General features: G+C 59.4%; 46 protein-coding genes, 2 tRNA genes and 2 pseudogenes (2 of these 50 only partly in view). 29 read left to right on the top strand and 21 right to left on the bottom strand.

Annotated features, from left to right (window positions below):
• Positions 1-1,059, bottom strand: partial view of a tetratricopeptide repeat protein gene (locus HUU46_04780; GenBank protein NUM52938.1) — the 5' portion only. The gene continues 51 nt to the left of window position 1, outside the view; only the first 1,059 of its 1,110 coding nucleotides appear in the window; it begins with the start codon at positions 1,057-1,059; its stop codon lies beyond the left edge, outside the window.
• Between the two features lie 180 nt (positions 1,060-1,239).
• Here HUU46_04780 and HUU46_04775 point away from each other — a divergent pair, with 180 nt between their 5' ends.
• From HUU46_04775 to HUU46_04730, 10 genes are all read left to right on the top strand, one after another.
• Positions 1,240-2,520 carry a Gfo/Idh/MocA family oxidoreductase gene (locus HUU46_04775; protein ID NUM52937.1) on the top strand — a complete coding sequence of 427 codons (1,281 nt, stop codon included), beginning with the start codon at positions 1,240-1,242 and terminating at the stop codon, positions 2,518-2,520.
• Positions 2,521-2,591: 71 nt separating this feature from the next.
• The gene (locus tag HUU46_04770) at positions 2,592-3,041 is read left to right on the top strand and encodes a hypothetical protein (GenBank protein NUM52936.1); all 450 of its coding nucleotides are present in this window, start codon (positions 2,592-2,594) and stop codon (positions 3,039-3,041) included.
• Positions 3,042-3,110: 69 nt separating this feature from the next.
• Positions 3,111-4,196 carry a Gfo/Idh/MocA family oxidoreductase gene (locus HUU46_04765; GenBank protein NUM52935.1) on the top strand — a complete coding sequence of 362 codons (1,086 nt, stop codon included), beginning with the start codon at positions 3,111-3,113 and terminating at the stop codon, positions 4,194-4,196.
• 152 nt (positions 4,197-4,348) lie between these two features.
• Positions 4,349-4,425, top strand: a tRNA-Arg gene (locus HUU46_04760).
• Between the two features lie 174 nt (positions 4,426-4,599).
• Positions 4,600-4,684, top strand: a tRNA-Leu gene (locus tag HUU46_04755).
• 22 nt (positions 4,685-4,706) lie between these two features.
• Positions 4,707-6,242 (top strand): trigger factor, encoded by a 1,536-nt coding sequence (tig, locus tag HUU46_04750; protein NUM52934.1) that lies wholly within the window; start codon positions 4,707-4,709, stop codon positions 6,240-6,242.
• Positions 6,235-6,828 (top strand): ATP-dependent Clp endopeptidase proteolytic subunit ClpP, encoded by a 594-nt coding sequence (gene clpP / locus HUU46_04745; GenBank protein ID NUM52933.1) that lies wholly within the window; start codon positions 6,235-6,237, stop codon positions 6,826-6,828. The genes tig and clpP overlap by 8 nt, the downstream gene beginning before the upstream one ends.
• Before the next feature lie 216 nt (positions 6,829-7,044).
• The gene (gene clpX / locus HUU46_04740) at positions 7,045-8,325 is read left to right on the top strand and encodes an ATP-dependent Clp protease ATP-binding subunit ClpX (GenBank protein ID NUM52932.1); all 1,281 of its coding nucleotides are present in this window, start codon (positions 7,045-7,047) and stop codon (positions 8,323-8,325) included.
• A 235-nt stretch (positions 8,326-8,560) separates the two neighbouring features.
• Positions 8,561-10,933, top strand: a complete 2,373-nt coding sequence (gene lon, locus HUU46_04735; GenBank protein NUM52931.1) for an endopeptidase La — start codon at positions 8,561-8,563, stop codon at positions 10,931-10,933.
• Positions 10,930-11,517, top strand: coding sequence for a YihA family ribosome biogenesis GTP-binding protein (locus HUU46_04730; GenBank protein NUM52930.1), 588 nt, complete (start codon positions 10,930-10,932; stop codon positions 11,515-11,517). Before lon ends, HUU46_04730 begins: the two co-directional genes overlap by 4 nt.
• Here the strand turns inward: HUU46_04730 and HUU46_04725 are convergent.
• The 3 genes from HUU46_04725 to HUU46_04715 all read right to left on the bottom strand — a co-directional run bounded on the left by HUU46_04725 (position 11,512) and on the right by HUU46_04715 (position 14,055).
• Complete coding sequence (locus HUU46_04725; GenBank protein NUM52929.1) at positions 11,512-12,327, bottom strand: prolyl oligopeptidase family serine peptidase; 816 nt, start codon at positions 12,325-12,327, stop codon at positions 11,512-11,514. The two genes, HUU46_04730 and HUU46_04725, sit on opposite strands and share 6 nt — an antisense overlap.
• 334 nt (positions 12,328-12,661) lie before the next feature.
• On the bottom strand, positions 12,662-13,363 hold the full coding sequence (locus HUU46_04720; GenBank protein ID NUM52928.1) for a hypothetical protein: 702 nt from the start codon (positions 13,361-13,363) through the stop codon (positions 12,662-12,664).
• 251 nt (positions 13,364-13,614) lie between these two features.
• Positions 13,615-14,055, bottom strand: coding sequence for a PEP-CTERM sorting domain-containing protein (locus HUU46_04715; protein NUM52927.1), 441 nt, complete (start codon positions 14,053-14,055; stop codon positions 13,615-13,617).
• Between the two features lie 351 nt (positions 14,056-14,406).
• Between HUU46_04715 and HUU46_04710 the strand changes: the two genes are divergently transcribed.
• A complete protein-coding gene (locus HUU46_04710) occupies positions 14,407-15,393 on the top strand; it encodes an aldo/keto reductase (GenBank protein ID NUM52926.1) in 987 nt (328 codons plus the stop codon).
• Positions 15,394-15,469: 76 nt separating this feature from the next.
• Here the strand turns inward: HUU46_04710 and HUU46_04705 are convergent, their stop codons facing one another.
• The 3 genes and pseudogenes from HUU46_04705 to HUU46_04695 all read right to left on the bottom strand — a co-directional run bounded on the left by HUU46_04705 (position 15,470) and on the right by HUU46_04695 (position 19,525).
• Entirely contained in the window at positions 15,470-17,650 is a 2,181-nt protein-coding gene (locus tag HUU46_04705; GenBank protein NUM52925.1) for a dynamin family protein, read from the bottom strand.
• Between the two features lie 309 nt (positions 17,651-17,959).
• A pseudogene (locus HUU46_04700) lies at positions 17,960-18,148 on the bottom strand (TIGR03016 family PEP-CTERM system-associated outer membrane protein).
• 792 nt (positions 18,149-18,940) lie between these two features.
• Positions 18,941-19,525: a GNAT family N-acetyltransferase gene (locus HUU46_04695; GenBank protein NUM52924.1), complete on the bottom strand. Its 585-nt coding sequence runs from the start codon at positions 19,523-19,525 to the stop codon at positions 18,941-18,943.
• Between the two features lie 880 nt (positions 19,526-20,405).
• On the opposite strand from HUU46_04695, the gene HUU46_04690 reads away from it, so the two are divergent.
• The 4 genes from HUU46_04690 to HUU46_04675 all read left to right on the top strand — a co-directional run bounded on the left by HUU46_04690 (position 20,406) and on the right by HUU46_04675 (position 25,089).
• Complete coding sequence (locus HUU46_04690) at positions 20,406-22,331, top strand: 1-deoxy-D-xylulose-5-phosphate synthase (GenBank protein ID NUM52923.1); 1,926 nt, start codon at positions 20,406-20,408, stop codon at positions 22,329-22,331.
• The gene (locus tag HUU46_04685) at positions 22,328-23,308 is read left to right on the top strand and encodes an SDR family oxidoreductase (protein NUM52922.1); all 981 of its coding nucleotides are present in this window, start codon (positions 22,328-22,330) and stop codon (positions 23,306-23,308) included. The genes HUU46_04690 and HUU46_04685 overlap by 4 nt, the downstream gene beginning before the upstream one ends.
• 28 nt (positions 23,309-23,336) lie before the next feature.
• The gene (locus tag HUU46_04680) at positions 23,337-24,098 is read left to right on the top strand and encodes a DUF1295 domain-containing protein (GenBank protein NUM52921.1); all 762 of its coding nucleotides are present in this window, start codon (positions 23,337-23,339) and stop codon (positions 24,096-24,098) included.
• 73 nt (positions 24,099-24,171) lie between these two features.
• Positions 24,172-25,089: a hypothetical protein gene (locus tag HUU46_04675; protein NUM52920.1), complete on the top strand. Its 918-nt coding sequence runs from the start codon at positions 24,172-24,174 to the stop codon at positions 25,087-25,089.
• Here the strand turns inward: HUU46_04675 and HUU46_04670 are convergent.
• From HUU46_04670 to HUU46_04655, 4 genes are all read right to left on the bottom strand, one after another.
• The gene (locus tag HUU46_04670) at positions 25,086-26,558 is read right to left on the bottom strand and encodes an amidophosphoribosyltransferase (GenBank protein NUM52919.1); all 1,473 of its coding nucleotides are present in this window, start codon (positions 26,556-26,558) and stop codon (positions 25,086-25,088) included. The genes HUU46_04675 and HUU46_04670 overlap by 4 nt on opposite strands.
• Complete coding sequence (locus tag HUU46_04665; protein ID NUM52918.1) at positions 26,558-27,448, bottom strand: phosphoribosylaminoimidazolesuccinocarboxamide synthase; 891 nt, start codon at positions 27,446-27,448, stop codon at positions 26,558-26,560. The genes HUU46_04670 and HUU46_04665 overlap by 1 nt, the downstream gene beginning before the upstream one ends.
• A 59-nt stretch (positions 27,449-27,507) precedes the next feature.
• Entirely contained in the window at positions 27,508-28,791 is a 1,284-nt protein-coding gene (locus tag HUU46_04660; protein NUM52917.1) for a 6-phospho-beta-glucosidase, read from the bottom strand.
• 135 nt (positions 28,792-28,926) lie between these two features.
• Positions 28,927-31,335 (bottom strand): methyltransferase domain-containing protein, encoded by a 2,409-nt coding sequence (locus tag HUU46_04655; GenBank protein ID NUM52916.1) that lies wholly within the window; start codon positions 31,333-31,335, stop codon positions 28,927-28,929.
• A gap of 309 nt (positions 31,336-31,644) precedes the next feature.
• On the opposite strand from HUU46_04655, the gene HUU46_04650 reads away from it, so the two are divergent.
• Positions 31,645-32,391: a tetratricopeptide repeat protein gene (locus HUU46_04650; GenBank protein ID NUM52915.1), complete on the top strand. Its 747-nt coding sequence runs from the start codon at positions 31,645-31,647 to the stop codon at positions 32,389-32,391.
• Between the two features lie 222 nt (positions 32,392-32,613).
• On the top strand, positions 32,614-33,546 hold the full coding sequence (locus HUU46_04645) for a diguanylate cyclase (protein NUM52914.1): 933 nt from the start codon (positions 32,614-32,616) through the stop codon (positions 33,544-33,546).
• Positions 33,547-33,876: 330 nt separating this feature from the next.
• Here the strand turns inward: HUU46_04645 and HUU46_04640 are convergent, their stop codons facing one another.
• From HUU46_04640 to HUU46_04620, 5 genes are all read right to left on the bottom strand, one after another.
• Positions 33,877-35,430: a sialate O-acetylesterase gene (locus tag HUU46_04640; GenBank protein NUM52913.1), complete on the bottom strand. Its 1,554-nt coding sequence runs from the start codon at positions 35,428-35,430 to the stop codon at positions 33,877-33,879.
• Between the two features lie 110 nt (positions 35,431-35,540).
• Positions 35,541-36,713 (bottom strand): CoA transferase, encoded by a 1,173-nt coding sequence (locus tag HUU46_04635; protein NUM52912.1) that lies wholly within the window; start codon positions 36,711-36,713, stop codon positions 35,541-35,543.
• Positions 36,714-36,822: 109 nt separating this feature from the next.
• Positions 36,823-38,721: an acyl-CoA dehydrogenase family protein gene (locus tag HUU46_04630; GenBank protein ID NUM52911.1), complete on the bottom strand. Its 1,899-nt coding sequence runs from the start codon at positions 38,719-38,721 to the stop codon at positions 36,823-36,825.
• A gap of 201 nt (positions 38,722-38,922) precedes the next feature.
• Positions 38,923-40,293, bottom strand: coding sequence for a TrpB-like pyridoxal phosphate-dependent enzyme (locus HUU46_04625; protein ID NUM52910.1), 1,371 nt, complete (start codon positions 40,291-40,293; stop codon positions 38,923-38,925).
• Between the two features lie 73 nt (positions 40,294-40,366).
• Positions 40,367-41,953 (bottom strand): alginate export family protein, encoded by a 1,587-nt coding sequence (locus HUU46_04620; GenBank protein ID NUM52909.1) that lies wholly within the window; start codon positions 41,951-41,953, stop codon positions 40,367-40,369.
• A gap of 141 nt (positions 41,954-42,094) precedes the next feature.
• Between HUU46_04620 and HUU46_04615 the strand changes: the two genes are divergently transcribed.
• Together HUU46_04615 and HUU46_04610 are read left to right on the top strand one after the other, a co-directional pair.
• Positions 42,095-42,922: an alpha/beta hydrolase gene (locus HUU46_04615; GenBank protein NUM52908.1), complete on the top strand. Its 828-nt coding sequence runs from the start codon at positions 42,095-42,097 to the stop codon at positions 42,920-42,922.
• Between the two features lie 40 nt (positions 42,923-42,962).
• Complete coding sequence (locus tag HUU46_04610) at positions 42,963-43,730, top strand: hypothetical protein (GenBank protein NUM52907.1); 768 nt, start codon at positions 42,963-42,965, stop codon at positions 43,728-43,730.
• Between the two features lie 1,012 nt (positions 43,731-44,742).
• On the opposite strand, the pseudogene HUU46_04605 reads toward HUU46_04610, so the two are convergent.
• Positions 44,743-44,901 (bottom strand): annotated as a pseudogene (locus tag HUU46_04605) (twin-arginine translocation signal domain-containing protein).
• Between the two features lie 50 nt (positions 44,902-44,951).
• Between HUU46_04605 and HUU46_04600 the strand changes: the two are divergent.
• From HUU46_04600 to HUU46_04590, 3 genes are all read left to right on the top strand, one after another.
• The gene (locus HUU46_04600; protein NUM52906.1) at positions 44,952-46,058 is read left to right on the top strand and encodes a type IV pilus twitching motility protein PilT; all 1,107 of its coding nucleotides are present in this window, start codon (positions 44,952-44,954) and stop codon (positions 46,056-46,058) included.
• A gap of 48 nt (positions 46,059-46,106) precedes the next feature.
• A complete protein-coding gene (gene tmpT, locus HUU46_04595) occupies positions 46,107-46,757 on the top strand; it encodes a thiopurine S-methyltransferase (GenBank protein NUM52905.1) in 651 nt (216 codons plus the stop codon).
• A gap of 146 nt (positions 46,758-46,903) precedes the next feature.
• On the top strand, positions 46,904-48,649 hold the full coding sequence (locus HUU46_04590) for an arylsulfatase (protein NUM52904.1): 1,746 nt from the start codon (positions 46,904-46,906) through the stop codon (positions 48,647-48,649).
• 20 nt (positions 48,650-48,669) lie between these two features.
• On the opposite strand, the gene HUU46_04585 is transcribed toward HUU46_04590, so the two are convergent.
• The 4 genes from HUU46_04585 to HUU46_04570 form a co-directional block, all read right to left on the bottom strand.
• Positions 48,670-49,392, bottom strand: a complete 723-nt coding sequence (locus tag HUU46_04585) for a phosphodiester glycosidase family protein (GenBank protein ID NUM52903.1) — start codon at positions 49,390-49,392, stop codon at positions 48,670-48,672.
• Positions 49,393-49,443: 51 nt separating this feature from the next.
• Positions 49,444-50,817: an alpha-glucosidase/alpha-galactosidase gene (locus tag HUU46_04580; GenBank protein NUM52902.1), complete on the bottom strand. Its 1,374-nt coding sequence runs from the start codon at positions 50,815-50,817 to the stop codon at positions 49,444-49,446.
• 11 nt (positions 50,818-50,828) lie between these two features.
• Entirely contained in the window at positions 50,829-51,446 is a 618-nt protein-coding gene (locus tag HUU46_04575; GenBank protein ID NUM52901.1) for a class I SAM-dependent methyltransferase, read from the bottom strand.
• A 309-nt stretch (positions 51,447-51,755) separates the two neighbouring features.
• A complete protein-coding gene (locus tag HUU46_04570; GenBank protein NUM52900.1) occupies positions 51,756-52,967 on the bottom strand; it encodes a DegT/DnrJ/EryC1/StrS family aminotransferase in 1,212 nt (403 codons plus the stop codon).
• 237 nt (positions 52,968-53,204) lie between these two features.
• Between HUU46_04570 and HUU46_04565 the strand changes: the two genes are divergently transcribed.
• The 7 genes from HUU46_04565 to HUU46_04535 all read left to right on the top strand — a co-directional run.
• Positions 53,205-54,140 carry a branched-chain amino acid transaminase gene (locus tag HUU46_04565; GenBank protein NUM52899.1) on the top strand — a complete coding sequence of 312 codons (936 nt, stop codon included), beginning with the start codon at positions 53,205-53,207 and terminating at the stop codon, positions 54,138-54,140.
• A gap of 36 nt (positions 54,141-54,176) precedes the next feature.
• On the top strand, positions 54,177-54,818 hold the full coding sequence (locus HUU46_04560) for a methyltransferase domain-containing protein (GenBank protein ID NUM52898.1): 642 nt from the start codon (positions 54,177-54,179) through the stop codon (positions 54,816-54,818).
• A gap of 12 nt (positions 54,819-54,830) precedes the next feature.
• Complete coding sequence (locus HUU46_04555) at positions 54,831-55,448, top strand: BMC domain-containing protein (GenBank protein ID NUM52897.1); 618 nt, start codon at positions 54,831-54,833, stop codon at positions 55,446-55,448.
• Positions 55,449-55,525: 77 nt separating this feature from the next.
• Positions 55,526-55,831, top strand: coding sequence for a BMC domain-containing protein (locus HUU46_04550; GenBank protein NUM52896.1), 306 nt, complete (start codon positions 55,526-55,528; stop codon positions 55,829-55,831).
• A 75-nt stretch (positions 55,832-55,906) separates the two neighbouring features.
• The gene (locus HUU46_04545; GenBank protein NUM52895.1) at positions 55,907-56,197 is read left to right on the top strand and encodes a EutN/CcmL family microcompartment protein; all 291 of its coding nucleotides are present in this window, start codon (positions 55,907-55,909) and stop codon (positions 56,195-56,197) included.
• Complete coding sequence (locus tag HUU46_04540) at positions 56,194-56,976, top strand: CPBP family intramembrane metalloprotease (GenBank protein NUM52894.1); 783 nt, start codon at positions 56,194-56,196, stop codon at positions 56,974-56,976. Before HUU46_04545 ends, HUU46_04540 begins: the two co-directional genes overlap by 4 nt.
• A 10-nt stretch (positions 56,977-56,986) precedes the next feature.
• Positions 56,987-57,671: the 5' portion of an aldehyde dehydrogenase EutE gene (locus tag HUU46_04535; GenBank protein NUM52893.1), read on the top strand. Its footprint extends 632 nt past the window's final position; 685 of the gene's 1,317 nt are visible here — the first part of the coding sequence; the start codon lies at positions 56,987-56,989; its stop codon lies off the right edge, out of view.

Genomic DNA, 57,671 nt, shown 5'->3' with positions numbered 1-57,671 from the left:
CAGCGACAGCGCTTTTTCGTATGCCGGTTGTGCCGTTGCGCCGTCCTTCTTCTCCGCTGCGTACCAGTAGGCAAGGTTGAACCACGCGGGGCCGTAGTCTGGATTCGACTCGGTCAGCGATTTGGCCACGCCAATGGCGTCATCGACCTGGCCGTAGTGCGCCATGTTGACGGCGTGCGCGTTGCGCGCGTCGATGAGGTTTGGATCCAGTCGCAGCGCCTGCTCGAAATGCGTCGCCGCTTCCTTGTGTTTTTTCTCGTTCATCAACAAAACGCCGAGCGTGTAGTGCCCCAGCGCGTCATCGCCGAGTCCGAGGTCTACAAACATCGCCGACGCGGCGGCATTCGCGGCCAACTCGAACCGCTCCTTCAGCACTGCCCCGCCGTCCGCGGTCCAGCGCGCCATCTTTTCGTCATCGACCGTGAACTCGGGGTTGGTAATGTTCACGCCCATGCGGCTGGTGGGGTCGCCGAGTTTCGCATTCGCGAGCACCGGTTCGGTCGTCGCGACGATTGTGTTGTCCCATAGCGAGTGGCCGTCCGGCAGCGTGACCAATTTCCCATCGAGCTTCGTCGCCAGCGTGCCGTCCGATCCGTAGACGCCGAACCGCACCACGCAATCCAATAGCGCGTCCTGGCCGTTCTTTGCAAGGCCGGCATACCGCGCTTTGATGACGTCGTCCGTCGATTTCGCGCCCGCGGTCGATCCCATTGGCGCGACTTCCGCCAACTCCGCGCCCAATACGGACTCAAGCTTCGCCTTGATGATATTCTTGAATTCCCCGGCCGCGTCGTAGCCCTCGAGCGCATCGTGGATCGGTTTGCGGAACTTCGCATTCACGATGGCGTCCGCGCTCGCGCCCAATACAATACCGGACGAGCCCAACACACGCAGCGTCTTCCCCGCGGGCGAAACCGCAACTTGCATCTCCGGCGGCGTCGCCTTCACCGACCAGGCAGGCGCTTTGGCGGTGCCGATCGACGTTGGGCCTTCGTTTGTCGTGGCGCATCCAGCGAGAAGCACAGCGAGGCCAACTGAAGCGAGAAGCATGCGGCGCATAGTCGTACCCTTCCGAGTTTAGAAGCAGCTTGGGGTCGCGATAGTACCAAACTGCGCCGGCCGATTGACAACGCGATAGTTTGAGCGCCCGTGTGCTTGCGGGTACGATGGTCGCTCACCACCGATAGTGCCCGTATCAGGTTGCGGGCGCATGATTCGAGCCAAGGGAGTCCGCTGCACATGTTCGAGAAGATGGACCGCCGTGAATTCATCGACCGCGCTGCAATCGGGACCGCGGGCGCTGCCTTCGCCGCGCACGCGGCGAGCGCGCAAGGCAAGCCGTCAAATCGTGTCGTGGTGGGCGTGATGGGCCTGTCGCGTGGGCTTTCGCTTGCATGCGGGTTCGCCGAACAGCCCGATGTCGAAGTGCGGTATGTATGCGATACCGACACGCGGCGCGCGGAGCAGGGGTGCGCGGCCGTCGAAAAGAAAGGCGCGCCGAAACCGCAGATTATCGCCGATTTCCGAAAGATGCTCGACGACAAGGAACTCGATGCGCTGGTGTGCGCGGCGCCCAACCATTGGCATGCGTCCGCAACCATTCTCGCCTGCAATGCGGGCAAGCACGTGTACGTCGAAAAACCGTGCAGCCATAATCCGTGGGAAGCGCAGGCAATGGCCGAATCCGCGCGCAAGCACGATCGCGTGGTGCAAGTCGGCACGCAGCGCCGCAGCAGCGCGAATGTTCGCGAAGCAATCGGACTGCTACACTCCGGCGAACTGGGCCGCGTCTACTCGTCCCGATCGCACCTCTGGGGAGGCCGTGGCACGATCGGCACCGGAAAGCCCGCGGACGTTCCCGCGTATCTCGACTACGAACTGTGGCAGGGCCCCGCCCCGCGCCGGCCGTACAAGGACAATCTCATTCCTTACAACTGGCATTGGCATTGGCACTGGGGAAACGGCGAACTCGGCAACAACGGTGTCCACACGCTCGACCTGTGCCGCTGGGGACTCCAAGTCGATTTTCCCGTTCGCGTCACATCGAGCGGCGGACGGTACTGCTTCGACGATGACCAGGAGACACCGGATACCCACGTCGTAGCTTTCGAATACGCGGACGAAAAACTCATCACGTGGCAGGGTCATAGCTGCAATCAACATGTGGACGATTTTGTCTCGTTCTACGGCGAGAAGGGCATGCTCAAGATCGGGGACTTGGGCGACTACACGCTCTACGACGCGAACGACAAACTCGTACGCGAGGTGAAAGGCACGCTCGGGGAACCGGAACACATCGCCAATTTCCTCGCCGCCGTGCGTGCAGACGATCCGTCCCTGTTGAATTGCGCCATCGAGCATGCCTATCCAAGCACAACCATGTGCCATCTCGGCAACATCGCGCACCGCACGGGCCGCGCGCTCACCTGCGACCCAAAGAATGGCGCGATTCTCAACGACGACGACGCGATGAGATATTGGAAGCGCGAGTACGAGCCGGGGTGGGAACCGATCGTGTAATACAGGATCACCGCCGAGTACAATAGTGTGCGCGCGGTAGCTGACCGCTAATCGATGAGGACGCAGTCGAGATGATCAGCAAGGCGATTCGGCGTGTTGGCCCTATGCGGCCGGAGCTCCGCTACACTATCCATCTACTTTCCTTTGCTTTTCAGGATGTATTGCTTACATTCCTTGTTGTTGAACCGTGGGTTTCATCCGCGCACGTTGGCTGGAACCTTGGGCAAGTTAACGAATTCGCAATTGCCGCAATTTCAGGGACTATTATTACCACACTCTCGCTTTTGATCGTCTGGTTTTGCCAAGACGCCGAGACGTACGAATCGTCAAACCCCACGGAATTATTCCTGTATTCGCGAATGGCATGCGCGCTGCCGGTCGTAATTTTTGGTGTATTAAGCCTATCCACAACATTGCCGCAAGCCGCTGTCGTCTTGCTCTCAGTTACCCTGTTCGCGCTAACGGTTCTGACCATTGCAGACACGGCAGCGCTCGTCATTCGAAGCTTTTTCGCAACCTGATATCCCGCCTTGGACATGCGTGACGATATACCCGAGTTCGACCGGCGCCACTTTCTCGGTCGTGTGCTAATGAGCGCCTTCGGCGCTGCCTCAATCGCGTTTGCTGCGCCGCCAACTCCCGGCGAGCGGATCACGGTCGCCCTCATCACCCACTCCGGCGGCGCCCACGTCGAGATTTATCTGCAGTCCCTGGCAAAGGCTGAGGAAGTCGGTATCGTGCTTTTGTCAGATCCCGACGGCACATACGAAGTAAAAGCGCGTGCGACGCTGGGTGAAAAGCTCGCCAAGGTCTATGCCAGTTACCACGACCTTCTCGCAAACGAGCGCCCGCGCCTGGCGCTGATCAGTATGGAAGCCAAACTCGCACCCGCCGCCATTGACGCTGCCCTCGACGCGGGGGGCCACGTGATGGCGGAGAAACCGGCCTGCACCAACGCGGAGGACTTTGCAAAGCTCGCGGCGAAGGCGAACGCTAAAGGACTCCACCTGATGCTCGCCCTTTGCAACCGCGTGAATCCTGAGGTCGTCGAAGCGAAGCGCCTCGTCTCCTCCGGCGAGATTGGGAAGGTCTACGGAATCGAGATGCATATTGTGCAGGATCAGACCCGGCTGACGAGCGAGGCGTACCACAAGTCGTGGATGGCCGATAAGGCGCGAGCCGGCGGCGGGCACCTCACCTGGCTCGGCCTGCACTGGCTTGACCTCGGTATGTTCATTACCGGCGCGAAAGTCGAGCAGGTCGCCGGTTTCACCGGAAACGTCGGTGGCCAGCCCATCAATATCGAAGACTCCGTCGCGATGTCCATGCGCTTCGACAACGGCACGTTCGGTACGCTTACGTCGGGCTACTACCTCGACAAGGGCAATCAGATGCACCTCAAAGTCTGGGGATCGGACGGCTGGCTGCAAATCGACAACGACAAGGACCACACGGTCGAGTGGTACTCCGCGAAATCCGGCGCCGGTCCGCAGGAAAGGAGTTTCAACAATCCCGCGGACTTCGATCCCTACGCCGTCTTCGTCCGCTCCGCCGTTCGCGCGAGCATGGGCCTCGAATCGCCGCCCATCACCACGGACGAATCGCTCCGGGTGCTACAAGCCGTCTATGCGCTCTACCGCGCCGCCGAGTCCGGCCAGGCGCAACGAATCGAGTAGTTCGCTAACTGTCTCGCTTTTGGCGTCTTTTCGGGCGATCTGGTATTGTTAAGTGATCGTTCGCGGACGACTGCCCGAACACGGCTTCCCCGCGGCGAGCAAAGTCTAGCGCAGCGTCCAATTGCCATCATCTCGTTTTTCGGCGTCCGTTCGCGCCCGTAGCTCAGGTGGATAGAGCAACGGCCTTCTAAGCCGTAGGCCACTGGTTCGAGTCCAGTCGGGCGCGCCAACTTTTTTCCACTGTTTTTATGGGCGTATCTTGCGTCCCCGCTTTGACTTCCCCGCTTTTCGCGTGATACAGTTCCAGTCTCTTGGGGCTGCGAAGTCTGCCATATTCGCAGGCCGCAGTGTTGTGTTTGCTGAAAAGTTACGGAATGCTAAATAAACTGGGTGACGGCGTTCCGGGCGAGTGGCGGAATTGGCAGACGCGCTGGACTTAGGATCCAGTATCGCAAGATGTGCGGGTTCAAGTCCCGCCTCGCCCACCAACCGTGAAGCGATTTGGAATCCATGCCGAGAAAAAAGAAATCCGAAGAGACCGGGACAGAAGAAGCCGGCGTTGCCACCGCGACGGCGGAACACGATCACGACCATGACCACGATCATGACCATGACCATGATCACGACCACGGGCATCATCACCACCACGGCCATGATCACGACCACGATCACGGCGAGGAAGAGTTCGAGTTTGCCGAGGACCCCACGTTTGACGTGGACTACAAAGGCGAGTGTGCCTATGAGGTAAAGGTCCTCGTGCCCGCCGCGAACCGCTCGAAGCAGGCGGACTCGATGTACAACGAAATCCGCGAGAGCGCCGAGGTGCCCGGTTTCCGCCGGGGCCGCGCGCCGCGTCCGCTCATCGAGCGCAAGTTCGCCAAACATGTCAAGGCCGAGGTGGACGGCAAGCTCATCAGCGCCGCCTTCCAGAAGCTCGTCAAGGACAAGAAACTCACCCCAATCAAGATGCCGGATGTCGACGGACTCGAAGCGTTGCGCGAGCAACCACAGTCCGAACCGCTGGCGTTCACGCTGAAGTTCGAGGTTTCCCCCAAGGTCGAGTTGGGCAAGTACCGGGGGGTCAAAGTCGAGCGCCCCGTCGTCACCGTCGACGCAAAGGACGTGAAGGAAGCGTTGGACGAGTTGCGCGGCCGCTATTCGACCTTCGAGACCGCGGACGCAAAAACCAAGGCCAAGGACGGCGACCAGGTCATCATTGATTTCAAGGGCGCCGTCGATGGCGAGGCGTTCTCCGGCGGCAGCGCGGAGAACTATCCCTACATTCTCGGCACGAAGCGGTTTTTCCCTGAATTCGAGAAGGCGCTTAAGGGCGCGAAGACCGGCGACGAATTGACCTGCACAGTCAAGCTTCCGGAGGAAAGCCCGAACGCGGACCTGCGCGGCAAGAAAGCGGAATTCACCATCAACGTGAAGGAGGTGAAGCGCCGCAGCCTTCCCGACTTGAACGATGATTTCGCCAAGCAGGTCGGAGCGGAAAACGTTGACGCGCTCAAGGAACGCATCAAGAACCAGCTCACATCCAATTCCGCCGAGCACAGCGATCGTGTTGCCAGGGCCCGCGCGCTGGACGCGGTGATCGCGGTCAGCAAGTACGAATTGCCCAAATCGCTGGTGGAAGACGTGGCCCGTGGTCTAATGGAAGACCGTGCGCGCGAACTCGTCCGCCAGCGCGTGCCCGTTGACCAAATCGAGCATCGCCGCGAAGAACTCATGGCGGAATCCAAGAAGCAGGCGGAACTCGAGATCAAACGCATGGTCACCCTGAACGAAATCGGGGACGCCGAAGGCGTCACCGTGACGGACGAGGATTTCGAGACCATGGCCGAAGATATCGCCATGCGCACCGGGATGCGCGCGGACATGGTTTCGCAGTACATGTCCGAGGAATCGCAGAGGCGCGGCACCTACGAGGGACGCATCTTTCGCGAAAAAGCCATCAAAATCGTTATGGAAAACGCGAAGATCACGGACAAGGAAGTCGAGCGCGACGAGCTCGAGGAGCAGGCAAATGACGCAGATGCGTAATCCGTTGGACGTCCACGCCGTCACCATTTACGAGCAAACGAGCCGCGGCGAACGCCCCTACGATATCTACTCGCGCCTGCTCGCCGATCGCATCATTTTTCTGGGCATGCCGATTGACGATTACGTGTCGAATTACATTATCGCGCAGATGCTCTTCCTAGAAGCCGAAGACCCGGACAAGGACATCCAACTCTACATCAACTCGCCCGGCGGCAGCGTCACGGCGGGCATGGCCATCTATGACACCATGCAGTACATCAAGCCCGACGTTTCGACCATCTGTCTGGGCCAGGCCGCGAGCATGGGCGCAGTACTGATGGCGGCCGGCAAGAAAGGAAAACGCTTCGCCCTCCCCTACTCGCGCTTCCTCCTCCATCAGCCCATGGGCGGTATCCAGGGCCAGGCGTCTGACATCGAAATCCAGGCCCGCGAAATCGTGCGCATCGGCGAGATGATCGACGAGATTCTCGTGCGCCATACCGGCCAACCCATCGAGATTATCCGCCGCGACAGTGACCGCGACTTCTTCATGGGGGCCGACGAGGCCCGGGCATACGGTATTGTTGACGAAGTGTTGAAACGTTAGTATGTGGTTAGGCGAGGGCAACTCCGTAGCAAAAGCGCGGATTCATGGTAGTAATCAAGTAGTTTTGCCGTGCGAACTTGCGCGGAACGTACCGAGGAAGGCAGAATAGGGATAGGGACTGCAAACGCGGAGTCGGCGGAAGAGAAAACTGTTGACAACGCCCTCCTTAAACTGCTATAAAATCCTCGAACGTGGCCGTTCGTAAGGGAGGATAGTATGGCCCCTCAGCGCAGCCGTGGCGATGTGCATACCTGCTCGTTCTGTGGCAAACGCCACGACGAAGTCAGCAAGCTCATTGCCGGCCCCGATGTGAATATCTGCGACGAATGCGTGAACCTCTGCGGCGAAATCGTTGCGGAAGACCGGGCCCGGAAGGGCGTTTCACGGAACCTGCGCGTTCCAAAGCCTGCCGAAATTAAAGATTTCCTCGACCAATACGTCGTTGGGCAGGAACGGGCCAAGCGAATCCTCTCCGTCGCCGTTCATAACCATTACAAGCGCATCGCTTCCGGCGGCGAAATCGACGGTGTCGAGATACAGAAATCCAACGTACTTCTGATCGGGCCGTCCGGCTGCGGCAAGACCCTCATGGCCCAGAGCTTGGCCAAGCTGCTCGATGTGCCGTTTGCAGTCGTTGACGCCACCACCCTTACCGAAGCAGGTTATGTTGGCGACGACGTTGAGAATGTAATTCTCAAATTACTCCAGGCCGCCGATTTCGATCAGGGCCGCGCCGAGACCGGCATCGTCTATGTCGACGAAATCGACAAGATCGCGCGAAAGAGCGACAGCCCTTCTATCACGCGCGACGTGTCCGGCGAAGGTGTCCAACAGGCCCTCCTGAAGCTCTTGGAAGGCACCGTCGCAAATGTGCCGCCCCAGGGCGGACGCAAACACCCGCAGCAGGAATGCATCCAGGTTGACACGACCAACATCCTCTTCATCTGCGGCGGCGCGTACAACGGCCTCGAGAAAATTATCGAGAAGCGCACGCGCAAAATGGTCATTGGCTTCAACGCCGACATCCAGAGCCGCAAGGATCGCAAGGTCGGCGAATACCTTGAATTGGTCGAGCCGGAGGACCTGATTAAATTCGGAATGATTCCCGAATTCACCGGCCGCCTCCCCATCATCGCCACGTTACACGAACTCAATCGCGACGACCTCGTCCGTGTACTGGTCGAGCCGCGCAACGCGATACTGCGTCAATACCAGAAGCTGTTTGAACTCGAGAACGTCAAGCTCCACTTTAAGGATGAAACGATCGAGGCGATTGCGGACCTCGCGATTCAGAAAGAAACGGGCGCGCGCGGGTTGCGCAGCATTCTCGAAGACGCCATGTTGAGCATCATGTTCGACATCCCGTCGCGCAAGGACGTGAAGGAATGCATCATCACGCCGGGCGTCATACGTAACGGCGAAGAACCGCTACTGGTATATGAGCACGAGGATTACAAGGGTTTGAGCGCGGACCAGGGCCGCTCCGCGCTGGCGTAGCCGTTCCGAATCGGATTCTTCTCCCCCTCGGTTTTCAGCGCAAGAGGGTGTCGCCGTCACTAGCCGGAAGGGCCTCTGGTCCTTCCGGCACGGCTTTTTTGGTGCGCATAAATCGCGATTTGGCTTGGAAGTTGTCTACGATAGGGTGCGGCAGCCTTGTTTCGCAGGCAATAACCGGGCCGGGGTGCGCGTTACATATCGATACCCCTTGCGGGTGTGAACGATAGGAGTTTTCATGGCTACCAAGCCGAAATCGGAAGTTGATACGCAGCGTATTCCGTTGCTGCCGCTTAAGGACGTGGTCGTATTTCCACGAATGGTAATCCCCCTGCTCGTGGGCCGGCCCGCTTCGCTCGGCGCGGTCGAGGCCAGCCTCGCGTCGGGCGTCCCCGTCTTTCTGTGTACGCAGAAAGACGCAACGGTCGATAACCCCACGATGGAACAACTGCATTCCGTGGGCGTGGCGGCAAACGTGCTGCAAACACTGCGCATGCCTGACGGTACGATGAAGGTCGTCGTCGAAGGGCTTGGCCGCGGCCGGCTGGTCAAAATCAAAGACCGCAGTGGCGTGACGGAGGCCACCGTCGATCCGGTCCCCGAAGAGACCTTCGAGGGGCCTGAGTCCGAGGCCGTGATGCGGACCGCCCTGGGGCAGTTTGAATCGTACGTCCGGCAGAGCGGCCGCGTGGCGCCCGAAGTGGTCGCCTCATTGCGCGGGGTGACCGAGGCAAACGCGCTCGCCGACTTGTTGTGCGCCTATCTCCCGCTCCGCGTCGAGGAGCGCCAGGAACTGCTCCAACTCGTCAACGTCAAAGATCGTTTCGAAAAACTGTCCGTGCTCCTGCTGCGCGAAACCGAGATGCTCGATATCGAGAAGAAAGTGCGCGAGCGGATCCGCGAGCAGATGGACCGCGGCCAACGCGAGTACTTCCTCCACGAGCAGCTCAAAGCCATTCACCAGGAACTGGGCAACAAGGAAGGCGCCGGTGATGAGTCCTCCGAGTTGCGCGCCATGATCGCGAAAGCCGGCATGCCGAAGGAGGTCAAGGAAAAGGCCGAGCGCGAAATGGCGCGCTTCGAGCGCATGCCGTCGATGAGTCCCGAGGGCGCGATCATCCGCACGTACATCGAGTGGCTTGCGGACATGCCCTGGAGCAAACGCACCAAGGACGCCATCGATCTCGAGGTCGCGCAAAAGGTCCTCGACGAGGACCACTACGGCCTCAAGAAAGTGAAGGAGCGCATCCTCGAGTACCTTGCGGTCCGCAAACTGAGCAAGAGCACGAAAGGGCCGATTCTCTGCTTCGTGGGCCCGCCGGGCGTTGGCAAGACGTCGTTGGGCCGATCGATCGCGCGCGCGATGGGGCGCAAGTTCATTCGCGTGTCGCTGGGCGGCGTGCGCGACGAGGCTGAAATCCGCGGCCACCGCCGCACGTACGTCGGCGCCATGCCGGGACGCATCGTACAAAGCATAAAAAAGGCGGGTGTGAAGAACCCATTGTTCATTCTCGACGAGATCGACAAGATGAGCATGGATTTCCGCGGCGATCCCTCGTCCGCATTGTTGGAAGTGCTCGATCCGGAACAGAACACCGCGTTCAGCGACCATTATCTCGAAGTCGATTTCGATCTACACGAAGTGTTCTTTATCACGACCGCGAACAGCGAACACGAGATTCCCGGCCCGCTGCACGATCGCATGGAAGTTGTCCGTCTGTCGGGATACACGTCGTACGAAAAGGACCATATCGCGCGGCTCTTCCTTATTCCACGCCAGATGAAGGAAACGGGCCTTACGGAAAAGCACATCGCGTTCGATCCCGGCGGCATCCACACGCTCATCCAGCGCTACACGCGAGAGGCGGGCGTGCGCGAACTCGAGCGCCAAATCGCCAACGTGTGCCGCAAAGTGGCGCGCCGCGTCGTGCAAAACGGCAAGGCAAAGAGTTTCCTTGTCGACGAGAAGTCCGTGCCCGAATTGCTTGGCCCCCACGAATACAGCGATTTGCGCGCGGACACGGAGCCGCGGCCCGGCGTGGCAATCGGCCTGGCGTGGACGTGGGCCGGCGGAGACATCCTGCACATCGAGACAAGCACAATGAAAGGCAAAGGCATCCTCACGCTGACGGGCCAGCTCGGCGACGTAATGAAGGAATCCGCGCACGCCGCGTACACCTACTTGCGATCGCACGCGAAGGAATTGCGAATCCCTGTTGACTTTAACAAGAAGTTCGACCTTCACGTGCACGTGCCGGAGGGGGCCATTCCAAAAGACGGCCCTTCGGCCGGCGTGGCGATGGCCGTTTCGATGGTTTCCGCGCTACGAAACGCCCCCCCCGCGCCACAGCTCGCGATGACCGGCGAAATCACGCTGCGCGGCCGAGTGCTGCCCGTCGGCGGCATCAAAGAGAAAATGCTTGCGGCGCACCGCGCCGGTATTCGCAAGGTACTTCTGCCCAAAGAAAACGAAAAGGACCTGGTTGACGTACCGGAGGAAATCAAGAAGGAACTCACCATCGTCCACGTGACGGAGGTCGATGAGGTGCTTTGCGAAGCGTTCGACCGCACGGCGAAGCACGCGACCCGGTCTGCGCGCGCGAAGCGATGAAGATCCTATCCGCGTCTTACGTGAAAAGCGCAATGCGGCCCGATCAGTATCCGGCTGATGGGCGCCCGGAAATTGCGTTTGTCGGGCGGTCAAACGTCGGCAAATCGACGATGTTGAACGTACTGCTCAACAAGAAGGGCCTCGCGAAAACGAGCAAGACGCCGGGCAAGACACAGACGGTCAACTTTTTCGACGTGAACGGCAAGTACTACTTTGTAGACCTTCCCGGTTACGGATTCGCGCGAGTGTCCAAGGAAATGCGCCAGCAGTGGGCCTCGGTGATGACGTCGTACCTCAAAGCCCGCAGGCCCTTGCGCCTCGTAGTTGCGTTGATGGATTCGCGCCACACACCCGCGGATCAGGACCTCGATCTGCTCGACCTGCTCGAGGACGCCGAAGTGCCTTCGCTCATCGTCGCCACAAAGAGCGACAAACTCCGCCCCAGCGAGGTCGAGGCAGCCAGCCAAACGATCCGGAAAGCCCTTGGACTTGACGAAGACGCTGCAATCATTCCCTTTTCCGCAAACAGCAAGCAGGGACTGCGCGACGTCTGGAATGTCATCGACGCCACGCTCAAGTCATGACGTGGGGCGTTTCGTGCCTATCGAGAGGATGAAGTCGGTGAACAATTGCGACTGGAAGAACTCCGGGCACACCTCGTGTCCCTTTCCCGGCACCACAATGATGGATGCGCTACCTCCCATCTTCTGACACCGCGACACGTACTCCCCCGCGTTCGTTTCGATCGGAACCACCTTGTCCGAATCGCCGTGAATGAAAAGCATGGGGACCTTCGCGTCCGCAAGCGGTCTGATTCGGTCAATAGGATCGTGCTCCTTAATCCGCGCTCGCAGCGCGTCGGCATCCATCTCATATGCTTGCGCGGCTTTCTCAACTCCCGGATAGCTTTCGATGCTGCACACGGTGTAGATACCTGCGATACATCCAACGCGCGCCGCGTTTTCGCTCGCCCAGTTCAAGAGCATGAGGCCTCCGCGGCTTTGCGGGAGCAGGCAGGGCTTCGGGTCAAGGCCGAACTCACGTGTTACGTGATTATAGAAAGCCGTGTATGTTGCTCGCCCTCGAGGACTGCCGTATGACTCCCCCACCTCGACGCCGCAAATCGCGAAGCCCGCGTCGAGCAACTGCTCCGCCATCCACGCGTGGCTTTCGTCTGGGTGTTGACCGATAAACGTCGGTGCATACCACACCCACGGCTTCGATCCGTCCTCCGCGGTCTTCGTCGGAAGAATGACAAATGCCTTGTTCTCCCCAACTTTGAACAGGCGTCGTTCGGCGCCGAACTGCGTCGAACTCGTGGGTTCGGCAGAAAATGCAGCCGCCGCTACAAGAACGCAGAGTGATGCCAGACAGAGCGATCGAACGCGGGCCACCGTGCGGACCCTTCGTACGTCCCGGCTAGAAGAATTCGAAAATGAAAAGTAGTCCTTGGAAGAATTCGTCGAAGCTGAGGTCAAAAATCGCGGTAATGATGCCGAGCAGAATAAGCAGGAATTCCATTGTTCCGTCCCTTTTGCGTTCCAGCGCATGGCCAAGTCTACTGGGCCAGGAACCAGTCCTTCAAGACCTGGCCCCACCAAACCTCACACAGCGCTAGACGCCCGCACCGAGATTTGTATTCAAAAAAACCGCGCGCACGCCGCTCGGGCGTGCGCGCGAACTGAAAGCGATTATTGAATACTCCGAAATGCGGGAGTGCGCTTGGAGCTAGGCCGGTGTCGCGGCGGCCTTCGCTGGACGCCGTGCGTAAACGGATCGCACCGTCAGCGCAGCCAGACCTGCGAGTAACATCGAAATCGACATTGGCTCCGGCACGACCGGCGAATCCATCCCGCCGGTCACGATGACCGCGAGTGCGCTCGCATTCGACCCCTTGCCTTTCCAGGTAAACGTTGTCTCGCCGCTCAACGTAAACGCGCCGAATGATTGCACCTCGCCAAAGTTAAACATATACGAACTCGCGTCCGGCGAATTGCTGCTCAAATCGGGTCCGTTCAGCACGCCCATGTCCGTTTCCAAAATGAGATTAGACACGACGGCGCTCGGCTTGCCGTTTCCCTTTGTGACCGTCGCGACGCTCAGGTAATCGAAACTGACCGTACCGATATCGAATTGGATGGAGTCATCGAGGTCGCTCGACGATTCGCCCCAACTGTACGTCAGCAGCCCCGCGCCGTCGTAGACCAATTCCCAGTACATGGCGGCCCCGGATGATACATCCGCATTCCCGCTCGCGTCCGGCGAGAAGTCATATGCCCCATCGAACAGCGCGAACGACCCGGTATCCCAACTCCCCCAAGTGGCTGCATATTCAGCGGCGGTAAAGTGCGTTTCCGCCATGGCCAGCGGGGTACCGCAAGCCAAGAGTAGTGCTATCAAACCCAGGCGCGAATGTTTGAGTATGTTCATGCGCATCTCCACTTCGGTTCGAAATGTCGACCCCAACGATGGCGGGGAGAGTGCAATCGCGGTGCCGAAGCGGAGTTGTCACACGCAACATATTACGGAACAATGACTTATGGGAACTGCTCGATTTGTGAACAGGCTCGATTCGTGACACGATTTGTCGCCGAGCGTCAAACTGCGCACAGCGCCAAATTTAACAAAAAAAGAGGGCCCCGATTGGGGCCCTCGCGTAGAGTAGATTCTTTCGACGAGTGTTATCGGCGATTGGCACGCCGCCGCAGCGCGAGCGCGCTCAACCCAATACCCAATAGCAGCATCGAACCCGGCTCTGGAACCACACCACCACCATGCGGCCAGTCGTGATCCCAGTCATAGTCCCAATCCCAGTCCCAATCCCACCACCACCAGTAGGAGCCGTGCTTGGCGCCTCTGGAAAACGCATGCAGCGACTTGCTGTTCGCATCCGCGAAGTAGCCGCCGCGATCATCCGCACTCGGCGCTGCGATATCTTCACCAGATTTCGGTCCGTTGAGTGCCACATCCAGCGAATCGTCTAACGATCCAGCGACTTCGCCGAGGGCAGGTGCATTGTCGATCGATAGGTCATTTTCCGTCGCAGATGTTATCCCTGCCAGAGCGGGCAGGGCCAGCATGAAGGCCAGGAATGCTATGGGAAATCCGCAAGTCCGTCTCATGGGAAAACCCCTCCTCCTCTTACATTAATGGGTAAGTAGGGGCAAGATTCGGGCCAAAATCGCCACGTTTACAATCGGTTCTTAAGTTACTTATTTCCAGCATCTTATGAATGCGGCTATCAACCGCTCGAAGTCCCAGAGCAAAAAACCTGCGCAGCATTGATGCACAGTTAGTCAAGTGTGACCCACAATCGCCGTATCCAATGGCTGCAAACGAGCTGAACCGCATTCTGTCGATTTGCATACACTGTGTGATCGGGGATGACGCAGGCAGCGAGGCAGCGCGCGATCTCGCGCAACTCCGTGCGATAATCTATGCCGCAATTAAAACCCCTTGGCAGGTGCAAATTAATGCAATACGTGGCGTTTGGAACGACAGGGATTCGTGTTTCCGAGGTGTGCCTCGGAACGATGACGTTCGGCAAAGAGGCGGACGAGGCAACTTCGGTGGACATCATGAACCGCTCGTTTGACGCGGGGGTGAACTTTCTTGACACCGCCGACATCTACAACAAGGGCGTCACCGAGGAAATCATCGGACGATGGATCGGCCCCCGTCGTAACGAAATCGTGCTTGCGTCGAAGGTGCACTTTCCCACCGGCCCCGGCCCGAACGACTACGGTAGTTCGCGGCGTCACATCATACGCGGCGTTGAGGCCAGTTTGAAGCGCCTGAAAACCGACTGGCTCGACATACTCTACTTGCACCATTGGGACGAACAAACCGCTATCGAGGAATCGTTAGGCGCCATTGCCACGCTCGTCGAACAGGGCAAGGTCTATTACTGCGGCGTGTCGAACTTTTCCGCATGGCAAACGATGAAGGCCATCGCGGCGGCACGGGCCAACGGCGGTGCGCCCGTGTCCTGCACCCAGCCCATGTACAATCTCGTCAAGCGGCAGGCCGAGGTTGAAATCCTTCCGCTCGCGCTATCGGAAAAACTGGCGGTGTGCCCTTACAGTCCGATTGCCGCCGGATTGCTTACGGGAAAATATCTGCGCGGCGAAAGCGGACGGATCGTAGATCATCCGATGTACGCCGAACGATACAAACGGGAGGAGTATTCACAAATCGCCGCGCGCTTTGTCGATTATGCGCGGTCGCACGGAAAAACGCCGTCCGCGCTGGCGACTCGATGGGTTATCGATCACCCGGCTGTCACTTCGGCAATTGTTGGAGCACGCAACCTGGATCAACTGAATCAGGCGCTGGCATGCACGGAGTTTCGCCTCACACCCGCTCAACGCGCCGAAATCACGGCCCTCTCCATCGATCCACCGCTGGCCACCGATCGCGAACCAACCGCAATCGCGATGGACCTGCTGACGAAGAAATAGTAGTCTGCCAACGCACAACCGGAGACTTTGACTAACGTGTCAAGCCCAACGGGCGCAGGTCTCTCGTTGGCGGCCCTCAGTTACGGCCCTTCTTCGCCGCGCCCCACTGGATGATCTCCCGCGCCTTCTTGCTCAGTGTGGCGAGCGTCTCCAGTTTCGGCGTAATGCGCTGGATCGCGCCAGCCTGCATTTGTTTCAACTCGGCCTCTTCATTGTTGATGGCCGTGATCTGACTTTGGATTGCAGCAGCGCCCTTGTCGAGCAACGTCGTGACCTTCAACGTAAACGCGTTCGATCGCGACTCGACGGCCTCTCGAAGCTGTCCAAGCACTTCCGTCGAGAGCATCTGCTCGACCTTCTCCGTGATCGCTTTGTTCAACTTTTCCTTGCGCACGGCGTCGGCGCCGCCGGAACGCACGATCAGTCCAATGATCCCGCCGAGAATTAAACCCGCCAAGCCTCCCCCGATCGCGCCGACTTGTTGTGCCGGCGGCAGTGTCGCGCCGCCCAACTTCTCGGCGAGCTGAAGCGATTGAATAAGGTTATCGTTCACGAGGGCGAATCCCGCACCGCCCAATCCCGCCGCACCAAGAAGCGCTCCGACGATACCGAACCCAAGGTACGACGACCCCATCTCGGCGTGCAGCGCGACAACGCCAGTCTTTGATACGCTAATCGGTTCGCGCTTGTCGATAACCGCGCTGTCGCCAAGCAATTTCGTTATATCGCCGCGTACAACAGTCTCGACGGACTCGACCTCACGATTGGCGCGCCGCTGCACGTCGTCGATGAATTCCCCAACGAGCCGCTCGAGTTCGGATGCCAGCGGTTTGTACCCCTGCCGCTTGGCATTCTTGAAGTTCTCGCCCGAATCGATCCAATTCCGGATTGGCTTCAAAACCGCGTCTTCGATCGCGAGCTTATCAAACAAGTCGTCCACAACTGTCTTGCAGTGCTTCTGCCGATCCTCGTTGTCCGAGCGAATACGCTCGGCATTTCCGCGGAATTCGGACAACTGCTGATCGAGGCGCGTGCGGTTTTTCTGCAGGTCTTCGAGTTTGGGAATGTTCTTGGCCTGTTCGAGTTTCATTTCGAGCGGCCGCGTGTACTTCCACGCCGTCTCGTCCACGAAATTGCACACGCTGTCCACCATCGCGCCCTCTGCGTTCTCGGTATACAAATACTCGTGTATACGGTGCCGCAGCCCCGCGAAATTGCTGCGCGCGAGGAGGTATTGGGCCGTCGCCTTGACGGGGTCCGGGCTGGATTGGAGCTCCTTATGCACCGCAAACGGAATTCGTATTTTCGGATGCATGTCGATTTCGTCCAGCGTGGCGCGCCCTGACGCCAGCATCTCCCCCGCGAGCGCATACAGACTCGACACGAAGAAAATCTCCGGGTTCTTCACGACTCCCGCGAGACTGCGCACGAGGTCCTTGCCCGGACCGCGATGTCCAGTCGGATCGATTTCCTGGTCCGTCAGATGGTCAGCCTTGTTGATGACGAAAAAGACTTTGCGGTTCGCGGGCTGAATCACGTTCGCAATGAAGTCGCGGCTCTGCTCGTTGCCCGCGTTCTGGCTGTCGAGCATGCAGATCACGAGATGGCTCGACGGCACTACTTCCCGCGCGATGCGGTTGTTCGTATGCACGATGCTATGCACGCCGGGCGAATCGATAAGCGACACATCGTCCGCGATGCGCTCGTTCGGTATGTAAACGAACAACTCCTCGAACTTCGTGCGCAAGGTGGCCAGATTCGGGAAGTCCTCGTCGCTGCTCATCGTGATGAGGGTCTTCAAGGTGCCGTTGACGGACTTCGGGTTGTGTTCTGGATACGCCATGACGACATGCCCGCGATGCGAGTCCTGTGACACGTCCACGAAAATATTCAGCGACCTATGGACATCCCGCAACGCGTTCAGTTCGTCTTCGGTGGCAGGCGCGTTCATGCGAAGCACCGTCCGCATATCGTCTCCACGAACGACGTGCGTCAGTTTCGTTGTGCATTCTTCGAGAATCGTCGGCAGGTATTCCTCGCCGAGATACGCATTGACGAGCGTCGATTTCCCGACGTTAAATGCGCCGAGAATGAGCGTGCGGTACTTGCCCTCAAGCAAATTGCGGCGCTTCGCTTCAATCTCCGAAATCTCCGATTCGACTGGGCCCTCGATGTCCCCGTCGGACACGAAACGGTTCAGCGTATTCAACGCGTCAAAGGCCCAACTACGATTAGCGTGGTGTTGTTCAATGCTCATGGGTTCTGCCCCCTCGACCTGGAAAACTGCGATTTGGAACGCAGAGATCGTGTAAAACGAATCCCGATTTTGCAAGCAAAAAACGCCGGGGCAAAAAAATGGCCCGCACCTAGAAGCACGGGCCTGTAAACAATCTACTCGGCGTGAATTACGATTCTATCGCCTGTTCGCGTTAAACCCTTGGTTTGCCCCCTGTTGGCGCGTTGGCGTGGGGCCGCCCGATACGGAAATGCCGATGACCGCAGGCGTCTCGCCCACGAGCCGGTCATCGATGGTGCTGAACAACTGGCTGATATTGCTGATTTGGACGCCGCCTCCGCCACCAAATCCGCCAGCGCCGAACCCGCCGCCTCCAAAGCCACCTTGGCCTCCTCCGAACCCGCCGCCGCCAAACCCAAGTTGACCTCCCCCAAATCCGCCGCCGCCAAAACCACCTTGGCCAAAGCCGGCCCCCTGTCCCCCACCACCAAAGCCGCCGCCTCCGAAACTACCGCCGCCCATCGGGCCGCCGGGGTTCGCCACGACGATCTTTGGAAGCGTGTCCGACACCGCATTCGTGGTATACGCGCGCGTCTCCAGGTTGCCCGTCGACTCCGTCCGCACACGGTCGGGGGTCGTGATAAATAGATGGTTGTTGTCCGTCTCGTATGTGAGGTTGAGCGGACGCAACAGCGCATCCATTGCATCCCGCAGCGGGACGTTGTTGAGTTTGATGGATTGCACCATTCCGTCGGTCACGTATGTTCCGCCTTGAGATTGAGACAGATTAGCAGGCGCGCTGATCCGAATCGGCTCTGGCACGCTCTGGCCCGTTTTCGCCTGGTTCAGCATCTCGCGCTGTTCGGCTGCGGCCTTATGCGCGTACCCCGCGTTGAACTCCCATTCTCGCTGAAGTTTCTCGCGCTCCGCGTTCGGCAGTAACACAACGGAATCGGGCTTGGCCTCGGATTTTAAGACGCTGAACGCTTTGCCGTCTTGCGGCGTCGCGACATAGTACCGGCTTTCGCTTTCGCGCACGATCACGCCGGTATACTGCGTGCCGGCTATGGTGATGGAATCGGCAAGCGCCGCGCCCGCGACAACGGCGATCATGACCAAGAGGCGGGCCGGCATTCTGCGCAGCATCATGGAAAGCTCCTCCATATGCGCGGCGTCCTGAATGGCGCCAGACTGCAACACTCCCGACTCTTTCAGTCTAGCACCGGAGGCGGATTCCGACAATCGAAAGTTTGTCGAAGTGCTTACGCTTCGCGCATGAAAACGCGACAAATGCGCAAAGTAGAAATACGGTCACGCTACGGGGTCGCCGAGTTCAAGCTCCATCGGTTTCCCGTTCAGTTGCGCCCATTCATAATCGAGGATAGCGTACAGCAATGAGTCGCGCCACTGGCCCTTGTTCCAAAGGTGCTCGCGCAAGTGACCTTCGCGTTGGAAGCCGCACTTCTCGAGCACACGCGCGCTCGCAACGTCCTCGGGGTCAACGACCGAGAAAATTCGATGCAACTTGAACTCTTCAAAGCCCAGCGCCAACAAAGCGCCGATGGCCTCGGAACCGAAGCCCTTTCCCCAATCCTCGCGCCGAATGATACAATGCAGTTCGCTTGACCGGTGCCGGTGAAGCATCGAGATAAGGCGGCAGTTGCCAATCACTTTTCCCGTGTCCACGCGCGCGATCGCAAGTTCGAAGTTCGTGCGCGGAATCTCCGTTTGGTGGCGTATTGCGCGCTTTAGGAAGGCCTTGGTCTGTTCTTCGGAATTGGGGCCCCAATTCAGATAGTAGGTCAGACGCGCATCGCGAGAATACTCGTGCACGTCGCTCCAATCCTCATCCCGAAATTCCCGGAGGATGAGCCGGTCGGTCGAACGGAAGATCACCGCGGTCCCCTTCTCCGTCTACCCGTCACTCGCCGAGTCCAGTATACTCCAGATATCCGGGATTTTGAAGGAAATCTTGACGGGAGGTTCCTTTGCCCACCTTCCTATGCTTCTCGAACGTGCCCCTGCCCCAAACAAACCCTGCGGCCGCTACGAATGCTCCGCTTCCGCCGACACTGTAGACGGGCGTCTCCGCGTCTGCCGATTCCCCGGACGGGGTTGTTCGCAAGGTGCAAGAGGTTGAAGGTTCTTGAGTTGCGAATAGACATCCCCTCCGTAACTTACTACGCTACAATGTGTTACTGGGGACTGAATCTGTCACCGGCCAGCGGACAGTACACCTGCGCAAAGCGGTAGCCCCCGTCCAAGTCAAGCACATAACCGCGCCCATTTCGCGGTTTCGTCGAGTCGGGCGCCGTGTCTAAGGCGCGCTCGCTACCTGGCTCTAGCTCTGGCAGGTCGGCTATCCCGGGAAGCATGTCGGCGGCCCCTTTCGAGCTCAAGCTGATCACCCCAACGTTGAAACATAAGGCGGTGGCATTTCCAGGCAAGTTCGGCAGCGAAATCGGGGCGACTGCCCTGTCTGCTAGTTGCACTTACAAACCGAATGTGGCACGCTACGGTACCATTTCGATTCAGAGGGGACAGGGGTGAATCGGGGTGATATCTGAAGCGCCCGGCACGGCCGGGCGCTTCAGCCTTTTCGCTGCAACGTGTTGTCCGTGACGGAGATCATACTTGGGCACAATGGTGCGTACATGGGATTCCGTCGCGAGATTGGTTATACTTACGCCTCTGCAAGGAGTGCGCAAAGGGGGCGCGGCATGACCCCGCGCCCTGCGCGGCCCATGCAGTGGCCCAGCACAAGGAAATAAGACTGATGGCATCGGACCAAGACGGGTCGATAGCGCCACAATACCAAAATTCGCCTATTCTCGACGGAATCAATTCGCCTCGCGATTTGAAACGCCACAGCGTGGAAGAGCTAAAGGCGCTCGCGCAGGAAATCCGCAACAAGATCATCGCGACCGCCTCGGTTAATGGCGGGCATCTCGCACCGCATCTCGGCGTCGTGGAACTTACGATCGCATTGCACTATGTGTTCGACACCGAGTCGGACATGCTCGTGTGGGACGTTGGGCATCAGTGCTACGCGCACAAGCTGCTCACCGGGCGCCGCGACCAATTGCCGACCATCCGCAAGAAGGGCGGCCTCAGCGGCTACCCGAAGCGCTGCGAAAGCCCGTATGACGTGTTCGGCGTTGGCCACAGTTCGACTTCCATATCCGCCGCGCTGGGCATGGCCGTCGCCCGCAACCTGACGGAACAAGAAGGTCGAGCCATTGCCGTCATCGGTGATGGCGCGCTCACAGCCGGCATGGCGTTCGAGGCGCTGAGCAACGCCGGCCATCTTGACAAAGACCTCATCGTCATTCTCAACGACAACAACATGTCGATATCGAAGAACGTCGGCGCACTCTCCGCGTACTTTAACAAGCTGATCACGGGCGGCTTGTATTCGCGCGCGCGCGGCGACATTCACACCTTTATGGAGCGATTTTTCGGTCAGCATGTCACCAAGGCCGCGGAACGCCTCGAGCATTCCGTGAAGGGCTTCCTGATGCCGGGCACCTTGTTCGAGGCGTTTGGACTGCGCTACGTCGGTCCCGTCGACGGGCACGACATGGAAACGCTGGTCGATTGTCTCTCCAATCTAAAGCGCGGCCACGGCCCTGTCTTCTTCCATGTCGTCACGAAAAAAGGCAAAGGCTACAGCTACGCGGAAGACGATCCGCTCACCTATCATGGAGTGCAGGCCTTCGACATCGAGACCGGAAAGTTTCAATCCTCCGGCGGCGGCGCCGCGCCCACGTTCACGAACGTGTTCGCCGACGCACTAATCGAGGCAGCCAGGCAAGACTCTCGCGTCGTCGCCATCACCGCTGCCATGCCCACCGGAACCGGCTTGAGCAAGTTTGAGAAGGAATTTCCCGACCGCTGCTTCGACGTGGGAATTTGCGAGCAGCACGCGGTCACCTTTAGCGCAGGTCTCGCCACGCAGGGGCTGAAGCCCGTTTGCGCGATCTATTCGACGTTTCTCCAACGGGGGTATGACCAACTCATACACGATGTATGTCTCCAAAACTTGCCGGTGGTGTTTGCAATTGACAGGGCGGGGGCCGTGGGCGAGGACAGCCCGACGCAGCAGGGGGCGTTTGATCTCTCTTTCCTGAGACTGGTGCCGGGCATCAACGTGTGCGCGCCGCGCGACGATGTCGACCTTCAGGCAATGCTGAGTTGGGCGCTGGCGGAGGCTGGGCCGAGCGCGATTCGCTACGCGCGCAGCAAAGCCCCCACAATCGGCGCGAAGGAAGGCCGCGACATTCTCCGCGGCGAAATCCTGCGCGAAGGCTCCGACGCGACCTTGCTGGCCGTGGGTCCGGTTGTCGCGACGTGCCTCTCCGCCGCGGACGCATTGCAGCGGGAAGGCTATTCCATTGGCGTCGCCGACGCGCGCTGGATTAAGCCGCTCGACGCCACGCTGCTGGATCGCCTCCGCGCGATGCCGATTATCACTGTCGAAGAGAATACGCTTCCCGGCGGGTTTGGCGCGGGCGTCCTCGAATACTTCGCAGACCACGGCGGTCTGGACGATTTGAAGATCAAGCGGTTGGGATTCCCCGACCGTTTCCTCGATCATGCCACGCGCGACGAACAGCTCTCCGAAATCGGCCTCGATTCCGAAAGTATTTCCGCGGCCGTCCGTGAGCTGTTGGGCCAACGCATTACCCATCCCGTCTCGTGACGCGCGTCGCCCTAACCGGCGCCTCGGGCCACGTCGGCGCGAACCTCGCACGCTTACTTATCGAAAAACAATTCGATGTTGCCGCGCTGGTGAATCGCGATACTCGCGCACTCGATGGGCTTCCCTGCCGGCGCCCAAATGGTTCGGTCCTCAATCCCGAATCCTTGCGCGCCGCATTTGCGGGCGCGGAGATTGTCTATCACCTCGCTGCCATTATCATTCTTACGCGCGACCGGGACGGCATCGCCTGGCGCACGAACGTCGATGGTACGCGCAACGTTGTTGACGCGTGCATCGCGTGCGGCGTCCGGCGGATGGTGCATTGCAGTTCGATACATGCGTTCTCTCCGTATCCGGCTGACGAAGTCGTCACGGAAACGCGCGCCCTCGCGGACGGCCCCGATCTACCGGACTACGATCGCTCGAAAGTGGCCGGCGAACTCGAGGCGCTAAAGGGAATCGATCGCGGACTTGACGTCGTCATCGTGAATCCAACCGCCGTCGTTGGCCCGAACGATTTCAAGCCATCCCCGATGGGAAAGCTGCTGCTCGATCTAAAGGCACGGCGCATGCCCGCTGTCGTCCGGGGAGGGTTCAACTGGGTGGATGCGCGCGACGTCAGCATCGGCGCCGAGGCAGCAAGCCGGATGGGACGTTCAGGCGAGCGCTATCTGCTCGCCGGACACCACCGCTCCCTCCTGCAACTCGCCCGAATGGCAAGCGAAGTTACGGGAGTCCCTCCACCGCGGTTCCAGACCCCGGTTTGGATGGCAACACTCGCGCTGCCCTTCGCCGTCTTCGCCGGAAAGCTGTCGGGAAAACCTGCGAAGTTCACCAGAGATGCGTTGCGCGCCATTACGCACCACCAACGCGTGTCTCACGAAAAAGCCGCGCGCGAACTGGGCTACGCGCCGCGTCAGTTGCACGAGACGCTTGCGGACACCTACCGCTGGTTCGCCGAACGCGGGACTTCATGAATCAGTCCAAACTTGGATTTCAGCGACAATGACCGAACGTCAGTTCTACGACTACATGCTTTTCGCCGGCTTCGTTTCCGCCTTAATCGTCTTCTGCTTTCTGTTGTTCTTCACGGCGCCATACGGACGCCACGTCCGCACGGGCTGGGGACCGACAGTGCCGAATCGACTTGGCTGGATCCTCATGGAAACGCCCGCGGTCCTGTCGATTCTCTACTTCTGCCTCTCGGCGCGCAGTAGCGCGCTTGGTATCGCCTGGATACTGCTCGCGATTTGGCAAACGCACTATCTCTACCGCACCTACGTTTTCCCGTTTCTGCTCCACACACGCGGTAAACGTATGCCCCTGACCATCGTTCTCTCAGGCGTGACATTTAACGTATTCAATGGTTATCTCAACGGCCGCCACCTGGCTTGGGCGACGGAATCGTACTTCGTCGCGTGGCTTACGGACCCGCGGTTCGTCGCCGGACTTTTGGTGTTTGCGTGCGGTCTTGCGATCAACATCCAGTCTGACCGAATCCTAATAGCCCTCCGCAAGGACCGTGAATCCGGCTACTCGATTCCACGCGGCGGCCTCTACCGCTGGATTTCCTGCCCAAACTATTTCGGCGAATGTATCGAATGGTGCGGATGGGCATTGTTGACGTGGTCCCCAGCGGGCCTGGTGTTCGCCGTGTGGACTGCCGCCAATCTCGTGCCCCGCGCCCTCTCGAACCACCGCTGGTATCGGGAACAGTTCGCGGAGTATCCCCCGGATCGAAAAGCCATAATTCCGTTCGTCCTGTGACCCGGCGATATTGACAAACCCGCCCGGGCCTGCTTTCATGGGAGTGCAAGGCTGGGCTGGAGTCTCCCGAACCATGGCTTCCCGGGTACAGGTGCACGGTATCGACGTACTCGACGGTTACATCGCGCGTACGCGCGAATTCATGAACGATTGGCTCAAATTCAACCAGCTTCTCGGCGCGTACACGACACCGGGCGTAAACAAACTCCAACTTGAAACCTACTTCCTGCAACTGAAAAGCAAGCTTGCCCGCGACCACCGCGTCCTCAGCGATCGGCTCGGCCCCGACTGCAAGTTCACCGTCGACGTCATCAACATCGTTTCCAGTGCGACGAGCCTGGAGAACATCTACGCACAATCCGAGGTCGCCGTCCGCAAACTCCAAAGCGAGTGGCACCGCTCGTTCATTACGGTCAACGAAACGCTCGGCAATCTGGAGGACAAACACAAGCGCGCCGAAGCGGGCGAACGTGTCAACGTCGGTGGTATCTGGATTCAGTCGAAGGTCAAGAAGCCCTTACCGTGGCGGACCATTTTGAAGTATGCGGGAACTGCGGCCGCGCTTGTCGTCATCGTCTTTTCCATTTACGTCATGCGGAACTTTCTCGGCTTCTGGGCGCCAAAAGCCGGCGAAGGCATAGCGGTCAGCGCCGCCATGACCGACGAAGAGCGGGTTCGCGTCATGATCAACACGATGAAGGCGGCGACGGAAGCGGGCGACATTGACACCATGATGACGGCATTCTCGGATAACTTCGCTTTCGAACAAGGTGGAAAGACCGAAGTACGAGCGTTGTTGAAAGCGTACGAGCTGCAAGGGGGATTCAAGGGATCGATTCTCGACACCTCGCAAGCGAAAATCGAATTCGACGGCGATAAAGTGAAGTTCGCCCCTGTCCAATTCATCGGGCCAAACGATCAGACGGCGCTCACCGTCATCGCCGAACGCAACGGCGAACGCTGGCTTATCACGGGAATGGGCGGACTCTAACGCGCCAAATCGACGCTCGTATCGACATGGCGGCGAAACTCGCGCTTGTTGAGTTCAAAGTCCTGCGGGATGAGGGTCGGATAGGCATTATTGAAGCATGCCAGGCAGAACTGGTCTTTGCGCATGCCCGTCGCGTCAACCATCCCATCAATCGTCTGGAACTTCAGCGTATCCACACCGAGGAAGTCGCGCATCATCTCCACGGTCATCTTCGCGGCAATGAGCTTTTCCTTCTGCGGCGTATCGATGCCGTAGTAACACCCATTGATGATTGGCGGGCAACTGATGCGGAAATGAATCTCCTTCACGCCGCATTTGCGCAACATCTTGATAATCTTCTTTGAGGTTGTGCCTCGAACGATGCTGTCGTCCACCAGAACGATTCTCTTGCCCTGTACCGCGGACCGCGCGGGATTGAGTTTGATCTTCACGCCGAAATCGCGAATTTGCTGATCCGGCTCGATAAACGTCCGGCCAACATAGTGGTTGCGAATGAATCCCATGTCGAACGGTATACCGGATTCATGCGAATACCCCAGCGCCACCTGGTTCGACGAATCGGGGACGGCCATTACAAGGTCCGCTTCCACCTGGTCTTCCTTGGCGAGGTTGCGCCCAAGCTGCTTGCGGACTTCGTCCACGCTGCGACCAAACACTACGCTGTCCGGGCGTGCGACGTACACGTACTCGAAAATGCACGGGTGCGGTGTAACGCGCTCGAAGGGCTGAACGGACCGGATTCCGGAGCGATCGATAACCAGAATTTCGCCCGGTTCGACATCCCGGACGTATTCGGCGTCAATAATGTCGAGCGCGCAGGTCTCGCTCGCGAGTACGTACGCGCTGCCCAGCTTGCCCAATACCAGCGGGCGGAATCCATGCGGGTCCCGCGCCGCGACGATTTCTTCGCCATTCGTCGCAAGAATCGAATACGCGCCAACCACTTTGTGCAGCGCGTCGATTACGCAGTCCACGAAAGACGCCTCACGCGACTTGGCGATCAAGTGGATGATGACTTCCGTGTCCGAAGTCGCCTGGAAGATATGCCCGTCCGCCTCGAGTTCGTCGCGCAATACAGACGCATTTGTCAGGTTGCCGTTGTGGCACAATGCAACCGAACCGTACCGGTAGGACCGCATGAAGGGCTGTACGTTTTCGAGCACACTCGTGCCGAACGTCGAATACCGCACATGCCCTATCGCGATGTCGCCTTTCAGCGGCTTCAGACGGTGTGGCTTAAATACATCGGCGACCAAACCCACGCCGCGATGCCCAATCAACTGCCCATTGTCCGACGCGACGATTCCGGCGCCCTCCTGGCCCCGGTGCTGCAACGCATACAGGCCAAGGTACGTCAAGGTCGCCGCATCCGGGTGACCAAACACGCCGAACACGCCGCACTCCTCGCGCACGTGATCGCCGTCGGGATGGTGCTCCGATTCGTCCGGGTCAGCGTCGATCTGCGACATCAAAAGTCCCTCTTGCCGGTAAGCAATCGATAGGCCTCGACATACTTTTCGCGCGTCCGAAGCGCCACTGCTTCGGGCAACGCCGGTTGCGGCGAGTTCTTGTCCCAGTCCGTCGTCTCCAGCCAGTCACGCACAAACTGCTTGTCGTAACTGGGCTGGCCGCGCCCCGGATCGTACTGATCCGCGGGCCAAAAGCGTGACGAATCCGGCGTCAGAATCTCGTCCGCCAGCACGAGTGTATCACCCCTCGTGCCAAACTCGAACTTAGTATCGCACAGAATGATACCCCGGGACGCAGCGTACTCGCGTCCACGCGAATACACGGCAATCGCCGCCGACGACGCGCGATCGCACCAGTTCTTCCCGATCGCTTCCGCCGCTTCGCCGGGCGAGATATTGATGTCGTGCCCGGATTCCGCCTTGGTAGCCGGAGTGAAAATGGGCGTATCCAACCTGCTCGATTCAACAAGCCCCGCCGGCAACTTAATTCCGCAGACGGTGCCGCGCTCACGGTATTCCTTCCATCCGCTGCCCGCAAGGTATCCGCGCACAACAAACTCGACGGGAAACATCTTGCACTTGCGCACGAGCATCGACCGCCCCTCGAACTGTTCGGGGTACGCGCGGAATTCCGGCGGGAAGTCGGCGATGTCCGCGGAGATGAGGTGGTTTTCAACGAGGTCGCTCATCATTTCAAACCAGAAAAGCGACATCTGCGTAAGTATCTTGCCTTTGTCGGGAATTCCTACCGGATTAACCCAGTCGAACGCGGAAATTCGGTCGGTCGCCACGATAAGCAACCGGTCGCCCAGATCATAAATGTCGCGTACCTTACCTCTCGCGCTGGGCGCGCGTTCCGGGATGTTCGTTTCACAAAGTGCATTCGACATCATTGCGGTACTCGCGTCTCCTTTCGAACGTTCACTCGACTGGCTCAGAACCATTGAATTCAGAAAAATGTCCCTTGCAAGTGTGCCCGGTTCACTTCGAGCAAATCGTCCAAGAGCGCCCGGCACCCCGCGGCGTCCGGTGTCAGGGGATGTTCGAGCAACGCCTGGAATGCCGTCTCCCGATTGCCGGTGACCGCCGCCTGCACGGTGAGCGATTCGTAGGCCTTGATGTTTTGCATCAAACCGCGAATCACGGGGGCGGGCGCCTGCTGCGGAATCGCCTTTGCCCCGTCCTTCCCGATGACGGACGGCACCTCGACGGACGCATCGTCGTCGAATGTCGGTATCGCGCCGTTGTTGCGCGTGCAGATGATCTGCGTATTCCTGGTATCGTTTTCGATCGCGTCGATCAAGTAAAACGCTGCGGTCGAGTAGTGCGCGCCGCCGCGCTTGGACAACTCCGGTGGTTTTTCGTTCAATTCCTTTTGCTTGTACTTCTCGAAGAGGCTTGCCTCGATTTCGACGACTTCCTCCCCGCGCGTCTTATCTTTCCGCTTTATCTTTGCCAGGGCCGCGTCGGTTGCGTAAAAGTACTGAAGGTATCCGTTAAGAAACATGCGCAGACTGCGCATGGCCGCGCGCATGCTCTCGCAGATCGCCGGGTCGTCCCATTCCTCGTGCGCCACCTCGATAAGCTTATCGAGCACTTCTTCCGTGCGGTCTTTCCCGTCCACCTCAAAATGCCGAATCCACGAAAGGTGGTTGAGCCCGACGTAGTCGAGCTGTACGGTTTCCATCTTGCATCCAAGGTGTTTTACCACTTCCATCACGATGCCGATGGGGATATTGCACAATCCAAAGCTCGTAACCTTGCTGTGCTTGATAAGCGCCTCGGTCACGATACCCGACGGGTTGGTAAAGTTCACCAAATATCCGCCGGGCGCCAGTCCCTCCATCGCCCGCGCAATATCGAGTATTCGGGGAATGGTCCGCAATGCGCAGCAAAACCCACCGACACCGGTCGTCTCCTGGCCGATGATGTTATGGCGCAAACCAAGCTTTTCGTCTTCGATGCGTGCCTGAATCCCACCGACGCGCAACTGCGTCACAACGTATTTCGCGCCCTTCACCGCCTCGCGCATGTCCGTCGTGTGATGGACCGTGAAGGGGCTTCCGTGCCGCTCCGACATGCGCCGAGCCAGACCTGCCGTGATTTCCAACCGTTCGAGGTTCGGGTCCATCATCCAGACTTCGGTCACAGGGATGCGGTCCAACCGCTCGAACAAACCGTCAACCAGCTCCGGCGTATAGGAACTACCGCCGCCAATAACTGCAAGTTTCATGAACCGAAAGGGACCTCCGCGGAACTGCCATCCGACTCGGCCGGACAAATCGTTTCGAGGCAGGATTCCGACCGCGTACCCACCGGTTGGCGCACCGGCGGCACGCCGAAAGTTTACGGAGGGCGCATCAATAATTCAAATCGATTGTGCGATTGGGACGGGTCGTGACTCGCCTTGCCGAGCACGAGTTACCCGAAGAAACACCGCCGCACCCGCGCAATACACTGCCAGGCTGATCAACAAGACCGTGGAGAATCCAAGTTCCATCGCGGCAACTATCGCGCCCACGGATGCGAACACGCCCGCCGCGCCGTTAATCCCCCATGCCCACGGTGTAAGGTGCGGCGAAATCGCCTCGATAACGCGCAGCCCGGTCGGAAACGGCATGCCCATGAAAAACGCGAGCGGCGCAACAAGCAGCGCGGCGATGACATTGCGCACCAACACGTCTTGCCCCAGCCAATACGGCAACAACTCCGCCGTGAGGAACTGCAATGCCACCGCCAGACCCGCGATCGCCGCTACGGACACCGCGACGATTCGTCGTGGCGTGGCGCGAAGCCACCCCGAGGCGAGCGATCCGCATCCCGATCCCACCAGCATCGTCGCAAGCACCGTGACTATCGCGTGTGTCGGGTGGCCCACAAACAACGTCAGCTTTTGCATCAGGACGATTTCGATGGTCATGTATCCGGCGCCGAGACAAGAAAAATAGAATGCCGCCCCCAGCGCCCGCGCGTTAACCAGCGGCGATCCGGCGCGCCGCGATACATGGAGCAGCGGCAAAAACACCAAGCCAACCAAACACACCACCGACAGGAATAGCAGCACGCCAAGCACAACATGCGCAAACGATCCCCCGCTCGCCGCCCAATGCGGCGGGGTAATCAAGAGCGATTGCCATTTGTTGGGATTGAAGAAGAATGGACGGTCATCACTGCACGGCCGCACGTCGTAAGGATATGACGCAAAATACCGTTCCTCGTCGCCTGTCTGCATCGCTCTTATGTACGCCACAGCCGGATTGAGCGCGCCCTCGTATGGCGCGGGATACCAAACGTCCCTGCCATACCGCGCCAACGCCTCCGTTGTGAGACGCAAGGCTTCAATTCCGGGGCGGTACGCGATCTTGAAGTTGCCCTGGTCTTGCAGTTCTTCCAGTACCTCGATTTCCTCGTCGGTGAACGGCTGCTTTTTCGCGAGAATGGTGCCCCAGTCGCGATCGACCAGGAGCGCGACGTGTTTCCAGGGCTCCCGCACGCCGCTTTCGCGCAGCGCGTGCAGCGTCGTGATCCCAAGGCGCAGCGTCTCGCGTGGATACCGGAATGCGTACCGGCTGATGCTGATCGCACCGTCCGGCTGTAGCACGCGTAGATACTCACGCAACGCGTCCGTCGTGTACAGGTAGTTCTCCGCCAGGGAATACGCACCCGACGCCATGGCCGCCCATGTGTCCACTCCGTTCATGTACACCAGATCGAACGTACCGTCCGGTACCCCGTTGATGTAGCTCCGCCCTTCGCCGTGGACCAATTGGACTCCCGGCGTGCTCGACAAGCGGCCGTTGTAGTCGGCGTAATCGGTCGCAGTCGCGTCGCGTATCGCGGAGTTGATTTCGACGCCAACGACGTGCGAAGCGCCGTGCTCGATCGCGTCGCGTACCTCCGTGCCGCCGCCCACGCCAATAACCACCACGCGATTCGGCTTTCGGAGCGAGTAGATTGTCCCCGAACCCAATTGACGCGTGGGGAACGGCCACGCAGCTCCTTCGGAGTATGCCAACAGCCGCGTGTAAGCGTCGCCATCGGTGAAGATCACCTTCATCGGACTGAGCTCCCCGGTGCGTCTGTTTACATGCGCAAGCCCGCCGCCCCCTAGCACGTCCACACGCCCGCCGGCCGTCCAACGGGACTGCTCGATGACCGCCTCCGGGAACCGTTGTTGGAACCACCGTAGTGTCTTGCTGGAACAAATCTGAACGTGAAAAATCGTCGATGCGGCAGGCAGCAACGCAAGCGTAGCCATAGCACACGCCGCGTGGAGGAAAGCCCATTGGCGACTGGCCCGCCAGACGTACGGAACGGCCACAACGCACATCGCCGCAGTCATTGCCAAAGCAAGGCGCTCACCCGTGTAGCCAAAAGCCGCCACGAACAACAGACACCCCGCGCCGGACCCCGCCATATTGAAGAAATAGAGCCGTGAGATGACCGCGGGATAACGCAAAAACGATGCGCCGATGGCAAGCCCTGCCGCGAAGTACGGAACCCCCAGCGCCACAAAATAGACCGCGAGCTTAAGGAGTTCGAGCGGCTGTTTCGACGCGAGAACGGCGTCGATCTCGATCTCGCCGATCAGGAGCATTCCCGCGATGTTGTTGAGCGCGAACCCCAACACCGCGCAACCGATGAGCGGCTCGGGCGGTAGCGTACGTGCCCGCCGCCAAACGGTTAAAACGCCCCCGCTTACGCTGAAACCCAGAAGCGCCACAGTTATGACGCAATACACGAAGCTGTTCCACATCGACAACGACAACAGCCGCATATGGACCAGCTGAATGCAGAGCACGGCGGCGGAACATACGAACACAATCCCGTACAACAATGTAGGGACTTTGACTACAGTGCCTTCTGCCGCGTCGCTTGACATCATAAGTGGGGAAGGGGCCCGCTTGCCTCTTGCGTCAGGGTGACTGCCAATGCTCAGGATGGCGCTAGTATGGAGATTGCGCCGGCCCGCCTCAACGTGCCAATTAAATCAAGGACTTCACGCCCACATTCGCTTTACAGATCGCACCCCTCTGGAAATTTTCGCCGTTTCCGTCTATCGTACTGACGCTCGAGGTACTGTGAATTGGGAATTGAGCGGCTGGGCATGGTTGGATTCGATCTGGCATGGGTCCTCTCGGGACTCTTCCTGATACCCTACTTGGTGTGGGGCGTATACCTGCTGCAACAGCGCCTCGTACGCGATGTCGAACTGGACCGCGCCGTCGAGCTGTTTACTGTCGTCTTCCTCATTCTGTTTTTTGGTTTCGAGTTCGCGCTGATCAAAATCTGGCTGGAAAACGACATTGTCTCGCTTGTGTTTGCCGTACTCGCACTTATCGTGTCCGGATTCGCCCTGTACGGTCCCCTGCTCATGTCCTTCGGCTCGCACCTCCTGGTGGACGTACTGATGCCGACGGGGCGGTACAATCCCCCAGCTCCGCGCTACGGAGCGGCTGAGGGTTTCGAGATGCGGGGCGATTACGAGGGCGCCGCGCGCGAATTCATCTCCATCGCCCGCAGATTCCCAAAGGAAGCCCGCGCCCCCTTGCGCGCTGCCGACAACCTTATGAAAATCGGGCGCCCGGAGGTCGCAGCCCCTTGGTTCGAAGCGGCGCTCGAGCTAATCAAGGACCCTGAAGAGTCGCTGTCAATTGTCAACCGATTGTGTGACATCTATAGCAATGAACTCAACCAACACGACGAGGCCCGCGAGGTGCTCGAAGAATATATCGAGCGCTTCCCAAACGCACCCTACGCCGATTCCGTTCGCCGCCGCATCGCCGCACTGCCAGAGCCGGTCGGCGCCGTTCATCAACCCGTCACCGAGTAACAGCCGTTCCGCCTCCGGACACCTGATCCGGGACCTCCCTCCCCCAACTAAGTCATTCGTGAATATGCCTTTAAGCAAAGTCATTCCCGGTCATCCCCTTCAGTTTTCTCGCTTTTATCCATTCCATCATTTGCCAACTTTTCCGTTTCTGGGGTAAACTTCCGTAAGAAATTCCGGGTCGGGGATTTCGCAAAGGGTTGACTACCTTGGTAGAGGGTTATTGTGCAGCCATATCGTGTCTGCGTAGCGGACGACCATGAAGAGGCAGCGTCGGTCCTGGTAGAGGGGCTGCGCCGCAACAACTATGACGCATTCGCCGTCCACACCGGCACCGAGGCTATCGAGGCCTGCGCCAGAGGTGGTGTCGATCTCATCCTGCTCGACATCTGCTTCCCGGACGTAAACGGGTACGAGGTCTGCGAGAAAATAAAATCCATGCCCGCATCACGGGACACGGTCGTCATTTTTGTCAGTGTTAAAGGGTCTCAGGAAGACATCGCCAAGGGGTATCACCTCGGCGCGGCGGACTACATCACGAAACCGTACAATCTTCCCATGGTGATGATTCGCGTCGATGCCGCCATGCGCACGAAGAACTTGCGCGACCGCCTCCGCGAACAGGAGGAATTGGTCGACTCCGTTTATACCGACCACCTCACCGGCCTGCGCAACCGGCGTTTCCTGCTCGAACGCTTGCAGGAAGAAGTCGAGGAGGCGAACCGCCACGACTACCCCGTCTCTTGCATCGTATTCGACATCGACGAAATCCATGCGCTCGACGACGAATTGGGCCCCGTTTCGCTTGACGATCTACTCGTAGAATTGGGCATGGCCCTTCGCAATTACTCGCGCACCTACGACGTTTTGGCGCGGTTCGACGGCACGATGTTCGCCGCCATCCTCCCCCATACACCGCTCGATCAAGCTACGAGGTACGCGAGCAAAATCATGTGCGAAGTGGACAGCACAACCTTTTCCGATCCCAGCTTCCCCACGGAAGTTCGCCTCAGCGCAGGCGTCGTCTCCTGCCGCAACGGCAAACAATTCGGCGCCGACTTCGTCCTCGGCGAAGCCATGCGCGGGCTCCTGCGTGCCAAAGGCCGCCCTGAAGGCGAAGACCGCCTCTGCGCGCTCAACCTGGCTGAAGCAAGTTAGCGTCAGCTATCGATCATTTTACGGTCATTCTCGCCGCCTGCCCCATCATTCCATTGCTCCCCTTAGAGGCTCTAACAATAATGACGTCTTTGCGTTTACCCCGAAGGGGTTTCGGCGCGCAGCCCACGGTTGGCCCGCCGAAGTCGCTTCGACGTAGGCGGGGCTACCCTGGGTACCAACCACCCGCATTAGGGAATGTACCCTGAGGGGGTTTCGGCATTAATGTCAGAGGCTCTTACTCCCATTGCTTTCATTCTCGCGCGCACGTAAGCAAAACAAGGGCGCGGAACCAAAACTGGTCCCGCGCCAAAACAACGACAGTTAACTTGGTTATCGTGCGTCCACCGTCACCCCCGGCCAATCGTCCGTCCGGAACGGCGACGCCGGTAGTCCAAACCCGTTGTAGAGATCGCAGATGGGATTGTCCGCCCAACCGTAGCGCACTGCCACCGGCTTCGCGACATTCGGGGACGACACAATCACATCATCACCCGCGATGCTCACATCCGCCCAGTGATAGACCTTGTCCTCGCCCGCGACAGCGAACCCGCGCAGCGGACCGCCCGCATTGTTGTTCTTCAAGCCACCGTCCGTGTCCGTAAACGTCACAACGGCTTTGTTGCCATCGACGCGAATCGATTTGTACATCGGCCCTTGATCCGGCCAGTCGTACCCGTACGCCGTCTTGAACGCCGAAAGAGCAAGCCGAAGGCCAACGTCCTGCTTGTTTTTCGGGTGGATATCCTTGGCTTCGCCGATATCGATAATCGTCGCCATTCCCGTGTTCGGCAGACCGAGCGTGCGCAGTTGCGCCTCGCGCAGTTCTGCCCACGCCGACGGTGCATTAGCGTCCTGTGTCTGCTCCATGAAGTTCGCGAGTTGCACGAAGAAGAACGGGAAATCGCCTTCGCCCCAGTTCTTCCGCCAATCCGTAATCATCGTTGGGAACAGGCTGCGATATTGATACGCGCGGGACGCGTTCGATTCGCCTTGATACCATATTGCACCCTTAATTCCATACGGAATCAGCGGCGCGATCATTGCGTTGTATAGTCCCGCCGCGCGCCACGACGAGTCCGGGCCTTGTGGCGCGCCCGGCTTCTTCGGCTCCGGCTGGTTAGCGGCCTTTGCTGCGTCGGCCGCTTTCTGCCATTCGGCCATCGCCTTGTCGAATTCGGCCTTTGCCGCGGGATAGTTCGCCAGCGCTTCTTCCCATCGTTTAAGAATTGCAGCGCAGTCTGGGTTTGCCTGAAGGCTGGCGTAACTCGTCCACGCTTCGGCGGGCGTCCCACCCCATGACGTATTAATCAGCCCGACCGGCACTTTGAGCGTTGTCGCCACTGATCGGCCAAAGTAGTACGCGACCGCGCTGAAATCGCCAATAGTTTCCGGTGAACAAACGTCCCACTTCCCTTCACATCCCTCGAGCGGCTCGCCCGATACCTTCCGCGTCACCGAGAACAGGCGAATATAGGGATGTTTTGCGTTGGCAATCTCCTGCTCCGGGTCCTTCGACTGCTTCACCGCCCACTGCATGTTCGACTGCCCCGAGCAGACCCAGACGTCACCGATCAGGATGTCTTTGATCTCCGCAGTCGAGCGGCGCGCCTTGATCCGCATCGCATACGGACCGCCGGGCTTCATCGGCTCGAGCACGGCCTTCCATTTGCCTTCCGCATCGGATTTCGACTTCGCTGTCTGCCCCGCAATCGATACGCTTACGCGCGTGTTTGGCGTGGTCGTGCCCCAGACCGGCACGTGTATGTCGCGCTGCAGGACCATGTGGTCCACGAACAGCGTCGGCATCGTAATTTCCGGCTTGCTCTTGCTCGGCGCAGGCGCGTCTGCGGCGAATGACGAACCAACCGCAAGCAGCACGGTCATAAAGAACGCAACTGTAGCCCTCATAATTTGCCCTTTCTAAAGAATCGCAATACCCCGCGCACCATTACGCCATGATCCGCCGGGACGATCAAATTCATCCCAAACCGCCGTTAGAGAGTTCCCAGTTCTCGGAAGGCAGCAATTTCAGCGGCCGAATACCCAATTTCTTGGAGTACTCCGTCCGTATCCGCGCCGAGGTTCGGCGGTGGCACGCGCACTTGTCCCAGCGTTTCAGAGAACTTAATCGGGATTCCCAACTGCTGGATTGCTCCTTCGGTAGGGTGTGCCACCGTCGTAAACATGGTTCGATGTCGTAGCTGCGGGTCGTCCATCGCCTCCTCGACGAGATGTACGGGACCCACGCACGCGTTTTTGTCCGCAAAGAAAACGTCCCATTCCGCGCGCGTTTTCGTCTTGAAGACACTTGCCAAGTCGTCGCAGATGCGATCCGCGTCGTCTATATTCAGTTGTTCGGGGATGTACTGCCCGCGGCCAATCGCAGAACACAGGTTTGCCCAGAAGTGCGGTTCAAGACAGCCGACGGTGATGTACCCGTCTTTCGCGGGATAAATCGCATAACACGGGAACTGGCCAAGCAACATGTGTTCGCCGCGCTTCGGGCTGACGCCCGTTCCGAAATACCACCCCGCAAACAACGACAACCAATAGGCCACGCCATCGGTCATCGAGATATCGACGAATTGTCCTTTGCCGGTGCTCTGTCGCGCTATCAATGCCGCGAGAATCCCAATGATCGCCATCTGCGCGCCGCCTCCGATATCGGCGACCGTCAAGCCGGGGATCGTCGGCGGCCCATCCTTCGGACCGGACAATTCGAGCGCGCCCGCGATGCCCATGTAGTTGATGTCGTGACCGGGCCGGTTCGCATACGGTCCGGTCTGACCGTAGCCAGTGATGGCGCAGTAAACGAGGCGCGGATTCACCTCCTTCAAGACGTTGTAGCCAACGCCGAGCTTATCCATCACACCCGGACGAAACCCTTCGACTAATACATCTGCGTCGCGCACCAGCCGTCTGAGAATCTCGACACCTTCGGGCGATTTCAGATTCAGGGTCATGCTGCGCTTGTTGCGGTTGAGCACAAGGTGCATGTAACTCTGGTCGCCTTTGAACGGCAGGAACTCGCGGACGTAATCCCCCCGCCCCGGCTCCTCGACCTTGATCACGTCCGCGCCAAGGTCCCCCATCAGCATCGTGCAAAACCCGCCCGGCAACAACCGGCTGCAATCGATGACCTTGATCCCGTTCAGTGGCCCGCTCATGGAATACCCCGAAGAATGGAAGTCCACAGATCGCACCGATTCTCACGGATTAGAATGCTCTACGAAACTAATCCGCGTTACTTTGCGCAATCTGCGGTTACAGATCGAATTACTTTATTGCGACGTGTTCGCTCGATGCCTTTGCGTCCAGCAGTGACGGCGGAAACGCAAGGTCCTCTTCCGCGAGGATGCCCTGTTCGAGCCAGGTGTGTCTGCCGTCGAGCACCGCGAGCGCAGTCTTGTACTTCGCGTCGTCGTCGTTATGCCACAGATCGTGGAAAATGCGGTCTGCCTTACGCCGCGCGAGCTTGCAGAACACGTCCGCCAACTCGACGGCCTTCTCCGCGTCCGCGTGTTTATGGTGCTGCATGGTGCGCGCGCGCCGAATGGCGCATGCCATCGCAAAAAGTTCCATCGCGATGTCGACCAACCGAAACAAGAACACTTGCTTGTGCTGCAATTTGGCCTTGTACACGATCATGCCGTGGAAAATCTCGCGCGCGAGTTTACGTGACCGCCGTTCAATAAACCGCATGTGCGTTTCGAGTACGCCGTATTCAAGGTGCCCGTGCGCGTCATAACGCCGCCAACTCGATCCGCCCAACCACCGCGTCGGGTACCACGTCGCATAAAACGCCGCGACTCGCGGCAGGGCCGCAAGCTTCTTGTTTGTTGGCGTTTCGGGATCGACCATCGCGCCGGCCACCTGCAAATGCTTGTCGACCGCCTCGCGCGCGATGAATAGATGCATGATCTCGCTCGCGCCCTCGAACACTTTCGTGATGCGGGAGTCGCGCATCATGCGCTCGACTCCAATCGGCTTCTCACCCCGCGCGACAAGCGACCGTTCCGTCTCATAGCCGCGACCGCCGCGAATCTGGAACGTGTTATCGACGGTTTCCCACGCTCGGCACGTGTTCCATTCTTTCGCCGCGGCCGCTTCCAGCCGAATATCGTAATTACCGCGCACGGCCATCTCCGCGGAAAGATACGCAACCGCCTCCATCGCGAAGACATTCGCGGTCATATCGGAAATCATGTGGGATATCGCCTCGTGCTTGCCGATCGGCCTCCCCCACTGCACGCGCTCGTTCGCCCACTTTCTGCAAATTTCGACGCACTTCTTCGCCGTCCCCACAGCGCCCGTAGGCACGGACAACCGCCCGACGTTGAGCACGGTCAGCGCGATCTTCAGCCCCTTACCCTCGCCGCCCACGAGATTTTCCTTCGGCACGCGCACGTTCGTGAACTGGATGACGCCATTGGCCAGCGCGCGCAGACCCATAAACCGGCAGCGGTGCGTCACCTCAACGCCGGGCCAGTCGGTCTCGACTACGAACGCGCTGATCTTTTTCGTGTCGGGATGTTTTGCCATCACAATGAGCAGTTTTGCCAACGTGCCGTTCGTACACCACAGCTTGACACCGTTCAGAATGTACGCGTCGCCCTCGGGCGTTAGCGTCGCCGTCGTCGCAAGCCGCGCCGGGTCAGAACCCACGTCCGGCTCCGTTAACGCGAACGCGGAAATGTCCCCCGCCGCACATCGCGTCAAATACGTCTGTTTCTGCTCTGGCGTCCCAAACTGCTTGATGGTCTCCGGCACGCCCACCGACTGATGCGGCGACAGCAGGCCCAACAGGTTGCCCTCGAAGCTCGCGAGCAACTCCATCAGCTTGCACCACTCGACCTTGTTCAGCCCGTGTCCGCCGTACTCCTTGGGCACGAGCAACCCGAACGCGCCCATCTCCGCGAGCGAATCAAGCACATGCTGCGGATACTCGCCCGTCTCGTCAATCTCGACCGGATCGACCTCGTTCGCGAAGAAGTCGCGCAGCTTCTCATAGACGGGCTTGAACTCCGGGCACGTCCCGTCCATGGGGTATTCGGGGAGGAGGTCGGGGCGGAAACTCCCGAGGAACAGTTCGCGCAGGAAGCTCGGCTGCCACTCCGTCTGGCGCGAATCCTCCGCAACCTTTCTGGACTCGATTTCGCTGGCATGCTGACTCATAGACGGACCCTCCCTCGGCGCAGGAGACATGACTAAGACCCAGGCAAAGCGTCACCTTCGACGCTTCGATTATGGGGAGGTTCTGCCCGAAAAGGCAAGCCCTATTTACGGGTCGGTAAACGCCCGGAAGTAAACCATCCGAGCCGTTCCCAATAATTGGCGGGAACTGTCGCGGGGACGGTGGCTGTCCCCCTCGACGCGCTATGCCACCGCTTCGACCTTCGGAATCCCTGCCTCCGCCGCCTGAATCACCTCGTCGTCAAGCTCGTAGTCCTGGAGCTTGCCTGCAAGGTACGCCTCATACGACGACATATCGAAGTGGCCATGCCCGCTCAGATTGAACAGGATCGTCTTCTTCTCTCCAGTTTCCTTGCACTTTAGCGCCTCATCCACCGCCGTCCGAATCGCGTGGCCCGACTCCGGCGCCGGCACAATCCCTTCCGCTTTCGCAAACAACAGGCTCGCTTCAAACACCGGATTCTGCTTCACGGCGACTGCCCGAATAATCCCGTGGCGCGTAAGGTGCGCGACCTGCTGCGCGACGCCGTGGTAGCGCAGTCCGCCGGCATGAATGCCGGGCGGGATAAAGTTGCTGCCCAGCGTATATTGCTTGAGCAAGGGCGTCAGGTGCGCGGTATCGCCGAAGTCGTACGCGTACAATCCGCGTGTCAATGTTGGGCAGGCAGCCGGTTCCGACGCGACAATGTCCGTCTTCAATTTACTCACGATTTTGTCCTGAACAAACGGAAATGCGAGACCCGCGAAGTTCGACCCGCCGCCACAGCACCCGATCACCACGTCGGGATAATCTCCAGCCAACTCCATCTGTTTCTTTGCTTCGAGACCAATGATCGAGTTGTGCAAGAGCACATGGTTCAGCACGCTCCCGAGACTGTACTTGATTGCTCCACCGCTTTTTGCCGCGACCTCGACTGCCTCCGAGATCGCCATTCCCAGACTTCCGGTGGTATCCGCGTCCTGCGCGAGAAACGCGCGGCCGCTGTCCGTCGTGTTGCTCGGACTCGGAATCACTTTGCCGCCGTACGTTTCGATCAGAATCCTGCGGTACGGCTTCTGCTCGTAGCTTACGCGCACCATATACACCGTGCACTTCACGTCAAACATGCTGCACGCGATCGAGAGCGCCGTCCCCCACTGCCCCGCGCCCGTCTCCGTCGTAATCTCCCGGATGCCGCTGATTTTATTGTAGTAGACCTGCGGCACGGACGTATTGATCTTGTGGCTGCCCGACGGGCTGACGCTTTCGTTCTTGTAGTAAATCTTCGCGGGCGTGCCCAGCGCCTTCTCCAATCGAAACGCGCGGCGCAACGGCGTGGGCCGCCACAGGCGGTAAATGTCCATCACTTCGCCGGGAATCGAAATGTCTCGCTGCGGCGTCATTTCCTGCAGGATCAGCGGCTCGGGGAAGATTGCCGCGAGATCGCTCGCCTCGCACGGCTTCAGCGTCCCCGGGTGCAACGGCGGGTCCATCGGAACGGGCATGTCCGCAATAAGGTTGTACCAATGGTCCGGCATTTGGCCCGGATCAAGCAGAATGTTGTAGCGATTCATTTCGGCTCCCTCCGCGTGGGTGACGGGTAAGCGGCGGCGAGGGTCCGGCCCGCCGCCGCGCACAGCATAAATGTTAGAAGCAGATTCTCGTTTCGAACGTAATGAAATCACCGTCATCGTCGTCCGAGCCGCCGCCAAAGATGGTGCCATTACCCGCGAAAAACGATCCATCTTCGAGGCCTTCACCCGCAAACAGGTGCGACCAGTGCGCCATGAACATCAGGTCTTCACTGTAATGATAGGTGATGACGATGTCTGTCACCCACCCCAATTCGTCGTCCCCCGCTTGCGTCCAAAACGACAGCGCCGGCGCCACCGGCACTTTGAAGCCGCCCAGGCTTACGGTTCTCGGCGAATCGAACGGTTCGTCCGCGATAATGTATTGGAGGTCCACATGCAGGTCGATCGCTTCCATCGGGTGCGCCTGTGCGCCGATCATGAAAATGTGGGCGTTGGAAAAATCGTTCTGTAGATCGAAGAACCCGTTGTACATCTGGTTCGAGAAGAGCCGGTTAAAACTCACGCTCGCCTCGGGCCGGTCGAATGGGTTCAGCCACTGCCAGAAGTTGATGTCCCGGTTATCCTCCCCCTCGTAATACGCATACTTCGCGAACACGTGCGGTTGCCACGCCACGTCAAACGCATATCCAACCTGCGCCGTCAGTCCCCACGCGTCGTATTCCGCCCCATCGTCACCGTAGAGATACGGCTTGAAGAAGAATCCGTTCCGATCCGCGTCGCCGAACTGATAGGCCGTCTCGACATCGAAGTCAAACGCCCCCAGCACACCTGACGCGCGAAGCCCTACCGTATGCAAATTCGTCGTGTCGTAGTCATCGAGATTGAACGCGTCCTCCAACCATTCGATTGGCGCGATGAAGTTCGTGTCGTTCAGGCTGCGTGCATCTCGGACCCACAGCCAATATGCGTCAAACGCGATGTTCTCCAGCGCCTTGCACGTCGCGTACACGCCATAAAACGCAACGTCTTCATCCTCCTCGGCAATGCCGCCCTCGGCCAGCGTCGAGTACCACGCGTCGACTGTCGTTATGTCGGTCGCATACGTAAGCCGCAACGCATCGAACGAACGTCCGCGATAAAACGGACCAAAGTCCTTCGGCCCCACGAGCCACTGGCTGCCGAACGCAAGCTCCTGCCGTCCGATCCGCAGACGCAGCGGCATCCCGTACATTTCATTCACGTCGATATACGCCTGATACATCTCAACGTCGTCTCCGGTCGCAGCGCGTCGGTCGGCGCCAGTGATGTAGTCCGACCGAAAATCTTCGCCCCAGAAGTCGTAGCTCTCCAGTTCCATAAACGCCGACACATCGTTCGTGAAATCGGCCTTTACGTTTAGACGCGTACGCTGCTCCGTCAGCGTGAGGTTATTGGTCTTGTCGTCCCACGCATACGGACTGATCAACCCGAGACCGTTGAACGCCGGCGCGCCCGACAGGAATTCGCCGATCGGCCGATTCGGCAATAAGAACGCCGGCACGCGGATTTCCAGCGGCCCCGGCTCGGGCGCCCAGTTGTAGATGAGGTCCAGCTTAATTCGGACTTCTCCGCCCACCTGGACGTTCTGAAGTTCCGCCTGCGCAGGCAAAACAGTTACCGCCAGACACAGTACGAGCGCGAAAAATAAATACCGCCACATAGAATTCCCCCTTCCGAATGGGTTCCCCAACCCACGGACCCGAATCCCCCTCGGGTCCACGCAAATATACTGCTCCCATACGTGTTTGAATTCAAGTACGCTGTTAGTCGCTCGATCGTAACAATAGGTTGGAGTCCGCAAATGTCACGCCGCTGGATGCAATTCCCGCGGAGAATAGGCTTCGCTATTGCCGCGACGGTGATTGGAGGCTGCGTCTTGCTCTGGGCGTTTCAAGAGTCGCTGATCTTCCCGGCCAGCAAACAAGTCTGGCGCACACCCGCCGATCCGCCTTTCGGATGGACGTACGAGCGCATCACTCTGAATATCGGCAATGACCGCACCGACGCGTGGTACATACCCGTTGAAAACCCCGAAGGCGTCATCCTTCTCTCGCACGGCAACGGCGGCAATATCGCGGACCGCATCGAACATTACGCCATGCTCCGCGATCTCCGATATGACATCTTCACATACGACTACGGCGGCTATGGCAACAGCACCGGGCGTCCCTCCGAAAAGCGCTGTTACGCGGACATCCGCGCCGCCTGGAACTACCTCACGAAATCGCGCGGCGTTTCCGAAAAACGCATCGTCCTCTACGGCGAATCCCTCGGCGGCGGCGCCACCTGCGAACTCGCGACGGAGGTGAAACCGCGTGCCGTGGTACTGCAGTGCACCTTTCTATCCGTCTCCAAAATCGCGAAGGAGGTTTTCCCCATCGTTCCGGTGAATCTGCTCCTGAAGCATCGCTTTGACAATGAATCCAAGATCGGAAATATCTCTGTACCCAAACTCTTCATTCACAGCCAGGCCGACACCATCATCCCCTACAAGCACGGACGACGTCTCTTCGACCTCGCAACCGAACCCAAGATGTTTCTGGATTTGCGCGGGGATCACAACGACTGCATCTTCACCAGCGAACAAACCTATCGCGAAGGAATGAAAACTTTCCTCGATTCCCTGTAAACTCGAGACAAATTCGAGCAAACGGAGTTCACCGAGGCCCATGCAGCGAACGCTATCGATTTCCGACGGGGTTGCCGCCCGGCGATTCTTGGCTACGTGCGCCACGCCAGCAGCCATCGTTGCGGTACTCCTGTCTTCTCTCGCCGCCGTCGCCGCGGAATCGCCCGCAACAGCCCCAGCCGGATTCGTTGAGAAGATCGTCCCCTTTTTCGACGACGCACCGAAGGACGCCGCCCTCTTTGAATTCCGGAACAATCTCTTGAAAGCAGTGCAGGCGAAAGACCTCTCCACCCTCCTCGCCGCGCTCGACCCCGCGATTCTGAATGGCTACGACGGAGAGGAAGGAATCGAGTCCTTCAAGAAGAAATGGAACCTCAACGAGAATCCCGACGCGTCACCCGTGTGGAAAGAATTGGGCGAAGCGCTCCGCCTCGGCGGCAAGCTCAACAAAGGCGACAACGAGACCTACTTCATCGCCCCATACTCCTACTACGCGCTACCCGACGAATTCGACGAAACTGAATATGGACTTGTCGTCGGCGACGGGGTAAACGTCCGCGCCAATCCCGACGAAAACGCAGCCGCCATCGCCAAGGTGGGACGCATCGTCGTGCGCCTCCACCATGAAGAAAAGCCCAAGGAGGCCACTATCGGCAACGAATCGTTTCCCTGGCGAAAGGTCGGACTGCCGGATGGCCGCGTCGGCTACATCTGGGGCAAATACGTCCGTAGTCCCATCGATTACCGCGCCGGCTTCAGCAACCAATCCGGAAAATGGAAGATGAACTACTTCCTCGCCGGTGACTGATGCGGCGTCCCTATGCCGCTGCTGACTGCGTCCCCGCGGCAGGATTGATCCACGGCTGATCAATGACTTCCTCGATATGCTCTCCCGGGTTCGGCTTCCACCGCAGCCCGTCTGGAAATACCGACTCCCATGCGTAGCTGCCCGTCTCGCTGTTCGCCGTGATCAGCTTGCCCCCCTTGCGCAACTTGTCATAGCCGTAACCATTCCAACCCGACGACCGCCCAAACACCAAATCGATCCCATCGACCGTGCCGGAGCAATCGTTCAAATGGTCGTGCCCGACGAAACACGCACGTACGCCGCCTACCGCGTTCAACAGCCCCAATGCCGATCCGTCCTCTTTCTCGTATGCCACACCTTCGTATGACACGCCGTTAAAGGTCTTCTTCATCTTCAGGCTGAAATACTGCTTCACCGGGATGTGGAAAAACGCAAACCGCGCAATTGCCACTTCCCTGTTCTGTTCCGCGAACTTGGCCAGCCACTCGTGTGATGTACCGGTCAGCCCCTCGCGGTGCGTGTTGATGCACAGCAACTCCCACACGCGCTTGCCCTGTTTGTCCACGACGTCCACCGTGTAGTTGCCCCGCTCCGGCCCGCCACGATAGAGCGAATTCCTCGCATCGTGTGCTGCATCGTGTCCCTTCGGAATGTCCGTGAGTTGATCGTGGTTCCCCCACGTGTACACCCACGGGACCCCCAATTCGCCCAGCAGCCCGATGCTGTCCGCCTGAAATTCCGCGCCCCGCCCGTCGTGGTTTTCATGCCACAAATCCCCGGTCATCGCCATCAAATCGGGTTTGTACAAATCAACCATCCGTTTCCAATCCGACCGAGTCCGCTCGTCGGCGCGCGGCACGTCCTTGCGGTTTTGGTGAAAATGTGAATCGGTGAATTGGAGAATCGTGACCCGCGACGGGTCCGGGACCACCAGTTGCGCAGCCGTCTCCGGATAGGTCGTCGATGGAACCACGCCCGGCAACGGCGCGGGCCTCTCCTCCGAGTACGACGGCCCGGCAATCCACGCCCCGGCGGCGGCGCCGCTTGCGGCGAGAAATTGTCTGCGAGACAGCGCAATGCGTTTCATTGGTCGGAACTCCTTGTAAAGGACATACTCTAGCTCGGACCACGCCACATGCCAAGTTAGAGTTTCGTTCACGGGGCGGGTCATGTGATAAACTTATGACAACCACGGTTGCGGTTTAGAAGATTGGGGTGCGCATGTCCACATTAGCCTTAGAAAAAATCCTGGCCTACGCAGTCAAAAACGGCGCGTCAGACGTCCACCTGACCGTAGGCAGCCCGCCCGCCGTCCGCGTGGACGGCGCAATCCGGTTCATCCGGGACGTCGAGAACCTGAAGCCGGAGGACACGCTCGGCTTCCTCGACACCCTCCTTCCCCCGGAGAAAAAGCAGCGATTTCTCGATACCGGCGACATGGACATCGCCTTTAGTATGCCCGGCCTCGGCCGCTTCCGCGTAAACATCATGATGCAACGCGGCTCCGCCGGAATTGTCATGCGCCACGTCCGCGGAAAGATTCTCGATTTCGCGATGCTCAATTTGCCGCCCGCGATGGAATACGTCTGCCGCATCCCGCGCGGACTCGTCCTCGTGACCGGGACCACCGGTAGCGGCAAGTCAACGACCCTCGCGTCCATCATCGACAAGATCAACCAGGAACGTCGCTCGCACATCGTGACCCTCGAAGACCCGATCGAATTCCTGCACCAGAACAAGAAGAGCATCATCAGCCAGCGCGAGGTCGGCATCGACACGAACAACTTCCACACCGCCCTGCGCGCCGCCATGCGCGAAGACCCGGACGTGATCCTCATCGGCGAAATGCGCGACGCCGAAACGTTCCAGGCCGCCATGTCCGCCGCGGAAACCGGTCACCTCGTCTTCTCGACGCTCCACACCACCAACGCCATGCTCACGGTGGACCGCATTGTTGACCTGTTTCCATCGAACCAGCACGCACAGGTCCGCTCGCAACTCTCGCTGCAACTGCGCGCGTGTATCGCCCAACGCTTGCTCCAGGCCAAGGAAGGCGAAGGCCGCGTACCCGCAATCGAGATCATGTTTAACAACCCCGCCATCGCCGCGCTCATCCGCGAAAACAACCTGAAGGTCATTCCCAACGCCATCGCCGGCGGCAAAGAAGACGGCATGCAGACCTTCAATATGAGCCTCGTCGATCTCATCAAGCGCGGTCTCGTATCCCAGGACGAAGCCGAATGGAATTCGGACAACCCCGAAGAACTCAAGATGAACCTGCAAGGCATCTTCCTCAGCCAGGGCCGCGGCGGCATCCTAAAGCGCTAAGTTCTTTAAATGGGGACAGTCACCTGTTATTTGGATAGATGCATCGCTATGGACGCCCAATTCTGGCATCAAAAATGGGAAATCAACGACATAGCTTTCCACCAAAGCCAAGCCAACCCGGCACTCGTCGCACACTTCGACAAACTTGCCTTGCCGCCAGAGAGCCGCGTATTCGTTCCGTTGTGCGGTAAGACGCTCGATATTCACTGGCTGCTTGCCAACGGCTACTGCGTGGTCGGCGCCGAACTGAGCAGGATTGCTGTAGACCAGTTGTTCGCCGATCTCAAACTGGACCCCATCGTGTCTCTATCGGGTGATTCGCAGCGCTACAGCGCCGAAGGCATCGACGTCTTCGTCAGTGACGTGTTCCATGTGACGAGCGAGATGCTGGGGTCAGTTGACGCAGTTTACGACAGAGCGGCGTTGGTTGCCCTTCCGGAAAAAATGCGCATTCGCTACGCAGCGCACGTGATCGAGATTACTAATTGCGCGCCGCAGTTGTTGATAAGCTTCGTGTACGACCAACGCCGGATGGATGGCCCGCCGTTTTCGGTCAATGACGAGGAGATTCATCGGCACTTCGGCGATTCGTACCAACTAACCTGTCTCTCGAACGAGGAAGTCCCTGGCGGCCTGAAAGGCAAATGCGCCGCGGCAGAAGCCGTTTGGCTGCTCCGCTCCCGAGTCCCGTCCGCGTAGTCTGCGCGATCTCACGCGGCCAGGGTGCTTGCCCGGCGTTGACGTACAACGCTATTCGCTATACTGTTTCGCGCAGAGAGCCATCCATGCCTCGACGCACACGGGATAGTGAGCGGAATCCACCTTGAACGCGCACGGAGACGCCAATGAGCTCAACCCATTCCAGTCAACCGACATCCGTCATATCTGACGCAAGCCGCCATACCCGCCGGCAGTTCTTCGCGCAGTCGGCGCTGCTGGCAGCCGGGTCAGCAGCGGTTGCGGCCGAGCCAGCCAGGTCTGCCGTGACGGCGGAACGCCGCCCGAATGTCCTGCTCATCATGACCGACGACCACGGCTACGGCGATCTCGGCTGCTACGGCAATCCGCACCTCAAGACTCCGAACATCGATCGGCTCCACGCGGAATCCACGCGGCTCACCCAACATCACCACTCCCCCGTCTGCACGCCCACGCGCGCCAGCCTGATGACCGGCCGCTACAACTACCGCACCTGTGCCATCGACACGTTTCGCGGTCGCGCGATGATGCATCCCGGCGAAACGACGATCGCGGAAATCTTCGCAGCATCCGGCTACAAGACCGGCATCTTCGGCAAGTGGCACCTCGGCGACTGCTTCCCCATGCGCGCGTGCGACAAGGGGTTTCAGGAATCGCTCGTCCTGCGCGGAGGCGGATTGTCGCAGCCCGCCGACTTCCCCGGCGGCGAGGGCTACTTCAACCCCATCCTGCTAAGAGACGGCGTGCCCGAACGGCGCGACGGCTACTGCGCGGACATTTTCGCGAACGAAGCGATTGCCTTTCTGGAACGCCACAAGGACGAACCGTTCTTTCTCTATGTCCCGACCAACGCCCCGCATACTCCCCTCGAAGTGGAAGATCGCTACGCGGAACCGTACCGCAAGTTGGGCCTCGACGATCGAATCGCCAAGTTCTACGGCATGGTCGCCAACATCGACGAAAACGTCGGGCGCATCATGGACGCACTCGATCGCCTCGGACTTCGCGACAACACCATCGTGCTCTTCATGACCGACAACGGCGCGCAGATGCCCGCGGAGGCCCTGCGCTTCAACGCGGGCATGCGCGGGCAAAAAGCGACCGTCTACGAGGGCGGCATCCGCGTGCCCTGTTTCGTGCGGTGGCCCGAAAAGATATCTGCTGGAAAAGACGTCGAGCGCCTTACCGCGCACATCGACATAGCGCCGACATTGCTCGATCTCTGCGGCGTCCCCGCGCCGGACACCGTTCGATTCGACGGCCGCAGTGCCGCGCCACTCCTGACGGATGACAACGCCGATTGGCCGGACCGCACCCTATTCTTCCAATGGCATCGGGGTGATGCGCCGGAACCGTACAACAATTGCTGTGCGCTTACGCATCAATACAAGCTCGTCAACGGCGTCGAATTGTATGACCTCCAATCGGACCTCGCCGAAGAAAACGACATCGCCACACAAAACCCCGAAGTCGTAACGCGCCTGCGCAAAGAGTATGAAGCGTGGTTCGAGGATGTTAGCGCAACTCGCGGATATGCGCCCCCGGAGATCGTCGTTGGCCACGAACGTGGCGGCCCCACGTACCTCACCCTGCAAGACCAACGCGCCGGCGAAGGTGGCGGCTACGGCGCGAACGGGTTCTGGAAGACGCGTATTGCTCGCGCCGGTACGTACGACGTGACCCTGCGCTTCGCTCAGGAAGTAAACTCGGGGACCGCGCACGTGCAGATCGGTGGTACGCGGGCGAGCGCGCCAATCGCAGAAGGCGCGGAGTTCACCATCATCAACGGCGTGAAACTACACGACGGCCCCGCATCCGTCCGCGCCTGGGCCAACAACCCCGACCCCGCCAACGGCGCTCGATACGTGGACATTGTGCATGTTGATGCGTGAACTGTCTGACGCAACGACAGCTACTTCGCCGTGACCACAAGCATCGCCGCGAACTGTTCCAAGCCGGGCTGAAACTCCGGCTTGCCCGGCATGTAGAATTGCGAAATGACGCCATCCAAATAGAGCGCGTTCTGGCATTGAAGCGATTCTAGAAATAACCGCGCGAAAAGATGAAAATTCACTTCGCCCTCACTCAGAACGAAGCAGACATCCAGCGGAGTCCGGACGCCCACACCGCTGCGCACTTTCTTGTTTTCTGACTCGCGCCGGAACCCCGGGTGAAGCTTGCCGTCACCAACCAGCAACGGTCCCGATTGCGTTGCAACGAGCATCTTCCTGACAGCGTCTTCATGGACAAGTTCGGTGTCCTGCACGTGCGCACCTTCTGTGTCGAGGAAAAACACGCCGTTGGGTTTCAGATGGAAGTTGCCCTTTCCCTCGTTGCGATTAACCGGAACGCGCACCGCGCCCGATTCTACGTACAGCCCGCCCGGCGCGATGCCCGGTGTGAAAATACCGGCATTGGTCATGAACAACGGTTCCAGTGATTTGGAGCGACAATGCTCCAACGCGTTGGCAAACGTCATGAGTGGCTTGCCGTCCTCACCTCTCCAAACCGCGCCGACCTGGGCTTCGCGCAGGTCCACCTGAACTACATGAAATTCCGCTCCTTCAAACGCCATACGTTCGTACCGTATGGGTTGGGCCTTCGAGTCATCGGCGGCGAATGCCGCGCAGCACATGGTGACAGTCACCAACAGCGCAAAGCAGGGTCTCGGTCTGAATAGGTGCACTTACCGGTGTCCGCTCGCCTTGCGCCGCCGTTCCGTGCCGCGTGCTGCACGCACACGGTACTGCGGGAGCCACTTCTTCTGCGCGGCGATCATTTCGTCAGCCATCTTCCAGACTTCCGGAGGCGAACACACGGCGCCGACGAGCGGATCGTGCAGCATGGCTTGTTTCAATAGCACGACATCGCCGCGCACCGCGGCTTCCACAGCCATGCGCTGGACCTGCACGCTCGCGTTGCATGTCGCCGCACACGCCAGCGGCAAGTCGCCGACAATCGGTGTGTGCAACCCGGCGCGATCGATATAACCCGGCGCTTCGATCACGCAATCCGGCGGCAGGTTCGTAATGCAACCCCGATTAATCACGTTAAAGTGACCGCGATACGTGCGGCCGGTTTCCATCGCCTCGATGATGTAGCTTCCGTGCTCTCGCGACCGCGCCTGGGACGATAAGTCGGGCGCGGGCTCCTTTAGCCAGCGGGAGCAGTCGCGCGCAAATGTCGCGCGAGTCTTCTTGCAGAATCGCAGATATCCGCCCGTTTCACCGTGAATCCACTCCCTCCGGTCAATCCATCTCGCGATCCGGTCTCGCCGTTTGCGATACCACGGGACATACTCGGAGCAGTGTCCGTTGCTCTCCGTCGACCAATATCCGAACCGTCGCAGGATATCGATCCGCACCTTCTCGGTCTCGCGATAGACTGGGTGACGTTCCAGTGCGCCGAGCACCTCGGCGCGCAGATCGCGGCCCTTGTGTGCCACTGTCAGAAACCATGTCTGGTGATTGATTCCAGCCGCGGCAACGTCGAGTTCGCTCAGCGGCACACCGAGCGCGTTCGCCAGAACCTCCGTCGAGTCCTGCACACCGTGACACAGCCCGATGGTGTTCACTCCTCCGTAGGTATTGCACGCCCATGTCAGCATCGCCATCGGGTTCGAGTAATTCATGAACACGCAACCCGGCGCGACGTCGCGGATATCGCGGCAGACATCGAGCAGCACCGGAATCCCACGTTGCCCGTACATAATCCCGCCCGCGCACAGGGTGTCTCCTACGCACTGGTCGACGCCGTACTTCAGCGGAATACGAATGTCCGTTTCAAACGCCTCCAGCCCGCCGACGCGCACGGTACAAAATGCATATTTCGCCCCATCGAGAGCAGCGCGCCGGTCCGTGGTTTTGCTCAGTTTCGTCGGGAAACCGTTTGCGGCGATGTCCCGTTCGAGAAGACGGTATACGGCATCCAGATTCGCTGCATTGATGTCCGTTAACGACAGTTCGCACCCGCGCAGTTCCGAAACGGCGAGAATGTCGTGCGCCAATGTACGCGTAAATCCGATGCTTCCCGCGCCTATCATCGCGATACGTGGCGGCATGCGTTCCCCCATTAGTCTTTGCAGGCGATTCCTTGATAGAGGTATCCAGCGAATTTCGGTACCCGGCGCAGGTAGTAATTCTCGATCGTCTCGAAGCGAAAACGTTGCGATTGAATCAACGCGCAGATGTCCCGGTTAAAGTGGCAGCCGTCGCTCACGATCTTCTGTATCGGCGTCAGCCGGTGCTGCCAGCGCCGAATGCGGTCGTCGTCCGCGAGCCCATGCTCGACAAAATGCAGTTTGCCGCCGGGACGTAGTATGCGATGTACTTCGCGAAGCGCCTGTTCGACCTTGGGAATGCTGCACAGCGTCCACGTACACACGACGCAATCGAACGAGGCATCCTCAATGGGAAGGTTTTCTCCGCCCACGGTGTGATGCGTGACCTTCATCCCCCGCGCGTGGATACGCCGCTGCGCCATGCCGCACATACCCGCGTTCGGATCCGCCGTGGTCAATTCCGTCACATGAGCGGGATAGTGCGCCAAGTTCAGCCCGGTTCCGACGCCAATCTCGAATACATCGCCGGACACACCGGAGAGGACTGCCGCGCGGACTCTCGACATCTGACCGCTCGACATAACCATGTCCATCATGCGCGGGAATACGTAACGCGAATAAAAGCCCATGCTTGTCACCAGTGCGACCGATGCGCAGCCTTCTGGTCGGTACATCCGAAAGAATCTAACGGAGATTCATTCCATTTGAAATTGCACGTGGCCGAATAGCAGCGTCTCGATGAACACCGCTCACCGGCACTCGTCAATAAGCGGTAGTACTTCTCCTCCCGATTCATCTCGTCGGGATCGATCGCCTCCCCATCGCCTCACTCCGGATGTCCTCTCCCCATTGAGATTTCAATTCTGAACTTCGAGATTCTTCTCTCAATCGAGGCGCCGGACACGCTAACGGAACAACGGTATGAACCGACAGCGGGGCTAGTCTGTCAACTCGCCGGCGTTCTCTTTGACCTTCGTGAAGATGTCGACGATGTCCTGCATGTCGTCCTCGGTTCCGAGCAGGAAGTGGTGCGGAAACCACACCACACTGCGGTAACACATGTCTTCCGCAACGGGACAATGGACCTTCGTGTAGTCCGGTCCAGTCTTGCAGTTCGTAAACACCGGCTGCTTGTACAGCGGGTGCATATACCCGCCCCCGCACGGCAAGCCCTCGGCCTTCACTGCCTCGACGGCCTTGTCCCGCGAACAGCCAAACAGTTCTGGATTGATGCGCAGCCCGTAGAGATGATACGCGCGCCGCGTCATGCGCGAATCGCCCGGCTGCGGCGTAATTCCCTCGAGTGCCCCGAGCGCCTCGTTGAGGATCGCGGCGTTCTTCTCGCGGCGCAAGGTCTGATCTTCGAGCCGCGTCAGTTGCGCGCTCAACACCGCCGCGTGAAACTCGGACATTCGCGCGTTCGTACCGACCACGGAGTGTTCGTACCATGCAGCGCCCCTCGTGCGCCCGCAGTTCGAGATCGCCCGGCACATGTCTGCGAAATCCTCGTGGTCGGTGAGTATCACGCCGCCTTCGCCGGCGGTAATGTTCTTCGACATCTGGAAGCTAAACACGCCGCCATGCCCCAGCGCTCCCGTCCCCTTGCCCTTCCACTTCGATCCCCACGAATGGCACGCATCCTCGATGACGTGGATGCCATGCCTTGCGGCGATGGCGTTAATTCGGTCCATATCCGCGACCGCACTCCCAAAATGCACCGGCATAATCGCTTTGGTTCTCGGCGTTATGGCCGCCTCGATTAAGTCGGGATTGATGTTCCAGGTATCGTCGACATCGACAAAGATCACCGTTGCGCCCACGCGCATTGCCGCGCTCGCAGTCGCCACAAACGTGTACGGCGGAACGATGACCTCGTCCCCCGGGCCGACTTCCAGCGCTTCAAGGCAAATCTCGAGGCCCGCAGTCCCGCTATTGAGGGCGATGCAGTGTTTCGCATCTTGGAACGCAGCGAACTCGTGTTCGAACTTCTTGATGCGCGCGTCCAGGAACCACTTGCCCGACTCCAACGTATCCAGCAGCGCCTTGCGCTCCAGATCGTCGAATACCGGCCACGAGTGCCAAGGCTTTGTGGCCGGACGGACGGGCACGCCCCCCTTCAGCGCCAGACGAGAGGCCGATACAATAGACATAATTCGCTCCTTGCGGGGGAAATTTCATCTATTGTAGCGGTCTGCGGCGGTGACCGTCAAAGTACGCGCCCACTTTTCGGCCCGATCCATCGGATTGCTTGGACGGCACTTTGACAGTGCCGCGTAAGCCGCGTAAAGTAAATCCCTTACTCGCTTCTCTAGGGATTCGTGCGCATGCCCGCCCGTACTTGCAGCAGATGAACGATCCCGTGGACGCACGCAGTTGTGGAGGACGGAATGGCCAAGCGCATTATTGACCCGGGGAAATTCGCCTACTTCGAGGGCAAATTCGTGCCGATCGAAGAGGCAAACGTCAGCATACTCACCCACTCGTTCAACTACGGCACGGCATTGTTCGAAGGTATCCGCGGCTACTACCGCGAAAGCGACGGCAACGTCCTCGTCTTTCGCCTGAAAGAACACGTCGATCGCCTGGTGCGTAATTTCGGCATTCTGTGCATGGACATTCCCGAGTCGCGCGACGATATCGCGCGCATCTGCGTCGAACTGGTCAAGCGCAGCGGTTTCAAGGAAGGGGTTTATATCCGCCCCATCGCCTATAAGTGCGAGCGCTCGCTCGGTCCGAAGCTTCATGACGTCGAAAGCAGCTTCTGCTGCTGGGTCATGAAGCTGGGCGATTACGTCGACGTCGATGCCGGGCTCGACTGCATGGTCACCTCATGGCGCCGCCTCTCCGACAACGCCATTCCCAGCCGCGCGAAGTCGGTCGGCAGCTACATCAACTCCTCCCTCGCATCGAGCGAAGCCAAACAGAACGGTTTCGACGAGGCCATTTTTCTGCGCGAAGACGGGACGGTTGCCGAGGGCAGCGCCATGAACCTGTTCATGGTTCTCGATGGGAAACTCGTCACCACGCCGCCAACGGCGGACATTCTCGTCGGCATCACGCGAAACACGGTAATTCAACTCGCCCGCGAGGAACTTGGCCTTGAGATTATCGAACGTCCCATCGCTCGCACCGAAATGTACGTCTGCGATGAGTTGTTCTTCACCGGTACCGGGGCACAGGTCGCCCCCGTGCGGTCCGTCGACCGGCGCAATATCGGCAGCGGCGAACCCGGCCCCATCTCGCGCCGGCTACAAAAGATTTACTTCGATGTCGTTCAGGGTAAAGTGCCCAAGTACGCCCACTGGTGTACGCCGGTCTACTGACCTTGAACGCCGCGAACTGCGACTGGAGCGCTGCCCTTGCAGCCAACGACGCTCATCGGGATTGGCGTTGGAATCCTCCTTGGCCTTGTCGCGATGAGCGTTGCATGGCGATATCTCGCTCGCGTCGGAAATCTCCCGTGCCCCACCTGGCTCGCGTGGATGCTCGAACTCAAGTTCATGGAGAGGCACGGCGGACAATCCACGACCATCGACGCGCTCGATCTGGCCCCCGGCATGCGCGTCGTTGATGTCGGGTGCGGGCCCGGCCGGCTGACGTTTCGGGCCGCCGACCTCGTTGGGCCGGGGGGTGAAGTCGTCGCATTGGACATCCAGCCCCGCATGCTCGAACGCCTGAACAAGCGAATCCACGAGCGCGGCGTCGAAAACGTCAAGCCGATTCTGGCCGGTGCGGGGGACGGGAACCTACCGGCGGACTATTTCGATCGGGCATTCCTGGTCACGGTATTGGGCGAGATACCGGACCGCGAACGCGCTCTGCGCGAAATTCACCACGCGTTGAAGGACGACGGAATGCTCGTCATAACGGAGATTTTCCCGGACCCGCACTACCAGCGCGTCGGGAAGCTGCGCGAACTGGCGGGCAAAACTGGATTCGAATTCGCTACACTGCGCGCCAAGACGTTTTCCTACACCGCGCAATTGCGCAAGAAAGGATAGCGCATCACCCCTATGGCCGAACTGCGCAGCTTTTTCGTCATAGACAATTTGCAGGAACAACTCGCCTCGTTCATGGCGTCGACGGTACAGGGTTACATGCCGGTCGCGGGCATGGCGAACCTCTTCGTCGAGGTTGCGCCCGGCATGGACATCGTCCGATTGCTGGATATCGCAGTGAAAACGACCGACGTCCGGCCCGCAATCCAGGTCGTCGAGCGCAGCTTCGGCACCCTCGAGGTGCACAGCGAGTCGCAGGCCAACGTACGGCAGGCAGGCGACGCGGTTCTAGCCGCGCTCGACGCGACGGAATCCGATCGCATCAAGCCCCGAATCGCATCGAGCACGGTCATACGAAAAGTCGACCCCTACCACGCCAGCCTAATTAACAAGAGCCGTGACGGCTCGATGCTGCTCGCGGGCCAGACCCTTTTCATCCTGGAAACCCAGCCCGCGCTGTACGCAATTCTCGCCGCCAACGAAGCCGAGAAGGCGAGCCGCGTGACCTTGGTCGACTTGCGCCCCTTCGGAAACTATGGCCGATTGTATCTCGGCGGCGAGGAAGCAGACGTGGTCGTGGGCAGCGAGGCGGCCGTAAAGGCGCTCGATGGATTGAACGGGCGGACGGACTAGAAGATCGATTACGATTACGATTACGATTACCAGCAAGAGCACGGGAAAGCCGGGGTCGGAAGAGGAGAAAACCGCACATGGCTGACGCACTGGGTATGGTGGAAACGCGCGGGTTCGCCGCGATGGTCGAAGCATCGGACGCAATGGTAAAAGCCGCCAAGGTCGAGCTGGTCGGCTACGAGAAGATCGGCGGCGGCTACGTGACCGCCATCGTTCGCGGCGATGTCGCCGCCGTGAAAGCATCCTGCGAGGCCGGCGAACGCGCGGCGCGCGCAGTCGGCGAAGTCGTCAGCGTCCATATCATCCCGCGCCCGCACGCGAACGTCGACGTGGCGCTACCCCTTGGCCGCCGCGACGAGGCCGCGAAAGAGATGAAGAAGTAGGCGCACTGTCTGGTACGCGCCGCAATGCCTCCGTATTCTCCGTGTCTCCGTGGTTATTCTTGGTAGCGACTTAACATGCAAATCGGACGCATAGTAGGCACTGTCGTTTCCACCGCGAAGGAACCGTCGCTCGAGGGGCGCAAGCTCCTCATCGTGAAGACGCTCGACATTGACGCGCGAGAAACCGGCGGATACGTCGTCGCGGTCGACGCCGTCGGCGCGGGTGCTGGCGAGGTCGTTCTGGTCGCTTCCGGTAGCTCCGCGCGCCTCACCGAAGCCACGCGCGACCGGCCGAGCGACGCCGTAATTATGGCGATTGTCGATTCCTGGGACGTGGAAGGGACCGTCAAGTGGCGGAAGGCATGAGCGAAAACGCCGTCCCGCCCCCCCTACCCGAGACCGAACCCACCGCGCCCGATGTTCCCGTCAGGACTGAACCCCGCTTTCGCGACCTGGCGATCGCCCTCGCGATCATCTGGTGCTGCAACTTCCTTCTGCAAATTGTGGGAGTCGGAACCTTTTTCGCAATCCGATACGCCCAAACCGGCGAAATGCCGAATATGGATTTGCCACCCACACTCTTGTTCGCGCTGGTATTGCTGGACTGGGCCGTTGCACTGCCAATCGCTTTCTACTTTTCCTGCGTGCGTTCCAAGAGATCGTTTCGCGCGGGGTTCGGACTAATCTCGGTTCCCGCGCGCGTGGCGTCCCAGAGCCTGACCATCGGGATCGTCGGAGCGATCGTCGCCGGCGTGGTGATGACCCTGTTTGCAACCGGCGAGGCGCCCATCTACGAAATTGCAGTGGACGAATCCGCCGATGGCAGCCCCACACTTCTGTTCTCCTTCCTCATCTTTGCAGTCATGGTACCCCCACTCGAAGAGTTGTATTATCGGGGTTTCATCTTCCCCATCCTGCGGCGCAGCCTGTCGCCGGCCTGGGCTATTGGAATCGTTTCGATTTGGTTCGCGTTGCTGCATGCCGCGCAATTGTGGGGAGAATGGGCAGGGCTGGGGGTTGTCGTCGTCATGGGAACGGTGTGGACCATTCAGCGACACGTGTATGATTCCCTGACACCCAGCATCATTAGTCATTGGACCTACAACACCGCGTTGGTCGTGCTGCAAGTGGCCGCCGGAATATAGGAGTCGTGTAGTGTCCGAACGGGACGTTGTAGTCGCGGCAGTGTCACGAGCACGGCGCGCGTTTCTCGAAATGGAGCGGCGCAGCCTCGACCTCCGCTTCGCCATCGTAGCCTCGATGCGCGACGCCGCGGTGGCGCACGTCAAGGAACTCTCCCTGTTGGCTGCGGACGAAACGGGTCTCGGGCGCACGGAAGACAAGATCAAGAAGAACCTCCTCGTGACCGTAAAAACGCCGGGGCCGGAGATGCTCGAGCCCCGCGCCAAAAGCGGCGACCACGGCCTCATGCTCACGGAGCGCGCGCCATACGGCGTAATTGGCGCAATCATTCCTTCGACGAACCCCACCGAAACAGTCATCAACAACTCGATTGCCATGGTCAGCGGTGGGAATGCCGTAGTATTCAATGCGCACCCCAGCGCAAAGCGCTGCTCGATCCGGTGCGTCGAAATCCTGAATGATGCCATCGTGCGCGCGGGCGGACCCGCTGACCTCGTCACCGCCGTCGAAGGACCTTCCATCGCCACAGCGCAGTCCCTCATGAAGGCCCAGGACGTTACACTGCTGGTCGTGACCGGCGGGCCGGGCGTCGTGCGCGAAGCGATGGTATCGGGCAAGAAGGTCATCGCGGCCGGACCGGGCAATCCTCCCGCCGTCGTGGATGAGACCGCCGACATCCCAGTGGCCGCGCGGAACA

Source organism: Candidatus Hydrogenedentota bacterium (genome assembly GCA_013359265.1).
Classification (GTDB): Bacteria; Hydrogenedentota; Hydrogenedentia; order Hydrogenedentales; family SLHB01; genus JABWCD01.
The sequence above is the reverse complement of the archived record's forward strand: the minus strand, read 5'-3'. Positions and strand labels throughout refer to the sequence as shown.

Excerpts from the sequence above, each read along its gene's own strand:
- HUU46_04775 (NUM52937.1), top strand. The coding sequence starts at position 1,240 with ATGTTCGAGAAGATGGACCGCCGTGAATTCATCGACCGCGCTGCAATC.
- HUU46_04770 (NUM52936.1), top strand. The coding sequence starts at position 2,592 with ATGATCAGCAAGGCGATTCGGCGTGTTGGCCCTATGCGGCCGGAGCTC.
- HUU46_04765 (NUM52935.1), top strand. The coding sequence starts at position 3,111 with ATGAGCGCCTTCGGCGCTGCCTCAATCGCGTTTGCTGCGCCGCCAACT.
- tig (NUM52934.1), top strand. The coding sequence starts at position 4,707 with ATGCCGAGAAAAAAGAAATCCGAAGAGACCGGGACAGAAGAAGCCGGC.
- clpP (NUM52933.1), top strand. The coding sequence starts at position 6,235 with ATGCGTAATCCGTTGGACGTCCACGCCGTCACCATTTACGAGCAAACG.
- clpX (NUM52932.1), top strand. The coding sequence starts at position 7,045 with ATGGCCCCTCAGCGCAGCCGTGGCGATGTGCATACCTGCTCGTTCTGT.
- lon (NUM52931.1), top strand. The coding sequence starts at position 8,561 with ATGGCTACCAAGCCGAAATCGGAAGTTGATACGCAGCGTATTCCGTTG.
- HUU46_04730 (NUM52930.1), top strand. The coding sequence starts at position 10,930 with ATGAAGATCCTATCCGCGTCTTACGTGAAAAGCGCAATGCGGCCCGAT.
- HUU46_04720 (NUM52928.1), bottom strand. The coding sequence starts at position 13,363 with ATGAACATACTCAAACATTCGCGCCTGGGTTTGATAGCACTACTCTTG.
- HUU46_04715 (NUM52927.1), bottom strand. The coding sequence starts at position 14,055 with ATGAGACGGACTTGCGGATTTCCCATAGCATTCCTGGCCTTCATGCTG.
- HUU46_04710 (NUM52926.1), top strand. The coding sequence starts at position 14,407 with ATGCAATACGTGGCGTTTGGAACGACAGGGATTCGTGTTTCCGAGGTG.
- HUU46_04705 (NUM52925.1), bottom strand. The coding sequence starts at position 17,650 with ATGAGCATTGAACAACACCACGCTAATCGTAGTTGGGCCTTTGACGCG.
- HUU46_04690 (NUM52923.1), top strand. The coding sequence starts at position 20,406 with ATGGCATCGGACCAAGACGGGTCGATAGCGCCACAATACCAAAATTCG.
- HUU46_04680 (NUM52921.1), top strand. The coding sequence starts at position 23,337 with ATGACCGAACGTCAGTTCTACGACTACATGCTTTTCGCCGGCTTCGTT.
- HUU46_04675 (NUM52920.1), top strand. The coding sequence starts at position 24,172 with ATGGCTTCCCGGGTACAGGTGCACGGTATCGACGTACTCGACGGTTAC.
- HUU46_04670 (NUM52919.1), bottom strand. The coding sequence starts at position 26,558 with ATGTCGCAGATCGACGCTGACCCGGACGAATCGGAGCACCATCCCGAC.
- HUU46_04665 (NUM52918.1), bottom strand. The coding sequence starts at position 27,448 with ATGTCGAATGCACTTTGTGAAACGAACATCCCGGAACGCGCGCCCAGC.
- HUU46_04660 (NUM52917.1), bottom strand. The coding sequence starts at position 28,791 with ATGAAACTTGCAGTTATTGGCGGCGGTAGTTCCTATACGCCGGAGCTG.
- HUU46_04655 (NUM52916.1), bottom strand. The coding sequence starts at position 31,335 with ATGCGGCTGTTGTCGTTGTCGATGTGGAACAGCTTCGTGTATTGCGTC.
- HUU46_04640 (NUM52913.1), bottom strand. The coding sequence starts at position 35,430 with ATGACCGTGCTGCTTGCGGTTGGTTCGTCATTCGCCGCAGACGCGCCT.
- HUU46_04635 (NUM52912.1), bottom strand. The coding sequence starts at position 36,713 with ATGAGCGGGCCACTGAACGGGATCAAGGTCATCGATTGCAGCCGGTTG.
- HUU46_04630 (NUM52911.1), bottom strand. The coding sequence starts at position 38,721 with ATGAGTCAGCATGCCAGCGAAATCGAGTCCAGAAAGGTTGCGGAGGAT.
- HUU46_04625 (NUM52910.1), bottom strand. The coding sequence starts at position 40,293 with ATGAATCGCTACAACATTCTGCTTGATCCGGGCCAAATGCCGGACCAT.
- HUU46_04620 (NUM52909.1), bottom strand. The coding sequence starts at position 41,953 with ATGTGGCGGTATTTATTTTTCGCGCTCGTACTGTGTCTGGCGGTAACT.
- HUU46_04615 (NUM52908.1), top strand. The coding sequence starts at position 42,095 with ATGTCACGCCGCTGGATGCAATTCCCGCGGAGAATAGGCTTCGCTATT.
- HUU46_04610 (NUM52907.1), top strand. The coding sequence starts at position 42,963 with ATGCAGCGAACGCTATCGATTTCCGACGGGGTTGCCGCCCGGCGATTC.
- HUU46_04600 (NUM52906.1), top strand. The coding sequence starts at position 44,952 with ATGTCCACATTAGCCTTAGAAAAAATCCTGGCCTACGCAGTCAAAAAC.
- tmpT (NUM52905.1), top strand. The coding sequence starts at position 46,107 with ATGGACGCCCAATTCTGGCATCAAAAATGGGAAATCAACGACATAGCT.
- HUU46_04590 (NUM52904.1), top strand. The coding sequence starts at position 46,904 with ATGAGCTCAACCCATTCCAGTCAACCGACATCCGTCATATCTGACGCA.
- HUU46_04585 (NUM52903.1), bottom strand. The coding sequence starts at position 49,392 with ATGTGCTGCGCGGCATTCGCCGCCGATGACTCGAAGGCCCAACCCATA.
- HUU46_04580 (NUM52902.1), bottom strand. The coding sequence starts at position 50,817 with ATGCCGCCACGTATCGCGATGATAGGCGCGGGAAGCATCGGATTTACG.
- HUU46_04575 (NUM52901.1), bottom strand. The coding sequence starts at position 51,446 with ATGGGCTTTTATTCGCGTTACGTATTCCCGCGCATGATGGACATGGTT.
- HUU46_04570 (NUM52900.1), bottom strand. The coding sequence starts at position 52,967 with ATGTCTATTGTATCGGCCTCTCGTCTGGCGCTGAAGGGGGGCGTGCCC.
- HUU46_04565 (NUM52899.1), top strand. The coding sequence starts at position 53,205 with ATGGCCAAGCGCATTATTGACCCGGGGAAATTCGCCTACTTCGAGGGC.
- HUU46_04555 (NUM52897.1), top strand. The coding sequence starts at position 54,831 with ATGGCCGAACTGCGCAGCTTTTTCGTCATAGACAATTTGCAGGAACAA.
- HUU46_04550 (NUM52896.1), top strand. The coding sequence starts at position 55,526 with ATGGCTGACGCACTGGGTATGGTGGAAACGCGCGGGTTCGCCGCGATG.
- HUU46_04545 (NUM52895.1), top strand. The coding sequence starts at position 55,907 with ATGCAAATCGGACGCATAGTAGGCACTGTCGTTTCCACCGCGAAGGAA.
- HUU46_04540 (NUM52894.1), top strand. The coding sequence starts at position 56,194 with ATGAGCGAAAACGCCGTCCCGCCCCCCCTACCCGAGACCGAACCCACC.